Annotated in this window: 51 protein-coding genes, 1 pseudogene and 1 other annotated feature (1 of these 53 running past the window's edge); all 52 genes and pseudogenes read right to left on the bottom strand. The window is 39.5% G+C overall.

Going from position 1 to position 55018, the window contains the following annotated elements:
- Positions 1-392: 392 nt before the first annotated feature.
- Entirely contained in the window at positions 393-2138 is a 1746-nt protein-coding gene (locus E7274_RS08265) for an ammonium transporter (protein ID WP_304175175.1), read from the bottom strand.
- Positions 2139-2234: 96 nt separating this feature from the next.
- Positions 2235-4328 (bottom strand): glutamine synthetase III family protein, encoded by a 2094-nt coding sequence (locus tag E7274_RS08260; RefSeq protein WP_304175173.1) that lies wholly within the window; start codon positions 4326-4328, stop codon positions 2235-2237.
- A 12-nt stretch (positions 4329-4340) separates the two neighbouring features.
- Positions 4341-5927 (bottom strand): asparagine synthase B, encoded by a 1587-nt coding sequence (asnB, locus tag E7274_RS08255; RefSeq protein ID WP_304175172.1) that lies wholly within the window; start codon positions 5925-5927, stop codon positions 4341-4343.
- Positions 5928-6122: 195 nt separating this feature from the next.
- Complete coding sequence (locus E7274_RS08250; protein ID WP_304175170.1) at positions 6123-7619, bottom strand: glutamate synthase subunit beta; 1497 nt, start codon at positions 7617-7619, stop codon at positions 6123-6125.
- 9 nt (positions 7620-7628) lie between these two features.
- The gene (gene gltB, locus E7274_RS08245) at positions 7629-12155 is read right to left on the bottom strand and encodes a glutamate synthase large subunit (protein WP_304175169.1); all 4527 of its coding nucleotides are present in this window, start codon (positions 12153-12155) and stop codon (positions 7629-7631) included.
- A gap of 148 nt (positions 12156-12303) precedes the next feature.
- A complete protein-coding gene (gene sdaAA / locus E7274_RS08240) occupies positions 12304-13170 on the bottom strand; it encodes an L-serine ammonia-lyase, iron-sulfur-dependent, subunit alpha (protein WP_304175167.1) in 867 nt (288 codons plus the stop codon).
- Positions 13171-13180: 10 nt separating this feature from the next.
- The gene (gene sdaAB, locus E7274_RS08235) at positions 13181-13840 is read right to left on the bottom strand and encodes an L-serine ammonia-lyase, iron-sulfur-dependent subunit beta (RefSeq protein ID WP_304175166.1); all 660 of its coding nucleotides are present in this window, start codon (positions 13838-13840) and stop codon (positions 13181-13183) included.
- Between the two features lie 11 nt (positions 13841-13851).
- The gene (locus E7274_RS08230) at positions 13852-14850 is read right to left on the bottom strand and encodes an asparaginase (RefSeq protein ID WP_304175164.1); all 999 of its coding nucleotides are present in this window, start codon (positions 14848-14850) and stop codon (positions 13852-13854) included.
- Between the two features lie 213 nt (positions 14851-15063).
- The gene (locus E7274_RS08225) at positions 15064-15333 is read right to left on the bottom strand and encodes a DUF2442 domain-containing protein (RefSeq protein WP_304175162.1); all 270 of its coding nucleotides are present in this window, start codon (positions 15331-15333) and stop codon (positions 15064-15066) included.
- Positions 15334-15337: 4 nt separating this feature from the next.
- Positions 15338-15598 (bottom strand): DUF4160 domain-containing protein, encoded by a 261-nt coding sequence (locus E7274_RS08220; protein WP_304175160.1) that lies wholly within the window; start codon positions 15596-15598, stop codon positions 15338-15340.
- A gap of 76 nt (positions 15599-15674) precedes the next feature.
- Positions 15675-16835 (bottom strand): iron-containing alcohol dehydrogenase, encoded by a 1161-nt coding sequence (locus E7274_RS08215; protein ID WP_304175158.1) that lies wholly within the window; start codon positions 16833-16835, stop codon positions 15675-15677.
- Between the two features lie 9 nt (positions 16836-16844).
- Positions 16845-17975 carry an NAD(P)/FAD-dependent oxidoreductase gene (locus E7274_RS08210; protein ID WP_304175157.1) on the bottom strand — a complete coding sequence of 377 codons (1131 nt, stop codon included), beginning with the start codon at positions 17973-17975 and terminating at the stop codon, positions 16845-16847.
- Position 17976: 1 nt separating this feature from the next.
- Positions 17977-18315 carry a (2Fe-2S)-binding protein gene (locus E7274_RS08205; protein ID WP_304175155.1) on the bottom strand — a complete coding sequence of 113 codons (339 nt, stop codon included), beginning with the start codon at positions 18313-18315 and terminating at the stop codon, positions 17977-17979.
- Between the two features lie 13 nt (positions 18316-18328).
- Complete coding sequence (locus tag E7274_RS08200) at positions 18329-19906, bottom strand: FAD-dependent oxidoreductase (protein WP_304175153.1); 1578 nt, start codon at positions 19904-19906, stop codon at positions 18329-18331.
- A gap of 14 nt (positions 19907-19920) precedes the next feature.
- A complete protein-coding gene (locus E7274_RS08195) occupies positions 19921-20250 on the bottom strand; it encodes a (2Fe-2S)-binding protein (RefSeq protein WP_304175151.1) in 330 nt (109 codons plus the stop codon).
- 28 nt (positions 20251-20278) lie between these two features.
- Complete coding sequence (locus E7274_RS08190) at positions 20279-21412, bottom strand: tyramine oxidase subunit B (protein ID WP_304175149.1); 1134 nt, start codon at positions 21410-21412, stop codon at positions 20279-20281.
- Positions 21413-21640: 228 nt separating this feature from the next.
- On the bottom strand, positions 21641-22795 hold the full coding sequence (locus tag E7274_RS08185) for a tyramine oxidase subunit B (RefSeq protein ID WP_304175147.1): 1155 nt from the start codon (positions 22793-22795) through the stop codon (positions 21641-21643).
- A 16-nt stretch (positions 22796-22811) separates the two neighbouring features.
- Positions 22812-23864 carry an ABC transporter substrate-binding protein gene (locus tag E7274_RS08180; RefSeq protein ID WP_304175145.1) on the bottom strand — a complete coding sequence of 351 codons (1053 nt, stop codon included), beginning with the start codon at positions 23862-23864 and terminating at the stop codon, positions 22812-22814.
- Positions 23865-23879: 15 nt separating this feature from the next.
- Positions 23880-24668, bottom strand: a complete 789-nt coding sequence (locus E7274_RS08175) for an ABC transporter permease (protein WP_304175143.1) — start codon at positions 24666-24668, stop codon at positions 23880-23882.
- 21 nt (positions 24669-24689) lie between these two features.
- Positions 24690-25568, bottom strand: coding sequence for an ABC transporter permease (locus E7274_RS08170; protein WP_304175142.1), 879 nt, complete (start codon positions 25566-25568; stop codon positions 24690-24692).
- Positions 25569-25578: 10 nt separating this feature from the next.
- Positions 25579-26688 carry an ABC transporter ATP-binding protein gene (locus tag E7274_RS08165; RefSeq protein ID WP_304175140.1) on the bottom strand — a complete coding sequence of 370 codons (1110 nt, stop codon included), beginning with the start codon at positions 26686-26688 and terminating at the stop codon, positions 25579-25581.
- 15 nt (positions 26689-26703) lie between these two features.
- Positions 26704-27060 carry a P-II family nitrogen regulator gene (locus E7274_RS08160; protein WP_304175139.1) on the bottom strand — a complete coding sequence of 119 codons (357 nt, stop codon included), beginning with the start codon at positions 27058-27060 and terminating at the stop codon, positions 26704-26706.
- Positions 27061-27214: 154 nt separating this feature from the next.
- The gene (locus E7274_RS08155; RefSeq protein WP_304175137.1) at positions 27215-27964 is read right to left on the bottom strand and encodes a response regulator transcription factor; all 750 of its coding nucleotides are present in this window, start codon (positions 27962-27964) and stop codon (positions 27215-27217) included.
- 13 nt (positions 27965-27977) lie between these two features.
- Positions 27978-29891: an NAD(+) synthase gene (locus tag E7274_RS08150; protein ID WP_304175135.1), complete on the bottom strand. Its 1914-nt coding sequence runs from the start codon at positions 29889-29891 to the stop codon at positions 27978-27980.
- Entirely contained in the window at positions 29884-30405 is a 522-nt protein-coding gene (locus tag E7274_RS08145; RefSeq protein WP_304175133.1) for an FUSC family protein, read from the bottom strand. The genes E7274_RS08150 and E7274_RS08145 overlap by 8 nt, the downstream gene beginning before the upstream one ends.
- Positions 30406-30416: 11 nt before the next feature.
- Positions 30417-31118: a gamma-glutamyl-gamma-aminobutyrate hydrolase family protein gene (locus E7274_RS08140; protein WP_304175131.1), complete on the bottom strand. Its 702-nt coding sequence runs from the start codon at positions 31116-31118 to the stop codon at positions 30417-30419.
- A gap of 64 nt (positions 31119-31182) precedes the next feature.
- Positions 31183-31770 (bottom strand): cytidylate kinase-like family protein, encoded by a 588-nt coding sequence (locus tag E7274_RS08135; protein WP_304175130.1) that lies wholly within the window; start codon positions 31768-31770, stop codon positions 31183-31185.
- A 9-nt stretch (positions 31771-31779) separates the two neighbouring features.
- Positions 31780-32520, bottom strand: a complete 741-nt coding sequence (locus E7274_RS08130; protein WP_033153924.1) for an amino acid ABC transporter ATP-binding protein — start codon at positions 32518-32520, stop codon at positions 31780-31782.
- Positions 32510-33181 carry an amino acid ABC transporter permease gene (locus E7274_RS08125; RefSeq protein ID WP_033153923.1) on the bottom strand — a complete coding sequence of 224 codons (672 nt, stop codon included), beginning with the start codon at positions 33179-33181 and terminating at the stop codon, positions 32510-32512. Before E7274_RS08125 ends, E7274_RS08130 begins: the two co-directional genes overlap by 11 nt.
- A gap of 72 nt (positions 33182-33253) precedes the next feature.
- Positions 33254-34054, bottom strand: coding sequence for a transporter substrate-binding domain-containing protein (locus E7274_RS08120; RefSeq protein ID WP_044933991.1), 801 nt, complete (start codon positions 34052-34054; stop codon positions 33254-33256).
- 191 nt (positions 34055-34245) lie between these two features.
- Positions 34246-34812, bottom strand: coding sequence for a biotin transporter BioY (locus E7274_RS08115; protein WP_304175128.1), 567 nt, complete (start codon positions 34810-34812; stop codon positions 34246-34248).
- A gap of 100 nt (positions 34813-34912) precedes the next feature.
- Positions 34913-35476 (bottom strand): anthranilate synthase component II, encoded by a 564-nt coding sequence (locus E7274_RS08110; protein WP_304175126.1) that lies wholly within the window; start codon positions 35474-35476, stop codon positions 34913-34915.
- A complete protein-coding gene (trpE, locus tag E7274_RS08105; RefSeq protein WP_304175124.1) occupies positions 35473-36969 on the bottom strand; it encodes an anthranilate synthase component I in 1497 nt (498 codons plus the stop codon). Before trpE ends, E7274_RS08110 begins: the two co-directional genes overlap by 4 nt.
- Entirely contained in the window at positions 36959-37735 is a 777-nt protein-coding gene (trpA, locus tag E7274_RS08100) for a tryptophan synthase subunit alpha (protein WP_304175122.1), read from the bottom strand. Before trpA ends, trpE begins: the two co-directional genes overlap by 11 nt.
- Complete coding sequence (gene trpB, locus E7274_RS08095; protein ID WP_044934926.1) at positions 37728-38957, bottom strand: tryptophan synthase subunit beta; 1230 nt, start codon at positions 38955-38957, stop codon at positions 37728-37730. Before trpB ends, trpA begins: the two co-directional genes overlap by 8 nt.
- A pseudogene (locus tag E7274_RS14415) lies at positions 38952-39521 on the bottom strand (phosphoribosylanthranilate isomerase); the annotation flags it as partial. The gene trpB and the pseudogene E7274_RS14415, both read right to left, overlap by 6 nt.
- Positions 39508-40302 (bottom strand): indole-3-glycerol phosphate synthase TrpC, encoded by a 795-nt coding sequence (trpC, locus tag E7274_RS08085; protein ID WP_304175121.1) that lies wholly within the window; start codon positions 40300-40302, stop codon positions 39508-39510. The pseudogene E7274_RS14415 and the gene trpC, both read right to left, overlap by 14 nt.
- Entirely contained in the window at positions 40268-41335 is a 1068-nt protein-coding gene (trpD, locus tag E7274_RS08080; protein WP_304175119.1) for an anthranilate phosphoribosyltransferase, read from the bottom strand. The genes trpC and trpD overlap by 35 nt, the downstream gene beginning before the upstream one ends.
- Before the next feature lie 143 nt (positions 41336-41478).
- Positions 41479-41722: a binding site (T-box leader), on the bottom strand.
- Between the two features lie 51 nt (positions 41723-41773).
- Positions 41774-42529 carry a DUF4097 family beta strand repeat-containing protein gene (locus E7274_RS08075; protein WP_304175117.1) on the bottom strand — a complete coding sequence of 252 codons (756 nt, stop codon included), beginning with the start codon at positions 42527-42529 and terminating at the stop codon, positions 41774-41776.
- A 3-nt stretch (positions 42530-42532) separates the two neighbouring features.
- Positions 42533-43498, bottom strand: a complete 966-nt coding sequence (locus E7274_RS08070; RefSeq protein WP_304175115.1) for a permease prefix domain 1-containing protein — start codon at positions 43496-43498, stop codon at positions 42533-42535.
- A gap of 10 nt (positions 43499-43508) precedes the next feature.
- Positions 43509-43847, bottom strand: coding sequence for a PadR family transcriptional regulator (locus E7274_RS08065; protein WP_304175113.1), 339 nt, complete (start codon positions 43845-43847; stop codon positions 43509-43511).
- Between the two features lie 829 nt (positions 43848-44676).
- Complete coding sequence (ftsZ, locus tag E7274_RS08060; protein ID WP_330598822.1) at positions 44677-45912, bottom strand: cell division protein FtsZ; 1236 nt, start codon at positions 45910-45912, stop codon at positions 44677-44679.
- 139 nt (positions 45913-46051) lie between these two features.
- Positions 46052-46810, bottom strand: coding sequence for a hypothetical protein (locus tag E7274_RS08055; protein WP_304175110.1), 759 nt, complete (start codon positions 46808-46810; stop codon positions 46052-46054).
- A complete protein-coding gene (locus tag E7274_RS08050) occupies positions 46803-47960 on the bottom strand; it encodes an FtsW/RodA/SpoVE family cell cycle protein (protein ID WP_304175108.1) in 1158 nt (385 codons plus the stop codon). The genes E7274_RS08055 and E7274_RS08050 overlap by 8 nt, the downstream gene beginning before the upstream one ends.
- Positions 47961-47978: 18 nt before the next feature.
- Positions 47979-48926, bottom strand: coding sequence for a phospho-N-acetylmuramoyl-pentapeptide-transferase (mraY, locus tag E7274_RS08045; RefSeq protein WP_330598821.1), 948 nt, complete (start codon positions 48924-48926; stop codon positions 47979-47981).
- 43 nt (positions 48927-48969) lie between these two features.
- Positions 48970-51003 (bottom strand): peptidoglycan D,D-transpeptidase FtsI family protein, encoded by a 2034-nt coding sequence (locus E7274_RS08040; protein ID WP_304175106.1) that lies wholly within the window; start codon positions 51001-51003, stop codon positions 48970-48972.
- 15 nt (positions 51004-51018) lie between these two features.
- Entirely contained in the window at positions 51019-51516 is a 498-nt protein-coding gene (locus E7274_RS08035; RefSeq protein ID WP_304175104.1) for a hypothetical protein, read from the bottom strand.
- Positions 51517-51580: 64 nt separating this feature from the next.
- Positions 51581-52522, bottom strand: a complete 942-nt coding sequence (gene rsmH, locus E7274_RS08030) for a 16S rRNA (cytosine(1402)-N(4))-methyltransferase RsmH (RefSeq protein WP_304175103.1) — start codon at positions 52520-52522, stop codon at positions 51581-51583.
- Between the two features lie 7 nt (positions 52523-52529).
- Positions 52530-52961 carry a division/cell wall cluster transcriptional repressor MraZ gene (gene mraZ, locus E7274_RS08025; RefSeq protein ID WP_033153908.1) on the bottom strand — a complete coding sequence of 144 codons (432 nt, stop codon included), beginning with the start codon at positions 52959-52961 and terminating at the stop codon, positions 52530-52532.
- A gap of 244 nt (positions 52962-53205) precedes the next feature.
- A complete protein-coding gene (gene lgt, locus E7274_RS08020) occupies positions 53206-54087 on the bottom strand; it encodes a prolipoprotein diacylglyceryl transferase (protein ID WP_304175101.1) in 882 nt (293 codons plus the stop codon).
- Between the two features lie 21 nt (positions 54088-54108).
- Positions 54109-54456 carry a PilZ domain-containing protein gene (locus E7274_RS08015; protein ID WP_304175099.1) on the bottom strand — a complete coding sequence of 116 codons (348 nt, stop codon included), beginning with the start codon at positions 54454-54456 and terminating at the stop codon, positions 54109-54111.
- A 29-nt stretch (positions 54457-54485) separates the two neighbouring features.
- Positions 54486-55018, bottom strand: partial view of a phenylalanine--tRNA ligase subunit beta gene (gene pheT / locus E7274_RS08010; protein ID WP_304175097.1) — the final stretch only. The gene runs 1828 nt beyond the window's last position; only the last 533 of its 2361 coding nucleotides appear in the window; its start codon lies off the right edge, out of view; the stop codon is at positions 54486-54488.

The raw sequence follows: 55018 nt of genomic DNA, 5'->3' as shown, positions 1-55018 counted from the left end.
TTTCACCTCTGATTTAAATTAAATATCAAGTTTAAATTCTAAAATTAGAAAGCAAAGTTCTTATCTAAATGACATTGGGACGGCGGCAGCAGTGGTCACTTGAAACAGGACGTTGAATGTGCCACGGTGCCAATTTATACAAATATCTCTTTTTTAATTTTTCTTAGTAAACGGAGTAGCAAAAGTAATAATACAAAGACTAGTTAAGACTAGATGATTATATAAACTACATTGTCCGTCCCACCCATACATTACCTTCGAATAGTAAAAGCTTCGTAAGTACACCTACATATGGGCGACTTTACACATTAAGATAATCTATAAATCTGCTCCAATGATACCCTGGCTCCCTGGGGCTCTGGGCCCCGTTGGGGTGGCCTGGGGTAGCTGTTTTACTCCACGTCTTGGAGGGCGGCAAAGTCTTCTTCGCCAGTGCGGATCTTGACTACCTGCTCCACGTCGTAGACGAATATTTTGCCGTCGCCAATGTGGCCAGTGTAAAGGACCTTCTTGGCGGTGTCGATTACCTGCTGTACAGGTACTTTGCAAACTACTACGTCTACACGGATTTTAGGTAGAAGGGCTGGCTCAAGGGCTACACCTCTGTAGTACTCTGGTGCGCCTTTCTGGACACCACATCCCATAACATGAGATACAGTCATTCCTGTGATACCTAACTTCATAAGTGAATTCTTGAGCTTTTCAAGGTTGCGTTCCTTGCAAAGAATTTCAATCTTAGTCATTCGTGGCTTGCCAGCTGCAGTGATTTGTGATGGAGCGTACTCTACTTCCACTGCCTCATCAAGTGAAGCAAGACCTGCTGCTTCAAGTGTTTCTGTGATAAGGTTAGCTGTCTCATCGTCTAGCTCGTCAGTATCAAAGTCGTCCTCAAGCATGTTGAATCCAGAGTATGCTGATGGTAGACCATGCTCTGTTCTGTCTAAGCCTACGATTTCCTCTTCTGCTGATGCACGAAGACCAATTGTTGCTTTGATTACCGTAAATGCGATAGTGATTGTTACGGCTGCCCAAGCACCTACTGATAAAACACCCAGTAACTGTATGCCTAATAACTTAAATCCTCCCCCGTAAAAAAGACCAGCTAATTCGCTTTGTGGTGCTGATGTTGTTGCGAAAAGTCCAACTGCAATTGTTCCCCAAATACCATTCATCATGTGGACTGCAACAGCTCCAACTGGATCATCAACACGAAGCTTGTTGTCTAAAAGCCATACCCCGAATACTACTAAAAATCCAGATACAATACCGATTATAATTGCACCAAGTGCATCTGTTACGTCGCATGGGGCTGTGATAGCTACAAGACCAGCAAGTGATGCATTTAATGACATAGATACATCTGGCTTACCATATTTAATCCATGTATAAGACATTGTTGTTACTGTAGCCACGGCTGGTGCAATTGTTGTAGTTACAAAGATTGATGCAAGCTGCTCAAGTGATGTTGCAGCTGCTCCGTTGAAACCATACCAACCAAGCCAAAGGATAAATACACCAAGTGCACCAAGTGCAATGTTGTGTCCTGGGAATGCATTTACCTTCTTAATCTTGCCTTTGCTGTCACGTGTAAATTTACCAATTCTAGGTCCAAGGATTTTTGCACCAATAAGGGCGCAGATACCACCTACCATGTGGATTGCACATGAACCTGCGAAATCATGGAAGCCAATCTGAGAAAGCCAGCCGCCACCCCAAATCCAATGAGCCTCAATTGGATATATTACAAGTGAAATAATTCCAGAATATACACAGTAGCTGATAAACTTTGTTCTTTCTGCCATAGCACCACTTACGATTGTTGCTGTTGTAGCGCAGAACACAAGGTTAAATACAAAGTTGCTCCAGTCAAAGTTTGCATAGTCTGTAAATATTCCTAGTGTTGGTCTTCCTACTAATCCAAAGAGGCAATCCTCTCCAAACATAAGACCAAATCCTAAAACAATAAACATTACTGTACCAATACAGAAATCCATCAGGTTTTTCATAATGATGTTTCCTGTATTTTTTGCTCTGGTAAATCCTGCCTCTACCATTGCAAATCCCGCTTGCATCCAAAATACAAGGGCAGCTCCTATAAGGAACCAGACTCCAAATAACATGCTTGAATAAGCTTCCATAATATTTTCCTCCTTGGGGTTTATTATTATTTATATAAAAAGGCGCGCAGTATTTTTTCAAATACTGCACGCCTTTGTGCTACCTTCTAATTACGCTTATTTTACGCTATAAAGGATTTCTCCGTATGTTGGGTATGGCCAGATATCACTTGGTACTACTGTCTCAAGTTCATCAACCACTTCTCTAAGCTCATTCATATCTGCAAAGATTACATCATGATGGAACTTAGCCAAATCATATGTCTCAGTTAATTCTTTTGCCTTATCAATGTCTGCTTCAAGCTTCTCAAGTCTTTCATCCATTGATGATGTTAACTTAGCTGCCTGCTCCAATCTCTTCTTTTCCACTGAAGAATCAACTGGAAGTCCTGTAGCTGCCTTTGCGTTAAGAGTTTCTGCAAGTGTAAACTGATAATCACTAGCAGCTGCCATAATGTCTTTCTTAACCATAGCATCCATTGTAAGAGCTTCAATATCAATTACTTTGTAGTAATTCTCAAGCTGGATGTCATATCGGCTGTAAAGCTCCTGCTCCGTAAATACGTTATGCTTTGTAAATACATCAATTGCTTTCTTATCTACGAATGCTGGAAGGGCATCTACTGTAGACTTGAGGTTCTTAAGTCCTCTTCTTTCTGCTTCCTTTACCCACTCATCAGAATATCCGTTACCATTGAAGATGATTCTCTTGTGTGCTGTAAGCTCTCTCTTAAGGAGCTCTGCAAGTGCCTTATCGAAATCAGCTGCCTTTTCAAGCTCTTCTGAGAACTTATCAAGTTCTTCTGCAACAATTGTATTTAATACAACGTTTGGACCTGAAATAGATGCTGCAGAACCAAGTGATCTAAACTCAAACTTGTTACCTGTAAAGGCAAATGGTGATGTTCTGTTTCTATCAGTTGTATCCTGTGAAATGCTAGGAATAACTGAAGCACCAATTGACATCTTCTTCTTTTTAATATCTTCATAATCAGTTCCATCGATAATTGACTCAACAATAGCCTCAAGCTCATCACCAAGGAACATAGAAATGATTGCTGGTGGTGCCTCATTTGCTCCAAGTCTGTGATCATTTCCAGCAGAAGCAACCGATACACGAAGTAATTCCTGATACTCATCTACAGCCTTAATTACTGCTGTTAAGAACAACAAGAACTGAGTGTTCTGGGAAGGAGTAGCACCTGGTTCTAACAGGTTTATTCCGGTATCGGTTGATATAGACCAGTTGTTGTGCTTGCCCGAACCATTTACACCTGCAAAAGGCTTTTCATGAAGTAAGCAAGTCATTCCGTGACGTCCAGCTACGACCTTCATCATCTCCATTGTAAGCTGGTTATGATCTGTTGCTATATTAGTGGTTGAGTACACTGGTGCAAGCTCATGCTGAGCTGGCGCAACTTCATTATGCTTTGTCTTTGCAAGTACACCTAGTTTCCACAACTCCTCGTCTAACTCTTTCATGTAAGCAGAAACTCTTGGCTTAATAGTTCCAAAATAGTGATCCTCAAGTTCCTGTCCCTTTGGAGGCTTAGCTCCAAATAATGTACGTCCTGTGTAAATCAAATCTGGACGCTTGTTATACATTTCTGTATCTATTAAAAAGTATTCCTGCTCTGGTCCAACTGTTGTAATAACTCTCTTTACATCCTCGTGACCAAAAAGCTTAAGTGCTCTAACTGCTGATTTATCAAGTGCTTCCATTGAACGAAGTAATGGAGTCTTTTTATCAAGTGCTTCACCTGAGTATGAACAAAAGGCTGTTGGAATACAAAGAGTATCATCCTTGATAAATACATAGCTTGTTGGGTCCCATGCTGTATATCCTCTAGCTTCAAATGTGGCTCTTAAACCACCTGACGGGAATGAAGATGCATCAGGCTCACCTTTGATTAATTCCTTTCCTGAGAAAGTCATGATAACCTTACCACCTTCTTCAGGCTGGATAAATGAATCATGCTTTTCAGCTGTAACACCTGTCATTGGCTGGAACCAATGTGTGAAATGTGTAGCTCCAAGTTCAATTGCCCATTCCTTCATAGCATGTGCAATTACATTTGCAAGCTCTCTGTCAAGAGGACGTCCCTCTTCAATCGTCTTCTTAAGAGCCTTATAGGCATCCTTAGGAAGACGTTCCTTCATAGTCTCGTCATTAAAAACTTTGCTTCCGAAAATCTCTGTAACCTTGCTCATCTTATTATCCTCCTATTTTCCGCTCTCCCCATAGTTTGAAAGTACTCTAGCTGATGGGTCGTTTACATCGCATCCCTCCCAAGCCTTGTTTGGCATCCAGAAATCTACAACCATCTGTGCCTGGCCTGGATAGTACTTCTCAAATAAATCTCTATACAAAAGTGATTCCTTTGTAAAAGGTGTTGCAAATTCGTATTTGCGATACGCATTCTTTACATCCTCATCACTGTATAAGCTATTAGCATATTCCTTAAGGTAATCTACCATCGAATGTCCTACCGCATCTGAGAACGCTGCTTTCTCTCTGAACAATATGTCGTGTGGTAAGTAATCGCCCTCCTCAAATGCATGTCTCAATAAATACTTGCCTTTGTTGTATTTATTCATCTTGATTTCAGGATTTACGCTCATTACATAATCCACAAAATCTAAATCACCAAATGGAACTCTTGCCTCCATTGAATGAACTGAAATACATCTGTCAGCTCTCAGTACATCGTACATGTAAAGCTCTCTAAGTCTCTTTTCTGCTTCCTTCTGAAACTCTTCTGCATTTGGAGCAAAATCTGTGTATTTATAACCGAAGATTTCATCTGATATCTCACCAGTAAGAAGAACTCTTATCTCTGGGAACTTTTTCTTGATTCCCTTGCAGATTAAATACATTCCCATGCTGGCTCGGATTGTTGTTATGTCGTATGTACCAAGTGCTGCAACAACTTCCTCCAAAGACTCAATTACGATGTCTTTATTGATTATGATTTCGTGATGTTCTGAACCAATGTAATCTGCAACTTCCTTTGCATACTTTAAATCGATTGCATCCTCGTTCATGCCGATTGCAAATGTTTTAATGGGCTTATCCATCATCTTCTGAGCGATTGCACAAACAAGTGATGAATCAAGTCCACCAGAAAGAAGAAATCCTACAGGAGCATCTGCATCAAGTCGTTTCTCAACACCAGCTACAAGCTTTTCTTTAATGTTTGCTGCAACCTCTTCCACCCCGTCTAATCTGTATGTCTGTCGCTTCGCCAAATCTCTGTAGCATGTAAACACACCCTTGTAATAATAATGTCCTGGTGGAAATGGCTTAACCTCATCTGTAAGACCAACCAAGTTCTTTGCTTCTGATGCAAACATTATTGAACCTTCACTGTCGTATCCGTAAAACAAAGGTCTAATTCCGATTGGATCTCTTGCTGCTACCAAATCATCTATTTCCTTGTCGTAAATAACCATTGCAAATTCTGCATCAAGTTTTTCGAACATCTTTGTTCCGTATTTACGATACATTGGTAAAATGATTTCGCAATCACTGTCGCTTAAGAATTTGTATCCCTCTGCTTTCAAACTCTCTCGCTCTGTTTTGAATCCATACAACTCTCCGTTGCATATTACATAATCGCCATCAAGCTCAAAGGGTTGCATTCCTGCTTCCGTCAAACCCATAATTGATAATCTTTGAAAGCCCAGCACCGAATCATTCACGGTTATAACTCGTTGCATGTCTGGTCCTCTAGAAACCGTTTTTGCAAATGCCGCTTCGAAGTCTTTCATCTCCACATGGCATTTACTTAAAGCCATAATCGAACACATAAAATCACCTTCCCATAGGAACAAGAAAAGGCGCCGGAAAAATACACATTTAATGTACTCATCCGACGCCTTTGTCTTATTATTGTTCCATTGATTTTTATTTGTTTAGAATAATATTCTTTTGATAAATGTTTGTCAATAACATTTTTTATATTTTTTAAAATAAATTCTGGATTAAATTTTTCAAACCAAAAATTATAGATTTGTATAACCCATCAAGAACTCATCTACTTCTCGAGCACAATCGCGGCCCTGTCTAATAGCCTTTACAACCAAAGACTGACCTGTGTGCATATCACCTGCAGTAAATACCTTAGGCACATTTGTAGCGAATGAATTCGTATTTACGGATGCAACATTAGTACGTCCATCCAGCTCCACCTTAAAAGCGTCTGCCACATATTTCTGCGCTCCAAGAAATCCTGCTGCAATCAGACAAAGCTGGCAAGGCACTTCTTTCTCAGTACCTTCCACTGGCACCATCATTCTGCGTCCTGTTTTCTTGTCAGTTTTAGACTCAAGTGAAACTAAAACAACAGACTTCAAATCACCATTCTTATCTGTCTTGAATTCCTTGACAGTTGTAGTGTAGATTCTAGGATCATGACCGAACTTGGCAATAGCCTCCTCCTGACCATAGTCAGTTTTACATACAAGAGGCCACTGAGGCCATGGATTTGATTCAGCTCTCACATCTGGTGCCTTTGGCATCATTTCAAGCTGTGTTACAGACTTACATCCATGACGAATTGCAGTACCAACACAATCGTTACCTGTGTCTCCACCACCGATGATGATAACATCCTTACCTTTGGCAGAAATATACTGTCCCTCTACAAGCTTCATATCGTTGGCCCAAAGGCACTTAGTAGTGGATGTAAGGAAATCCACAGCAAAATAGATACCCTTAGCCTCTTTTCTACCTGTAGCCTGAATATCACGTGGATTAGATGAACCGCAGCAAAGAACTACCGCATCGTACTTCTTTGTCAAATCGGTTGCCTTAACATCAACACCTACATTGGCATTAACTACAAAGCTTACACCTTCCTCCTCCATGATTTTGATTTTACGGTCAATAATCTGCTTTTCAAGCTTCATGTTAGGAATACCGTAACGAAGTAATCCACCTACATTGTCATTGCGCTCGTACACAGTTACATTGTGACCGCGTCTGTTTAATTGATCTGCCACTGCAAGTCCAGAAGGGCCTGAGCCAATTACTGCAACAGATTTACCTGTGCGAACCTCTACAGGCTTTGCATCTGCCAATCCATTGGCATAGGCATACTCAATAATAGCTTTCTCGTTTTCTCTTGTAGATACAGCATCCCCATTTAGTCCGCAGGTACATGCTTTCTCACAAAGTGCAGGACATACCCTGCATGTAAACTCAGGGAAATTGCTAGTCTTATGAAGCCTCTTATAGGCCATCTCATAATTTCCCTGATATACAAGCTCATTCCACTCAGGAATAAGGTTGTTCAGAGGACAACCAGAAGTCATCCCCTTAATTGTCATACCTGACTGGCAGAATGGTACACCACAATCCATGCATCTTCCACCCTGACGTCTTTGCTCCTCTTTTGAAAGAGGCTCGTGAAACTCATTAAAATTCTTTATTCTGGCAAGAGGGCTAACCGCTTCAGCCTCTACTCGCTCATACTCTAAAAATCCAGTTGGCTTTCCCATGGTTCCCTCCTACTTGTTTAATAAATTAAATGCTTCGATTTGTGCCTGCTCAGAAGATAATCCCTTTTCCTCCATTTGCACAATTGTCTGCATCATCTTTTTGTAATCAAAAGGTACAATACGCTTGAACTTAGGTAGATACTCGCTAAAGTTGTCGTAAATTTCCTTGCCCTTTGCGGAGCCAGTAGCAGCCACGTGCTCAGCAATAATCTCCTTAAGCTCTAATACATCGTATTTGTCAGTAACTGTCTCCAGTGAAACCATAGATTTGTTTAGTCTCTTGTATAAAGATGCGTCTTCATCAAGCACATATGCAATACCACCAGACATACCTGCTGCAAAGTTCTTGCCAGTCTCACCAAGTACTACAACTCGTCCACCTGTCATATATTCACATCCATGATCGCCACAGCCTTCTACAACTGCTGTAGCACCTGAATTACGTACAGCGAAACGCTCGCCTGCCACACCGTTGATAAAGGCTTTACCACTGGTTGCACCATACAAAGCCACATTACCTATGATGATGTTCTCATCCTGCTTATATGTCGCCTTAGCAGATGGATATACAACAAGCTTTCCGCCTGATAATCCCTTACCGAAGTAGTCGTTAGAATCTCCCTCCAGGTTAAGTGTAAGTCCCTTAGGTATAAATGCACCAAATGACTGTCCACCTGCACCCTGGCAGTTAATTACATAGGTATCTTCCTCCAGATTTTCTCCATGGTTTCTGGTAATCTCTGCTCCAAACAATGTACCAAATGAACGGTCCACATTTGAAACCTCAAGACTTACCTCTCCCTTCTTTCCAGAGGCTACCGCACTCTTAAGCTTTTTAAGAAGAACCTTTTCATCAAGTGTCTTTTCTAACTCAAAGTTGAATACATTCTTTTTATCATATTCAATCTTCTCATAAGGATTTGGATTAGAGATTACAGCAGATAAATCTACCTTTTCTCTACGTCCACTTCCAGCCACATTCTTAAGAGTAAGCAAATCATATCTACCACAAAGCTCATCAACAGTTTTGCATCCAAGCTCTGCCATATATTCACGAAGCTCCTGAGCTATAAAGCGCATAAAGTTAACTACGTATTCTGGCTTACCTGTAAATCTCTTTCTAAGCTCTGGGTTCTGAGTTGCAACACCAACAGGACAAGTATCCAAGTTACATACTCTCATCATTACACATCCCATAGTTACAAGTGGTGCTGTAGCAAAGCCAAACTCCTCCGCACCAAGTGCACAGGCAATAGCAACGTCACGGCCGCTCATAAGCTTACCATCTGTCTCGATAACAACCTTATTGCGCAATCCGTTCTGAGCAAGTGTCTGATGTGCTTCAGCCAAGCCTAATTCCCATGGAAGTCCTGCATTATGAATAGATGACTTAGGAGCTGCACCTGTACCACCGTCGTATCCAGAGATAAGGATAACCTGAGCACCTGCCTTGGCAACACCGCTAGCAATTGTACCTACTCCTGCCTCTGATACAAGCTTTACTGATATACGTGCATCCTTGTTGGCATTCTTTAAATCATATATGAGCTCAGCCAAATCTTCGATTGAATAAATATCGTGATGAGGTGGTGGCGAAATAAGAGCTACACCCGGTGTAGAAAGACGAGTCTTTGCTATCCATGGATATACCTTCTTTCCTGGTAGATGTCCACCTTCACCTGGCTTTGCACCCTGAGCCATTTTAATCTGTATTTCCTTTGCAGATACCAGGTATTTGCTTGTAACACCAAATCTACCTGATGCCACCTGCTTAATAGCAGAGCAACGGTTAAGACCATCAGGACCAACCTCATATCTAGCTTCCTCTTCTCCACCTTCACCTGAGTTTGACTTTCCATGAAGCATATTCATGGCGATAGCCATTGTCTCATGGGCTTCCTTAGAAATCGAGCCGTAACTCATAGCACCAGTTTTAAATCTCTTTACAATTGAATCTACTGACTCAACTTCATCGATGCTGATTCCCTTCTTAGGGTATTTAAAGTCTATAAGGCCACGAAGATTTCGAACTGCATCTTCATCATTAATTAAAGCTGTATACTCTTTGAATGTGTTATAGTCACCTGTTCTTGTGGCAAGCTGAAGTAAATGAATGGTAGCAGGATTATATAAGTGTTCCTCTGCTCCCGCTCTCATCTTATGTACACCCTTCGAATCAAGTGTCTTATCAACAGACAATCCAAGTGGATCAAATGCCATAGAATGCTGTCTTTCCACATCAGCCTGAATATCCTCAATAGTGATTCCACCAATACGGCTGATTGTGCCAGTGAAATACTTATCGATTACATCGGAGCTGATTCCTATTGCCTCAAAAATCTTTGCACCTTGATATGACTGAACTGTGGAAATACCCATCTTTGATGCAATTTTTATGATACCTGTAATAATAGCCTCGTTGTATGAATCAATGGCTGCATGTACATCCTTCTGCAACTGACCCTTTTCTACAAGCTCTTCGATTGTTTCCTGGGCAAGGTATGGATTGATTGCAGATGCACCGTAACCAAGCAAGGTTGCAAAATGATGCACCTCTCTTGGCTCGCCCGACTCGAGAATAAGTGAAAGACTTGTTCTCTTTTTAGTCTGAACCAAGTGATGCTGTACTGCTGCTACTGCAAGAAGTGATGGTATTGCAACATGATTCTCATCCACACCCCTATCAGATAGGATGATAATATTTGCACCCTCTCTATTTACTCTATCTACCTCTACATACAGGTGCTCAATAGCCTTAGCCAATGATGTATTTTTATAATATGTGATAGGTACAGTTTCTGCCTTAAGTCCTGGCACCTTCATAGATTTAATCTTCATTAAATCGGTAACTGTAAGAATAGGGTTGTTAATCTGCAACATATTGCAGTTTTCTTCCTTTTCCTCCAATACATTGCCAGCTGTACCGATGTATACAGTTGTTGCTGTAACAATCTCCTCACGGATTGAATCGATTGGTGGATTTGTAACCTGGGCAAAAAGCTGCTTGAAGTAGTTAAATAATGGCTGATGCTGATTTGAAAGAACTGCAAGAGGAGTATCAATACCCATAGCAGCTGTACTTTCCACACCATTAAGAGCCATTGGAAGGATTGATTCCTTCACCTCACCATAGCCATATCCAAATGCCTTTTGTAGTCTGTCACGCTCTTCCTGTGAATGCTTTGGAACAGGCTCGTTAGGAATCTTGATATCAGCTAAATGAGCAAGATTTGCATCAAGCCACTGACCATAAGGCTGGCTGTTAGCATATTTCTCCTTTAGCTTTGCATCATCAATAAGCTTACCTGCTACAGTATCAACAAGAAGCATTTTCCCTGGACGAAGTCTATCCTTCTTAACTATTCTCTCCTCATCTACAGGAAGAACACCAACTTCCGATGAAAGAATGAGATAGTCATCGTTAGTAATATAATAGCGGCTTGGGCGAAGACCATTTCTATCAAGGACAGCTCCCATAATGTCACCATCAGAAAACAAGATAGACGCTGGACCATCCCATGGCTCCATCATTGTTGAATAGTACTGATAGAAATCTCGTCTTGCCTGGTCCATAGCCTTATTTTTATACCAAGGCTCAGGAATAGTAATCATTACCGCAAGAGGAAGTGGCATGCCATTCATTACCAAAAACTCTAACGCATTATCAAGCATTGCGGAGTCGGATCCTGCCTGATTACAAACTGGTGTAATCTTTGACATTTCTGGCTCAAGCACCTGAGAAACCATTGTCTCCTCACGGGAAAGCATTTTATCTGCGTTACCCTTGATAGTATTAATCTCACCATTATGAACTATAAATCTATTTGGATGCGCTCTCTCCCAAGATGGATTTGTATTAGTAGAGAAACGAGAATGTACTGTTGCAATCGCAGACTCGTAATCTGGATCCTCAAGATCTTCGAAAAACAGTCTGAGCTGATTAACTAGAAACATTCCCTTATATACAATAGTTCTACTAGAAAGAGATGCTACATAAGTATCCTCTGCTGTCTGTTCAAATACACGTCTTGCCACATACAGTCTTCTATCGAAATCCAATCCTTTTTCGCAGTCTGCAGGCTTTTTAATAAATGCCTGGCAGATATATGGCATGCATTCTAAGGCCATCTTTCCTAATATTTCAGATTTAGTAGGAACTTTACGCCATCCTAAGAATTCAAGTCCTTCCTTCTCGACACTGATTTCAAACATCTTCATTGCCTGTTTTCTCTTCAACTCATCCTGAGGGAAGAAAAACATACCAATTCCATATTCTCGCTCATTGCCGATTGCAATCTTTTCTTTTTCACAAACCTTCTTGAAAAATTTATGAGATATCTGAAGTAGGATTCCAACACCATCGCCAGTCTCACCTGATGCATCCTTGCCAGCTCGATGCTCCAAGTTTTCTACAATCTTTAATGCATCTGACACAGTCTGATGGGTCTTGATTCCCTTAATAGATACAACTGCACCTATACCACAGTTGTCATGCTCAAAAGATGGGTCATAAAGACCTTGCATTTGATTACCCATGTTAGCTACTCCTTCCACATAGTAGTTTTAATAAACAAAAAAAGAAAAGGCATCTAAAGAGACTCCCCATAAGGGAATTTCTTTAGACGCCTTTGTCTTGAGAAAAAATATACAACTAATTAAAAGATAATGCAAGCACTTTTTTAATTTAATGTGCTAAAGCATCCTTAATTTTCTGTCCAGTTACTGTTCCAGCGACTCCACCTTTACCAGTTTCCTTTATATTAGGATTCATATCTTTACCTACAGCACTCATAGCATCAAACACTTCATCTGCAGGAATTCGACTTTCAATACCAGCCATAGTAAGCTCTGCTGATGTAACTGCATTCATAGCGCCACAAACATTTCGCTTAACACATGGAACCTCTACTAGGCCTGCCACTGGATCGCATGCAAGACCAAGAAGATTTTTTAAAGCAAGTGCTGCCGCATTAGCACTCTTTCTTCCATCTCCGCCGCGAAGATATACAAGTCCTGCTGCCGCCATTGAGCTGGCTGCTCCGATTTCCGCCTGACAGCCACCTTCAGCACCGGCAAGTGATGCTCTGGCTGCTATTACCTCACCAACTCCTGCTGCTACAAAAAGAGCCTCTGTCATCTTTTCATCAGTAAGTCCTAATTTCTCCTGAGCTGCTATAAATACTGCTGGAACAACTCCACATGAACCGGCAGTAGGTGCAGCAACAATTCGTTTCATACAGGCATTGCCCTCAGCAACACGAAGAGCCAATTCCATAACACGGCCTGCAAAATCGCCAACTAAAGCATTACCACTGTCAAGGTATTCTCTAAGAAGACCTGCCTCACCACCTACTAAGCCGCTGTTGCTTTTCACTGTCTTATCGTAATTAAGGGCAGACTCCTTCATTGCTGTGTACATGCGCTTCATATTTTCAAAGGATTCTTCCTCTGAAACTGCGCGTTCTTTGCAATCGTCCTGCTGAACTATCTTCCAGAAAGGAACTCCGCTATTCTCTTCTAATTTACAAATCTCTTCTACTGAATCAAACATCTATAATCCTCTACTCTGGACAGTAATATGAAACCTTCATAATACCTTCTAGTTTTTCTAATTCTTTGATTGTGCTTTCTGGAACACACTCATCACATTCAATTACCATAACAGCTTCTCCGCCACGTTTTTTACGGTAAAGCTGCATTGTAGCAATATTGATATGTTCTATACCAAGAAGTCTTGTAACCTCAGTAATATATCCTGGCTTATCAACGTTATGTACTATAAGGGTTGGGCTTTCTCCAGAGAAGTTGGCCTTCACTCCATCAAGCATAACAACCTGTATACGTCCACCACCAATAGATGATGCCACTACTTCCAAACTATGACCAGATGTGCCATGCATTATGACCTTTGCAGTGTTAGGATGAACATCTCCTAAATCTGCTGCCTGAATTGTAAATTTAAAGCCCATCTCCTGTGCAACAGCAAAGCTTTCTGGAAGTCTTTCGTCGTCGCAGGCCATACCAAGCAAGCCACCTACGATAGCCTTGTCTGTACCATGGCCTTTTCCTGTTTCTGCAAATGAGCCGTGCAAATAAATCTCAGCACTTTCGATTTTTTCTGCCATTAGTTTGTTGCAGACATTTCCAATTTTGGCTGCTCCTGCTGTATGAGAGCTAGAAGGACCTACCATAACTGGTCCAATAATATCAAATAGATTCATTAAAAAATCTCCTAATAGTTTTTAAGCTCACCGGCAATATTTAAAGAAAAATAGTCCTTTATTTCAGTAGGATTATTAGTCTTTCCAAGAATCCACATAAGCTTTGTAAGGGCTGCTTCACTGGTCATATCCTGAGCTTGAAGCACTCCACTTTCGAGAGCTCTTTTGCCAGTCTCATAAACATCCATCTTTGAGCCCTCGTATCTACACTGAGTTCCTACAACAACTGTCATTCCGTCAGCAATAACCTTTTCGATTGTGCTGATAAAATCATGCTTCAAAAATGGCATGCCACCAATTCCAAAGGCTTCAATATAAAGTCCCTTGTATCCTTGTGCCGCAATTGATTCAACAAGGCTTCTATGAATACCAGGGAACATTTTAAGCATGCAAACCTCTGTAGAATAATTGTTTTCCAAATGGAATACACCGTTTCTAACAGGGATTGTACTATCGTCAATATTCATACCAAGTGAGCTAATTTCAGCTACATTTGGATAATTTATGCTCTCGAATGCGTCAAAGCTAAGGGAACGAACCTTTGATGCTCTACATCCAAGCATAACCTTGCGATTGAATGCAACAAACACTCCGGCTCTACCACTTGCTGCCATATGAATGGCGCATCGCAAGTTTTCCATAGCATCAGCTATTGGGTTTGTAATAGAAAGCTGTGAGCCAGTAATTACAACCGGAATATTTATGTTTTGAAGCATAAAAGAAAGCATAGACGATGTATATGCAAGTGTATCTGTCCCGTGGATTACAACAATGCCATCATAGTCATTACGTATACCACCAATATGCTCAGCAAGCTTGCTCCAATCCTCAGGGAAAATATTGGCACTATCAACAGCCATAAAATCTTCTATTTCAAAATTAATATCACCTGACACCACGTGAAGTTCACGTTTCATATCCTGTGTGGAAAGTCCTGGTGCCAAGCCACTTTCCTTCATAACTGAAGATAATGTTCCGCCAGTATTAATAATAAGTATGTTCCTGCTCAATGCTTTCTCTCCTTTTTCTTAGGAATATAGAATACACCTTTTAAAAAGCTTAGTCTAGATTTAACTAAGATGCTCATTTCCATTAATATACTTAGAAAAAAACGCCTGCTATATTACAGCAGACGCCTTCATCTTTGAACAAAACTATACATCTAATTTAGAAATAATACAATTACTTCCAAAACAACAACAAACACTCAAAGTGCATTTTTCCTATGCACATGCGTCGATTACCTCGGGGCATGAATAAAGTGTCTCTGGGTCAATGTCTATACAATCTTCTTCACCATTTTCACCTACATTCCAAGCCAGAGTATCATTCATTATGCAACACCTATTAATAAAAATATCAATATCTTTTAACTGTTTAAAAATACCCTTGTCTAAATTAGGATTCATATCATATTCGGTTATTTTCCCATCAGCAAAATAGACCCAAACTTTATAATTTATTTGTGGTACAACCTGAACAATTTCAATCATGCTCTTACCTCAGTGGTTCAATCTTTGTTAATGTTTCCATTAGCTGCGCTAACTTCCAATCTTCAAGCAATTCTTCTTTATGGATGATAGCCCAAGCTAATACTAATTTCATTTGTGTAGATGGAAGATTTCCCTCTAACACTCTAGCTTTATTAATATCTATTAATGCCTTATAATCTCCATATTTTGCGTGAAAATGCGGAGGATTATGATCATCATAATACATCAAAATATCAATTCCAAAAAATCTAGATATAACTGGCATTTTGCACAACTCCTTTTATTTATCTATTGAAATAATATCATAGTTTTTGCACTCTGCCCAGTTTATCTTCGCTAGCTTATGCACATTTATTTAAAATTGCTATTATATCTTCCTCCTCCAACTTAACATATGAGTTTTTTGAAATATTGCTAGTTCTAACTGCTTCAGATGCCATAACCTGGAATTTGCTATTATCAATTCCAATTTCTGTTAAAGTTAAAGGCATTCCTATACTTTTAAAATATTCTTTCAAACACTCAATTCCCTCTTTTGCAGCAAGCGTATCATCTAATTTTTTCACATTAAAAATTGTCCTTGCAAATCTTGCAAATCGATGTTTTGTGGCGTCATTTAAAACATATTCCATCCATGCAGGTGTTAGAATTGCAAGTCCAATTCCGTGAGTAACATCATAAAACCCGCTTAGTACATGCTCTATTGGATGTACAGACCAAGCACCACCTTTTCCCACTGTGAGTAAATGATTTAGACCAATTGTGCTTGCCCACATAAGATTTGATCTTGCCTCATAATTCTCTGGTTCGTCAATAGCCTTTCTTCCATATCTAATCACGGTCTTCATTACTGCTTCACTAAGAGCATCTGTAATATATGCTTCATCGTTAGGCTGAAAATACTGCTCCATAACGTGAGACATAATATCAATCACCCCTGCCGCAGTCTGCTTTTTAGGAAGAGTGTATAGATAGGTTGGGTCACATACAGAAAGCTTAGGATATAAAAGTGGTGTGTTGATTTCCAACTTCTCGCAAGTATTTTCATTTGTGATAACTGCACCTGAGTTCATTTCAGAACCCGTAGCACATATAGTAAGCACTACAGCTATTGGCAACGCCGATTTCACTAGAGACCTATCAAGAACTAAATCCCATGGATTGCCTTCATAACAAGCAGCTGCTGCAATATGTTTAGATGCATCTATAGTACTGCCACCTCCCACTGCAAGTATTACGTCTATATGATTCTCCTTACATATAGTCGTACCTTTTTCAACAATAGACAGCTTAGGATTAGGAGTGATTCCGCCTAACTCATAGACTTCGAAGTCAGCTAGCTGTTTTAACACCTCATCATATATTCCATTCTTCTTAATGCTTCCACCGCCGTAGGTTAATAGTACTCTTTTACCATACTTGCTAAGTTCTTCCTGCAGGCAATCAATCTTGCCCTTTCCAAATCGTATATCCGTAGGAATTTTAAAATCAAAGTTATTCATAACATACCTCTATATTTTAGCCTTATATCTATCGTATCTCAGGTCGTACAGATCTATATCAGTTGTATCTGTAGTAATCAGCTTAGCCAACTGTTCGCCTACAGCCGGGGCAATTCCGAATCCATGACCATTGAAAGCACAAGCCACATAGAGCCCATTAATCTCGTCCACCTTGCCTAAGGCAGGTACACCATCGGCTGATGCATCCATCCAGCCAGCCCAGGTCCTTACAATCTTAGCATTAGCAAGATCTGGGAAGTACTTCATAATACCTCTGCAGATACATGGAGCTGTCTTAGAACTATTAGATACCATACCATTATCCTTATTATATCTCTCAAGACCAGAGGAGCCACCGAATACAAATGAACCATGCTTGGTCTGATGACCGTAGAAATCAGCCTCGGCTGTGCCTAGCATCTGATCGAACATGTGAGGCTGAGCTTCAGTTACAAGGCACTCTAATAATGAATTAGTCATTGGAATATCGATTCCTACCGAAGTAAGTATATCTCTTGAATCGAGACCTGCAGCCACCAGAACACTCTCACCCTCGTATATGCTGTTAGGAGTAAACACCTGACGTATCTTACCTCTGATGAGTCTCAGTTCCTTAACTGGCTCTCCACTGATGAATCTCACTCCCATCCTTCTGGCCATCTTATAGTAACCTAATGTGGTTGTAAGAGGGTTGGCATGTCCATCTGTCGGACACCAGCTGGCACATATTACCTCCTCGGATAAGTAAGGGTTGATGCGCCTTACCTCATCCCCGTCTATCATACGTACATCCAGACCTACACCCTTCGCATTATTTGCAAGCCTGGTAAGAATCTCTCTATGCTTCTCAGTCTTGCCCAGCCTAAGATTGCCATCCTGATGGTATTCACAATCCACCTCAAGCTCCTCTGATAGGGTAGGCCACAGATTCTTAATTCCATACATTACAAGAGGTAGCTCTCTCACATCGCGACCTGACTGTCTTACACCGCCACCATTTCTGCTGGAACCACCATTTCCAATATGGTCGCTTCCCTCCAGCACGATTACATCTGTGACACCTCTCTTGGCCAGATAGTATGCAGCTGCGCATCCGATAATTCCTCCACCGATAATAATAACCTCTGCTGTGTTCTTCATATTAATTCGCCTCCTTTAACTCATCTGCCTCGTGGGCGAATACCTTCATCTCAATAGGTCGCATAGGAACTCTACTAGTTGCTGGTTCCAACTCTGCAGGAGATATACCCAGCTCTCTTGCAACAATTCCCTTTACCAGCTTTGAGCAGGTCTGTCCCTGACATAGTCCCATACCAGTCCTTAGATATCTCCTAATCTCAGTCAGAGTCCACATCCCCTCATGGACTGCCTTTCTGATTTCTCCCTTAGTAATCTCCTCACATCTGCAAATCAACATATCATCATCTGGCATAGGTACGAATTCACCTATATCTCTACTTCTATCATTAATACTATTCATGATTCCTCCCCCTTTACACTGCCTTGAAAAATCTAGCCTTCATTGCATATTCCTTAGGAACACGTATGGTTAGTAGATTGGTCTTATCAAATGCCTTATTGCTTTTAACACTAACCACCTGAGCATCACATACTTCCTGGCCGTTTCTTCCTAAGCCCTTACCCTTAGCTCCTACCTCTGGAAGTGGCAGGAATTCATATGGAAGGGTGACTGTAGCAGTACCATCGCCACAATCCTCATCTACTAAGAAGATAGCCTGTCCCGAACAGCTGGCCACGCACATGCCACAATTGATACACTCACTTCCATCCACTACGATAGGCAGTGAAGTAATATTAGAACCGATGGAAATGCATCCCTTCTTGCATGCATCCTGACATGGGTTACATGGGATATTCTGGGTGCATTCCATCACTGGATGTACTCCCACTCTGTGAGTCACACCAGGATATCTTTCGATTTCATCATCTGACACATAACCGTGAAGTAATAGATTCTTAGAAATATCTATACCTTCCTCTGTCTTCTCTATTTCCTTTCCTCTATTCTTAGGTGCAAACATGCCCTGTCTGAGACCTTCTAGCGCATCCTCTAGCACATTGAGCTCTGCATCCATCTCCTCTGATCTCACGTAGCCTAGAAACTCTGATGCTACCACACCAGCCATCCTACCCTCAATCATAGCTGATGATGCTTCCTCTATACCGCTCACATCTCCAGCTACAAATATGCCAGGGATTGAGGTGCGGCCATATTCATCACAGATAGGAACCTGACCTCCACGCTTAGGATTGTCCTCCATCTCGCAGCCTGCCATCTTGAGAAGCTGAGACATAGGCGAGAGTCCTACAGCCAGGCAGATAGTATCCACATCGAAGTGCTTCTCGGTACCAGGGATGAATTTGAATGAGGAATCCACCTGGGCAATTGTCACTCCTGTGACCTCAGTCTCCCCCTCTGCCTCAACGATTGTATGAGATAGGTAAAAAGGAACGCCTGTACGCGCCACTTTGGCTGCATGTACACCATATCCTCCCACTCTAGGAGCTGCATCTACCAGTGCGACCACTTCGCATCCACACTGCATAAGCTGAAATGATACAACCAGTCCTACATTTCCAGAACCTAGCATCAGTACTCTCTGGCCAGGTCTCACGCCATGTAAGTTCATCATAGTCTGAGCAGCTCCAGCACCTATTACACCAGGTAGAGTCCACCCTGGAAATGTAACCATATTCTCAGCAGCTCCAGTTGCAATAATTATCGAATCTCCCTTGTAATGAAGTATTTCATCATCTATTTTTACAACCACTTCCTTATCTTGATATAGGCCAATTACAGTGGCATTTAGTACTACTTCTACGCCTACTTCATCTGCTTCATCTAACAGTTGTTTTCCAATTACGAATCCTCTAACCTTAGCTCTGTGTTCCTTGGAACCAAAGAACTTATGAATCTGTTTAAACAGCTGTCCTCCCGGTTTCTCATTCTCATCGAATACAACTACATGTAATCCTCTTTTAGCAGCTTCAATTGCAGCCGACAGTCCAGAAGGACCTGCACCTACAATAATTAGATCGTATCTTTTCATAATTATGCCTCCTTCTACTGTTCCTCAAATGGCTTATCACTCACTCCGTACTGAGTTCTCACATCCATGCCTGGTTTTAGTGGAGTGATACAGGTCCTTACATTAGGTATTCCATCAACTACCATTACACAATCAGTGCATCTGCCTATGGCACAGAAGATTCCTCTAGGCTTGTGCTCCTTTTTCGTATACCTGTGAACCATGAGTCCTGCAGCCTTAAGAGCTGCAGCTATAGGTTCTCCCTCGAATCCTTCCACTTCCTTACCATCGAAAGTGAATATAACTCTTTCTCCCTTTTCCTGTACTCCAAGTATTGGATGCTCTTTAATTCTCGCTTCTGCCATAATCTGTGACTCCTTTCTATATGTATATTTAGGCTAAGTCAGGCTTGTCCCAAAGCTTAAGAGGAGTTCCTAAGCCCTGTTTTATAGCATTTTCATAACAATACTTTCCCCATGCCACATCTTCTACAGGCATACCTCCTACGGAAAAAATTACGATTTGATCTTCATAATCTCTGTCCCTTTTAGTACCTTTAATAATGTCTCCCAGATCTATCATCTCATCCTTAGAAATGATTCCATCATGAATCATATCTGTGAATTTAGATCCGATTATATTGTTAGCTCCAAAGGATGGATAAGGAAATTCCTCTGCCCAGGCTTCATATAATGCAGTGTTATCCACCACCAGTTTGCACTTAGCCATCTCCTTGTCATCCATGTCAAAACAACTCAGCCCTATGATAAGAGCCCCCTTCTTAATCCATTCATACTTAACATATGGATAAGTAGATGGATCTGTGTTTCCTGAATTAGCAAAAGTTATTACATCTGTATCCCTTACTAGCTCCTCTACCGTATCTACAGCTCTTATAGTCTTAATATGTGGATATTTCTCCTTCGCATATGCGATAAAGCTATCTAATGATTTCTGTCCTCTACCTTTCACCTTAATTTCCTTAATGCTTGGGCAGCTTGTAATAATTGCTTCTAGAGAAGTCTTTCCCATTACCCCTGGTCCGCATATACCACATATTTGAGCATCACTTTTTGCTAAATATCTGGCTCCTACCCCTGGGATAGCACCAGTTCGCATGGCACTCAGTATATTGGCTGACATTAGAGCTAATGGTGCCCCGGTGTCTTTGTCATTTAGCATTACTGTTAGGATGGATCTAGGAAGTCCCTTAGCTCGATTATTTGAATTGCTGCCATACCATTTCATTCCTGCCATATCAAATGGACCTCCGATATAAGCTGGCATCGCCATAAATCTTCTATCATCTCCCTCATCAAGTGGCATATTAGGAAAAGGTGACTCCTTAGGGAAGGACACCTGGCTTCCGTGAGAATTGTGATTCTCACCTCCCATTACATAATCTCCTGCATTCAGGCATTTGATAACATCCTCCATGGTATCTATACAGGCTGGCATATTTTTGACTCCAGCTTTAATCATCTCATCTTCGCTTAAAAAGATGAAATCAATCTTTGGATAACTCATATTTTTCCCTCCTTGCGCATATAATAAAAAAACGAAGCCAGCATATAATCTGCTGGCTCCGTTGCCTATTTCTTGTATTTAATTTAACCCGAATAGTACCATATAACAATTACTACTATGTACCTTTTTTCTACTCCTTTTTGCTTATTCCTACCACCAAGTAAGTAGGGACATAAAAATAGCTGATGACTAATATTTGTTACTTAGCAACCGTTGTCTAGACGATAATTAACTCATGTAAGGTTCATCCCACAGCTTAAGCTTTTTACCAATACCTTTCTCAAGCGCTCTCTGATAACAATCATAGCCCCATGACAAATCTTCAATGGGCATACCACCTATAGAGCACATGACGATTTCATCATGGCTTGTTCTACCTTCTTCCCTTCCATTAACTATGTCACAGATATTCTTAACCTTGCTTCTATCTACCTTATTGGTATCAACCAGATGAACGAAATGGATTCCCATAATTACCCATTCTCGCTTATTGCCCAACTCATCCACTGGTCCTCTCGCTTTGAAGTTACTCAGATATTTCTCATACATTCCATAGTTATCTACCACCATAGTGGTATTTAAGAAGTCATCATAGGAACGATATAAGAAGGAACCCATACTAAACACTGTGGCCCCCTTCTTAAACCACTCTAACTTAAACTCTTCCATATGCTCCTTGGAAACTGACATAGCCTCAGATACCACATCCGCATCCTTACAAGCTTCCTCCAAGGAATTACATATAATTACCTCTTCCACCTGAGGATAATTCTCATGTATAAACTCCTTCATGGCAAGGGCTGTCTTAGAGTTAGGCGAACTACCCCTTAGCTTAATCACCCTAATATTTGGAAGCACTTCCATGTAACATATCAGTGCACATTTATTAATAACTCCAGGCCCTATCAGACTAAGAACCCTCGAATCCTTATTGGCTAGATATGTGGCTGCCATGGCTGGCATAGCCCCTGTTCTCATAGCCGATAATAGATTAGCAGACATAATCGCCTTAGGCGCTCCAGTCTCCACATCCGACAGGGTTACCATGAGAATAGATCTAGGCAATCCGTGCTTAGTATTATGACTATTAGATCCATAATATTTCTGTCCTGCTATATGGAATCTTCCACCTAAGTATGCAGGCATTGCCATAAATCTCCTATCAGGTCCATCATCTAATGGGAATCCTTCTATATCTGATTTCTGAGGGAAGTTCATCTGTAGACCATGTTCATCGGCTTTGGGACCTCCCAGTAAGAAGTCCTTTTTGCCAAAGAGGGATAAAGTATCCCTCATAGTCTCTATACAGCTAGCGCCATCCAGTACCCCAGCTTTTATCATGTCTTCTTCATTCAAGTATAAAAAATCAATTTCTGGATACATTTTCCCCTCCATTTAATTATTCTTTAAGCTTAGTCCACATATCGTCATAGATTGCTAGACTCTCAGTATCTAGATATTTAACGAACTCACCACCTGAGATTACCTCTCCTGGTACATTCTTAGCCTCGTTAGAAATATAATCATCTCCCATTAACTCTAAAGCTGCATCATTAGGACAAAGGTATGGGAAGTCCTCGATATTGAGCGTGGCTGCATCAGCTGAAAGCATATAATTGATGAAAGTCATAGCATTATCATAGTTCTTAGCGCCCTTTGGCACACACCAGTTATCTAAGAATACATATGCACCTTCTGTAGGATATACCACCTTGATACTTGGATTCTCATCCATTGCAAGGGCAGCCTCTGCTGACCAGATAGCACCTACACTACAGTCTCCTGAGATAAGAGCTGACTTAGGAGAATCTGAATCGTATAGCTTGACATTGTCCTTAAGGGTCATTAACTTAGCTGCCACTTCCTCTAGAGTAGCTGGATCAGTTTCGTTCATGGACAATCCCATAGATCTCTCTGTTATACCGATAATCGCTCTATAATCATCTAATACTACTAATGAATCCTTGAGACTCTCATCAAACAGATCATCGTAAGAATCAATCTCCATATCCACTTTGTCAGTGTTGACAGCTATACAGCACACACCGCCCTCATAAGGTACAGAATACACATTGCCTGGGTCAAAGGATTCATCTAGATAAGCTTCAGAGATATTGCTAAGGTTTGGTAGAGCCTCCTTATCAATCTCCTCTAATTTGTTCTGAGCAATAAGATACTCAACTGCATAATCACTAGGAAGCACTATATCGTAAGTTCCCTCTGCCTCAGATTTAAGCTTGGCTAACATATCCTCGTTGGAAGAATAAGTTGACACATTTACCTTAATTCCAGATTCCTCTTCGAACTGTGAAATAGCCGTTTCAGACACATACTCAGTCCAGATGAAAATATTAAGTTCACCGTTACTGGCCTCTGCCGTAGAACCTCCACATCCTGTAAGAGATGCTGTCACCATAGTTGCAATTGATAGAATCCCTAATTGTCTCTTCATAAATTATTCCTCCTTTTATTTTTTCTTCTTTAATAAATCTCCTTGCGTAATAAATACAAAAAGAATTGTTCCAACCAATATTAAAGTGGATAATGCATTAACATCTGGCGCCACTCCACTCTTGACACTTTCCATTACTTTCAGAGGATATGTCTTAGTCTGTCCATATACAAAATAGCTTATGATTACATCATCAATAGAAAGGGTAAAGGCCAAAAGCGCACCGCCAAATATTCCAGGAGCAAGGGTTGGTAATGTCACTCTGAAAAAGGTAACAATTCTGTTTGCTCCCAAGTCTAAACTAGCTTCCTCAATGGAATTGTCATATCCTGATAGTCTGGCTCTTACATTGAAAATTACAAATGGAATACAGAATGTCACATGCGCGAGAATTAGTGTTAGCATTCCTCTGGGTATATTCACATTTGAAAAAATAGTTAGTAAGGAAATTCCAAGTACTATCTCTGGTATTACTACCGGTATATATAAAAGTCCATCAATGAGACCCTTACCCCTGAATTTGTATTTATACATGCCTATAGCTGCCAGCGTTCCAATAGCTGTGGCGAGAAAGGTACTTATCACCGCAATTATCATAGTATTTCCAAAGGCTTCTAAAAGGGATGTATTATCCCATAGCTTAATGTACCAATCTAGTGTGAATCCCTTCCAACTCATATATGGCTTAGTAGTGGTAGCATTGAATGAATTAACCACTATTACTGAAATTGGTAAGAATAGGAAAATATATACTAAGGTGCAAAATATCACGCCTAACTTGTGGGTCACTTTCTTTTTCTTCATCAACATCAACTCCTTACTAATCTACACTCCAAGAGCGTCCATATCTCCGCCTAATCTCTGATAAATCTTAACCAATATCAGGGTTACTACGATTAGTATGATGGATAAAGCTGCTCCCAGTGGCCAGTTGTTACCGCTTTGGAACTGTCTTTCTATCAAGTTACCTATTACATCCGAATTACCGCCTCCTAAGATATCCGATACGAAGAAGTATCCAAGGCATGGTATAAATACCATTAGACTTCCAGAAAATATTCCTCCTGCTGTAAGGGGAAGAATTACATTTATGAATGTCTTCATAGGCCTAGCACCTAAGTCAGATGATGCCTCTAGAAGCGACAGATCAAGCTTTTCGATTGACGTATACAAAGGCAATATCATAAAAGGAATAAGGCAATACACCATACCTAATATAGTCGTTCCATTCTTATATAGGAGATTTAGAGGCTCCTTTATAATATGAAGATTAGATAATACAACATTTAACCATCCACTGGTTCCAAGGAAACTCCTCCATCCGTATATACGAATTAATGAATTGGTCCAAAACGGAATAATTACAAGCATATAAAGCAGCTTCTTATTCTTGCTCTTGGTCCTTGCAATCAGGTATGAGAATGGATATCCCACCAATATACATATGACTGTAGTAAGAAATGCAATCATTATTGATTGAACATATATTTTTAAATAATCTTGATTTGCTAATCTAATATAATTTTCCAAAGTGAATTTGTATTCAATATTGTAGAATTCATCAATGGAGCAAAAGCTCATAACTGCTACAAATAATAGGGGAAGTGCGATTAACAGCACCATTACAATCACTACTGGCCCAACCATAACTAAGGCAGGTATTGTATTAGAATAGAAATGAAGACTTCTCTTTTTACCTCCCATCAGATACCTCCTATGCCAGCTTAATATTATTTAACGCCTCAAATATAAAATGACTCTTGTTATGTATCAAAACCGCATCCTCAGGATTCCAATATGGATAGCATCTACTTCCAATCTCTGGAATATCCTGTCCTGCCAGTCTCTCAATCTTAAGCTCATTTCCGTTAGGCAGAGATACGATGCACTTAAGCACAGAGCCTACATATACATAATCCTTAACCTGAGCCACCAGCCCAAATCCTTCCACCTCCTTAGAAGAGAACTTCATCTTCTCAGGTCTAACAGAGACGCTGGCGTATTCAAGTATGGAGAAATCTTCAGGGCACTTAACAAGTACCACTCCATTTTCTAGGGTAATCTTAGCTATGCCATCACTTATGCTGGTAATACATCCATCATAGATATTAGTCTCACCTATGAATGTCGCCACGAACTTGGTCTTAGGCTTCTCATATATCTCAGTAGGTGTGGCTAATTGATCTATTACACCATCATGCATAACAGCTATTCTGTCGCTCATGGTCAAGGCCTCTTCCTGATCATGGGTAACATATATAAATGTGATGTTAAGCTTCTTCTGTAATCTCTTAAGCTCAAGCTGCATCTGTTTCCTCAGCTTAAGATCCAAGGCGCCCAGTGGCTCATCCAATAGCAATACCTTAGGCTTATTAATAAGTGCTCTTGCAATAGCCACTCTCTGTTTCTGACCGCCAGATAACTGAGATGGATACCTCTTCTCAAACCCAGATAGTTGAACCAGATCCATCATCTCAAAAACTCTCTCTTTTATTTCAGCCTTACTCACTTTTTTAATTTTTAGGCCATAAGCTATATTTTCGTATATGGTCATATGTGGAAATAATGCATAGGATTGAAATACCGTATTTACGTTTCTTTCAAATGGTTCTTTCTCCTCTACATTCTCTCCCTCAACCTGAATAGAACCTGTAGTAGGCTCCTCGAATCCAGCAATCATTCTAAGGGTTGTAGTCTTGCCGCAACCTGAAGATCCCAGCAGAGTTAAGAATTCTCCCTCCTCCACAAATAAATCCAAATCCTTTACCACATGATTGCTTCCGTATATTTTGTTAACTCCCTTTAATTCAACAATTTTTTCCATGCAATCACCTCAAAACTACAATGCTTTTAATCCTCTTTCACCTGTTCTAATTCTTACTACATCTACCACATCCTTAATAAAAATTTTGCCATCACCTACATGGTCTGTCGCGCAGGTCTCTCTAACCTTAGAGATAATTGTCTCCATGTCGGTGTCCTCGATTACTACTTCCACCTTTACCTTCGGTAGTAAATTGATTGTAGTCTTGAAGCCTTTGAATTCATTAACCATTCCTTCTTCTGAGGAAATGCCCTTTTGTGTACCACACCCCATTACTGTAGAAAGTGTCATTCCACCACAATTGACTTCATCCAAAATATTCTTAATATCCTCCAGCTTCTCTGGTCTAATTACAATCTCTAATTCCTTCATATTGCCTCCTCCTTCTACAAATCATAAAGGGGCTTATCCATATATGGATAAGCCCCTTTGCTCGCGTGAATTATTTATTTTCATAAAATATAATCCAACAGCTTCATTTCTTCAATTCACATTTTTTACCATCTTAGTACTTATAAATAAGTAGTTAGGCCTTTTCTCTAATCATTTTAAATAATTGCACTCTGGTATTAATTTCCAGCTTCCTATATATGTTAAGAATATGCTTCTTTAGAGTGTTAGGCGTAATAACAAACTCCTGACATATATCCCCATTATCCTTACCATCCATAAGAGCCTTTAAAATCTCTGACTCTCTCTTGGTAAGTTCATACTTAATAGTAGCCTCTTTGACAGATAGCTTACCCTGTACTGATTCCTTATTTTTAGAATGCTGCTCTAACCTATATGCCAAATGATCCTTCAATATATCAAGTACAAATATATCATCATAATGGAAATTCTCTTTGCCTATGGTCCTATAGAAAGTAATGGCTCCCAAGAATTTCTTGTGTCTAGCCAGCACCACTTGAAGAGCATAGTGCCAATTATTAGGCTTGTACACTCGCTTATAATACTCTGTCTCTACCCTGGCATCGTCAGATATAATATCTGTCTCCCTATATATAAGCATCTTGCCACTGGCCACTATTCCTCTACTATAATCTATATCCTCATATATCTCAGATAAATCCATGTCACAATTATAAGTGACAGGATTGCATAGTAGATGCCCCTCTTCCTTAGAAGCCAGATAGAAATCCGCACTATCGAAATCAATTATCATTTTAAGCTCCTCAAAAAGCTTAAGCCTCATATCGTCAAAATTCTCAGTAGTATATATCTTATAGATAATATTATTAAGTACCAACCAATCATTAGTTTCTAATTTTTTCATAGGCAAACCTCACTTATCCAATCTCCTCTAACTCCTTCATCCAAATACTATAGCTTGCATCACTTGGCATCCTGAAATCGCCCCTTGGGGAAAGGGTAACTGTTCCCACTTTAGGAGCATCTGGCATACAGCTACGTTTAAATTGCTGAGTGAAAAATCTTTTGTAAAAGATTTTCATCCATTTTAGTATTTCTTCTTTTTCATAATCTAAGTTAAAACTGAGCAGAGCCAATCTATAAATTTTACTTGGAGGAAAACCAAAGCGTAGCATGTAATACAAGAAATAATCGTGCAACTCATATGGTCCAACCAAATCCTCAGTCTTTTGCTCTATCACTCCATCTTTGTTTGGTGGCAACAGCTCAGGACTCACAGGGGTATCTAAAATGTCATATAAAGTAGTTCTCAGTTCAATTTCAGAGTTCCTTGCCTCGAAATCAACAAGCCATCTTACAAGCGTCTTTGGAATAGATGCATTTACTGCATACATGGACATATGGTCTCCATTATATGTAGCCCAACCTAACGCCAATTCCGATAAATCGCCAGTACCTACAACAATGCCATTTAACATATTTGCTCTGTCCATAAGTACCTGAGTACGTTCTCTAGCCTGTGCATTTTCATATGTAACATCTTTCTTTTCTTCTGTTTGACCTATATCCACAAAATGAACTTTTACACTTTCTTTAATATCAATTTCCTCTAAAGTCGTGCCATATAATTTTGCTAGTAAACACGCATTATTGTATGTCCTATCCGTAGTACCAAATGCAGGCATTGTGATTGCATGAATCCCCTTTCGATTCAATCCTAACCTGTCAAATGCATGTATTGCTACAATTAACGCCAGTGTAGAATCAAGTCCTCCCGACAGGCCAATTACCACATTTTTACAACCTATATGCTTTATTCGTGTGGCAAGTCCTACAGATTGCATTGTAAGGATTTCCTTGCACCTATTGTTTAGATTACTTTGTTCAGATGGCACAAATGGAAGCTTTGGGGGCGTATGTTCTAATACAGTATTAGTTTTTGCTAAAACACATTTGATTTCTTCAGCCCTCACACCAGCCTTAAAGGTATTCATTCTCCTTCTTTCATAAACAAGCTTATCTACATCGATATCTGCTATAACCATCTCATTAACAAATAAATCTGATTCTGCAAGAACAGTTCCATTTTCGACTATTATGTTATGTCCAGCAAATACCATATCTTGAGTAGATTCTCCTATTCCAGCATCCGCATATACGTATCCACAACATAAGCTTCCGGACTTTGCCTTTATCAAATTTCTTCTGTACTCACTTTTTCCTATAACCTCATCACTAGCAGATAAGTTAAAAATAATTACTGCTCCACTTTCAGCCAATCTTATGGAAGGACTATCTGCAACCCACAGATCTTCGCAGATTTCTATACCAAATTTAAGGTTAGGCATGGATTCCAAAGAATAAATCTGATTACAACAAATAAAAGATGACTTTGCCTTACCAAAGGATGCCTCTTCTTTAAAGTCAGCTTCTGCTGGAGTGAAATGTCTCATTTCATAAAACTCACTGTAATTAGGTAGATTCTGCTTTGCAGTTCCCCCTATAACCTTTCCATGATTAATTACTACAGCTATGTTGTACAATTTATGTTTAATAACACACGGCAAACCAACAATAGCCACTATATCTAAATGCTTAGTTTCATGAGCAATATATTCAACAGCCTCCATAGCTCCTTTAAGTAAGGTATCCTGCAAAAATAAATCACCACAGGTATAGCCAGTAATACAAAGTTCAGGAAAGCAGATAATTTTTACACCTCCATCTGTAGCCTCCTTTATCTTTTCAACAATCGCATCTGCATTATGTTTAGTATCCGCTACTTTTATATCACATGTTGCACTTGCAACTTTAATAAATCCATCAGTCATATTGTTCCCTTCCTTTTATATTAATCAACATATTCACACCTACTCCAACTAATATTCCAATTGCAGTATCAAGAAACCTATTCCAAACAAATAGATATGGGTGCATATCTCCTATATGGTTTACTGCAATGCTTAAAAATACCACACAAGAGAAATATGATGCTTGTTTTTTATTCACCAAAACTGTTGTATATATTATTACAACAATCATTACTGAAATTACTGATGCCGCTATGTAATCATAGTCAAGATTAACATTCCTAAGCAGATTTATTTTAACAACTATATATATAAAGCCAAAAATAGTACCAATAATAGTGCCTATAAATCTTTGCTTAGCATTTTTTATAGTATTATTCTTACTGGCCTGCATGCACCATAAAGCTGAAAGCTGTGAGTAAAAAACTATACCAGCCTCATTCCTCAAATCATCAATCAAAAAGCATATAAAAACTGCTACTGCTGATTTAATTATTCTCATCCCAATTTTGGGGATTTTTGCTGTTTTATTCATAAATTGTTCTCTTACATACATGCATCTACAAAAGCCTTCATAATCTTTTTACTGTCATCACTACTGTCATATGAAAATTCTGGATGCCATTGTACCGCAATTGCGAATTTCTGATTTTTGATTGCTATAGATTCCACCAGTCCATCCTCTGATATTGCCATAGCTTCAAGTCCCTCTGCTAGCTCTTTAATAGCCTGATGATGATAGCTATTTACACCGTGTATACCTGCACCAATAATGTTCGCCAATTTGGTATTTCCTCTTACGTCAATATTGTGAATCACATTATCATAAGGTGGCTTCATATGATGCTCTACATCACTTTTATACTCTGTAGGCAAATCCTGATATAGCGTACCGCCCAAGTATGCATTTATAAATTGGATGCCTCTACATATTCCTAGTAACGGATTATTATCCGATACGCATAAATCTAGCAAAAATCCTTCCATTACATCTCTTGTTTCGCAAGCCATTCCGCACTTATCTGATATGACCTGACCATAAATTGTAGGATTAACATCATGTCCTCCAGTAAACAAGATTCCATCACATAATCCATAAGCGACCGTTAACTCGTCTTTATCTTGTGTAAAAGGAAGCATAATAGGGACTCCCCCTGATTTCTCTACCGCCTTCATGTATCCTGGAAGCATCCAATAGCTTTCCTTCTCATCATCATATAAAGGTATTAGTCCAATAATAGGTTTCATAATAATCTCCATAAAAATAGGCGCCTGCTATTTATTAGCAGACGCCTTTGTCTATTAAACAATATTAAAACTTCGCTGTATCACAAATGATATCAACGCATTTTTCAAGCCCAAGTGTTGAGCTCTTTAAGCACAAATCGTAGAACTGGGCATTGCCGAATTCTGTTCCAGTGTAGTGCTTGCAGTATTTCTTTCTTGCCTTGTCCACATTGTGAAGCTCCTCGCGAACCTTTTCCTCTGTGGTGCCTGGCATTTTCTCCATCATTCGCTTCACACGGAAGTGCTCTGTACCTGAAACGAATACATGAAGTGAATGATCAAATTCTTTAAGAATGATATTGGCATTTCTGCCGACTATTACACAATTGCCTTTTTCAGCAACCTTTCTGATTGCTTCCTTTTGAGCATTGTAAAGACGCTCATCAAGAGGCTTGTTGTAGAAGTCAAAAAGACTCTGTCCCAAACCGAACTCTCTTGGTACCTTCTCATCATAGTATCTAACTTCGTCAGGACTAAGATTGCCAGATTCGATTGCTGCTCTGATAATCATATCCTTATCACAGTAATAGTAGCCTAAACGCTCAGCTACCTCTTTACCGATTGTACCGCCTCCAGCACCAAACTGACGGCTGATTGTAATTATGTTTTTCATACGCCCCTCTTATAATACCTTATTTAAGAAATCGATGGTTCTAGCTTCCTTTGGATTAAGCAATACCTCTGAAGGTGTGCCTTCCTCGATGATGTAGCCACCATCCATAAAAATTACTCTATCTGCTACTTCTCTAGCAAATCCCATCTCATGAGTAACAATAACCATTGTCATACCATCTGCAGCCAAATCCTTCATAACCTGAAGAACCTCTCCTACCATTTCTGGATCAAGAGCTGATGTTGGCTCATCGAAAAGCATAATATCTGGCTCCATGCAAAGTGCACGAGCGATAGCGACACGCTGCTTCTGTCCACCTGAAAGCTGACTTGGGTAGCTTGATGCTTTGTCCTCAAGGCCAACCTTTGCAAGCATTTTTTTAGCACGCTCCTCTGCCTCAGCCTTAGAACACTTCTTAAGCTGAACAGGTGCAAGTGTAAGGTTATCAAGTATGTTTAAGTTGTTGAAAAGATTGAAATGCTGGAATACCATTCCAATGTTTTCTCTAACTTTATTGATATTGATATGTTTATCTGTGATGTTGTTTCCGTCAACAACAATTGAGCCTGCAGTAACAGTCTCAAGTCTATTTAAGCAACGTAAGAATGTAGACTTACCAGAGCCTGAAGGACCAATTACACAAACAACCTCTCCCTTAGTAACATCTGTGGAGATATCCTTTAATACCTCTAAGTCGCCATAGCACTTCTTAAGATTTTTAACACTGATTTTAATTTCTTTATCTGCCAACGTTTAATCTCCTTTCAAGAACCTTTGCACTACGTGAAAGGATTGTAATAACTATAAGATACATAACACCAACAATAGCCCATGTCTGGAATGACATGAATGTGTTTGCCTGTACGTTCTTTGCTGTGTTAACAAGTTCTGGGAAACCGATAACTGAAAGAATTGATGTATCCTTAAGTGTAATAATGAACTGATTGATGAATGTAGGAATCATTGTCTTGATTGCCTGAGGTAATACGACTTTGCGCATAGCCTGCCCGTATGTAAGACCAAGAGATCTGGCAGCTTCCATCTGACCTTTATCAACAGATTGAATACCTGCTCTAATAATTTCTGCCATATAAGCACCACAGTTTAAAGCAAGACAGATTGTACCTGCCTGAAGAGCTGTCAAACTAACAGAGAAACCTCCAATGATGGTATTAAATAAGTAAGGAATACCAAAATATACAAAGAAGGCTAATACAATCATCGGAACTCCTCTGATTACATCAACAAAAATCTGTGAGATTACATTGCTTACTCTGTTCTTAACTACACCCATAATACCGAAAAGCATACCGATAATGCAGGCAAAGAATAAACCTAGTAATGCAAGAAGCAATGTTCTGCCCATAGCAATTAGGAGCATAGGACCATAAACTGAAATAATAGTTAACATAAATAATAAACCCTTTCTAACTGGTTTTATAAATAATAAGGGCAGGTAAACCCCTGCCCCTTTAATCTAATACTATTCGCCTAAGTACTTTGCAATGATTTCATCGTATGTGCCATTTGCCTTGATATTTGCAAGACCTGCATTAAACATATCAATAAGCTCCTGGTTGTCTGAGTTGAAAATTGCAAATCCGTATTCAGCAGGATCGTTACCAGTGTTCTCAAGAATCTTCATTGAGATACCAGTATCTTTAATATTGGAAGCCATAATTGGAGTGTCATCGAAGCAAGCTGCAACCTGACCACCTACAACTGCCTGATACATTGTAGGAGAATCCTCAAAGTATGTAACAGTGAAGCCATACTCACTTGAAAGGCTCTCAGCATAAGAAGCACTCATTGTACCTGTCTTAACTGCAACTGACTGTCCCTTTAAATCTTCAAAACCTGCAATATCAGAAGATGCCTCTACAGCCATAGACTGATTTGCATCATAATATCCATCAGAGAAAACCCATCCAGATGCCTTTCTTTCATCTGTAATAGAAGCACCTGCAATCATTCCATCAGCCTGTCCTGCCTGGCATGCTGCAATTGAAGCATCCCATCCGAGAGACTTAAGCTCGTAATCGAATCCCTGATCCTCAGCAATAGCTGCAAGGATATCTACATCAATACCTACAAAATCTCCATTGTCATCTGTGTACTCAAATGGCTTGAATGAAGTATCTGTAGCGATAACCCATTTCTTATCTGAACTAGTAGCAGCATCTGCACCTTGTTCAGTTGCGCCCTGTTCTGATGCGTTTCCACATCCAACCATTGCAAACATTGTTGCAAATGCCATTAATAATGCTAGTGACTTTTTCTTCATTTCAAAATCTCCTTCCTGAAAACTGTGTTAATAAACACAGAAATTATTTTAGCATTTTTGTAGCTTTAATGCACTACTATTGCTAATTTTAGAAAAAGCGCCTGCTAAACCTATAGCAGACGCCTTTGTCTTCGTTACGCAATAATATACCTTTTTTTAGAAAGGATTTCAACCCAAATTTATTTCATAACTTATTTAATTACTGGTCTAACTCTTCTTGCAAGTACAAGTGCAAGTGCAAGCTTTACTAAATCAGGAATGATGAATGGGAAAACACACCATGAAAGTGCTGTCATTGCCCCAATTGCACCAGCATCCCTAGAGTAAACAACCATGAACCATACTGTTCCAAGTGCATAGCAAGCTACAAGTCCAATGACAAGTGCTAGGATTTCAACTACAAGTGTCTTCTTGAATAGCTTAGTAGCCACAATGTATACAAGACCTGTAAGCAAGAAACCAATAATATAGCCACCTGTTGAACCAAGAACTACACCAATTCCCCCCGAAAAACCAGCAAATACTGGAGCACCTACTGCTCCGATTAAAATGTAAACCAATACTGAGAGTGTTCCTCTCTTGCCCCCAAGAAGGGAAAGCATGGCAAATACTGCAAATGTCTGTAGAGTAAATGGCACTGTTGTAGGAATGCTAATCCATGAGCATACTGCAATAAGTGCTGCTCCAAGAGCAATATATGCAATATCAAGTGTTTTAAATGCTGATTCTTTTGTTGTTAATGTGCTTGTGTTATCCATATTGCCTCCCTGTAATACTTTAATTTTTTCACCTGAATAACAATATCAAAACACAATTAGATTGTCAACCTTTAGATATATCAAGGTTGACAATCTCCCACTACGCTATAAAGTTTTCTATCATTCTTTTTCCATCAGCGGTCATAATAGATTCGGGGTGAAACTGCAATCCATAGACTTCATATTGTTTATGCGCAACAGCCATAATCTCCCCATCTTTGGTAACAGCAACAGCTTTTAGCATTTCTGGTAGAGAGTCTTTATCTGCCGCTAACGAATGGTATCTAGCAACATCCACTGAATTTGGTAGCCCTTTAAATAACTTGCAGCTATTGTCAACTTGAACTCTGGATTGTTTACCATGCATTAATTCTTTTGCATAAGTGACATTTGCTCCAAAAGCTTCGCATATTGCCTGATGTCCCAAGCATACTCCCAAAATTGGTATTTTACCGGCGAATTGGGTGACAATCTCCTCGCATATTCCAGCTTCACTAGGCTTACCTGGTCCTGGTGAAATAATAATATGACTAGGATTCATTTCTTCAATATCGCAAATACGAATTTCATCGTTTCGGCAAACTTTAATATCCGGTTCAATTTCTCCTACCAGCTGAAAAAGATTGTATGAAAAACTATCATAGTTATCTATTAGTAATATCATGCCAAACCTCCCTCAGCGCGGCTTACAGCATTCACTACTGCCTTCGCCTTATTGATGCATTCAATTGCTTCATTTTCTGGAACAGAATCATAAACAATACCAGCCCCTGAACGAATACAGATTTTATCGTTCTTCTTATATACAAGCCTTATTGCAATGCAGACATCCAGATTCCCTGAGAAATCTATATAGCCGAGAGCGCCTCCGTAAATACCACGCTTGCTCTGCTCTAGTTCTTCAATTATCTGACATGCCCTAAACTTTGGAGCGCCAGACAATGTTCCTGCTGGTAATATTGCATCTATCGCATCAACAGCATCCTTATCATCAGCTAAACGACCTACAACAGTAGAACCAATGTGCATTACATGTGAATATCTTTCTATTTCCATGTATTTTTCCACATTTACAGAACCTATACTACTTATTTTTCCAATGTCATTTCTGCCTAAATCCACAAGCATATTGTGTTCTGCACGTTCCTTTTCATCTGCCAAAAGCTCCTTTTCAAGAGCCGCGTCTTCAGCTTTACTTTTCCCTCTTGGCCTAGTTCCAGCAAGTGGAAATGTGCTTACCTGCTTTTGTTCTACCTTCACCAATGTTTCTGGGGAAGCGCCAGCTATTTCTATGTCATCGCTAGAAAAATAGAACATATATGGAGATGGGTTACTTGCTCTCAAAAGGCGGTATGTATCAAAAAGACTTCCTTTCGCTTTTGCGGTAAGAGGATTAGAAAGTACAACCTGGAAAATATCACCTTCCTTGATATAATGCTTAGCCTTTTTTACCATTTCGCCATACTCTTCTTTAGAGAATTTAGGCCTTATTTCTGTCAAAAGTGAAAGAGGCTGAAATGTTGCTTTATTCTGGCTTAACAAAAGGCTCTTTATCTTTTCTAGACGATTATTTGCTTCATTATATAAGCTTTCCAAATCATCAGATTCATCCAGCATTACACCGGTAATCAAATATATTTTCTGCTTAAAATTGTCAAAAGCAATTACATCGTTAAAGAGCATCAAATCCATGTCTTTAAAATCATCTTCTCCATGATTTTCAAGCTTTAGCTTTGGCTCAGCATATTTGATGTAATCATATGAAAAATAACCTACTAATCCACCTGTAAAAGTTGGAAAATCCGATAACACTGGACTTTTATACATCCTAATAATTTCACGTAGTGTTTCACCTGGATGTGCTACTGTTTTTTCCTGAATTAAGACTTTACTATCTCCCTTGTTTTCCTTAATAAGAAGATGTCCCTCTTGGCAGGTCACCTCCAAATTAGGGTTGAATCCAAGAAACGAATATCTTCCCCAGGTTTCTGTCTGACTGGCACTTTCCAATAAATAGCACTGATGGCTTGCTGCTTTAATTATTCGAACAACTTCTATTGGCGTGAAGCTGTCGGATAACATCTCAATCATTACAGGAATTCTTCTATATTCTCCGCTTTTTGCAAGTTCTTTAACCTGCTCAAAACTAGGATGCATGGTAGGCCTCCTTCATTGATTTGACAAATTCACCTACATGCTTTGGAGCATCTTTTCCATACTCCTCTACCACTCTAACAATCGCAGAACCAACAATAGCTCCATCAGATATATCAGCCATCTTGGCAGCCTGCTCTGGAGTTGATATACCAAAGCCTACCGCACAAGGTACATCTGTGTTCTTTCTAACTCTATCTACTACAGTTTTGATGCCTTCATTAAGCTTGCTTCGAGTGCCTGTCACCCCAAGGCTAGAAACAATATAAATAAATCCCTTTGCTTCTTTTGTAATCATATCAATTCTATCCTCAGAAGTAGGTGCAACCATCGATATAAAGTCTACGCCATATTCAGATGCCACTCCTTCAAACTCTTCCTTCTCTTCAAAAGGTACATCTGGAAGGATAATTCCATCGATGCCAACCTCCTGGCATTTAGAAAAAAATCTATCTGAGCCATAAGAAAATACAACATTTGCGTATGTCATAAAACAAAGAGGAATCTTCACATCATTTCTCACCTCTTTTACCATTTCAAAAACATGGTCCGTTGTAATCTTATTTTTCAATGCTCTAATGTTTGCACCCTGTATTACAGGACCTTCGGCCGTTGGATCTGAGAAAGGGATACCAAGTTCAATCAAATCTGCACCATTTAATTCAAGCTCTTTTATTATTTCTTTTGTTGTTTCTAAATCAGGATCTCCACATGTGATAAATGGAATAAATGCTTTTTTGTTTTTGAATGCTTCTGAAATCTTACTCATGGATATCCTCCCCTCTGTAACGTGCGATTGCTGCGCAATCCTTATCGCCTCTACCTGAAACAGTAACTATAATAATCTGGTCTTTTCTCATTGTAGGTGCAAGTTTCTTCGCATATGCGATAGCATGACTTGACTCGATAGCTGCAATTATCCCCTCTGTCTTTGCAATATATTCGAAAGCATCAACAGCCTCATCATCAGTAACTGGCACATATTTTGCACGTCCTATATCATGCAAATATGCATGCTCTGGACCAACACCTGGATAATCAAGGCCTGCCGAGATTGAATATACAGGTGCAATCTGACCGTATTCGTCCTGACAAAAATATGATTTCATTCCATGGAATATACCAACTTTTCCAGTATTTACTGTTGCAGCTGTTTCAAATGTATCTATTCCTCTACCTGCTGCCTCGCAACCTATCAGCTCAACATCCTTATCGTTTATATAGTGATAAAAGCTTCCGATGGCATTGCTTCCACCACCAACACAAGCGATAACCGCATCTGGAAGTCTTCCTTCTTTTTCTAGAATCTGAGCTCTGCTCTCCCTGGAAATAACAGCCTGGAAATCCCTAACGATTGTTGGGAATGGATGAGGCCCCATTACTGAACCAAGGCAATAATGTGTATCATCAATACGTGTTGTCCATTCTCTCATTGCCTCTGAAACGGCATCCTTTAATGTAGCAGTTCCACTGGTTACAGGAATTACCTCTGCGCCGAGAAGTCTCATTCTATAAACGTTAAGTGCCTGACGCTCAGTATCTTCCTTTCCCATAAACACAACGCACTCCATTCCAAGAAGCGCTGCAGCTGTAGCGGTTGCCACACCATGCTGGCCTGCTCCTGTCTCAGCAATAAGTCTTGTCTTGCCCATCTTTTTAGCAAGAAGAGCCTGTCCCAATACGTTGTTAATTTTGTGGCTTCCAGTATGATTTAAATCCTCACGCTTAAGATAGATTTTGGCTCCGCCTAAGTCTTCTGTCATCTTCTTTGCGTAATATAAAAGACTTGGTCGACCAGCATACTCATCAAGAAGTTCCTTTAACTCTCTGTTAAACTCTGGATCATCCTTGTAATGATTGTAGGCTTCCTCCAGCTCCATAACTGCATTCATGAGAGTCTCAGGAATATACTGGCCACCATGAACACCAAATCTGCCTTTGCTCTTTGCTGGAACTACATCCTCTCTTACCGCTTTTACGAATTGGTCCATTTTGTATCCATCCTTAAGATGATCAGTCTCAATACCAGAGCTAACGTCAACACCATATGGCTTTACAGTATCAATGGCTTCAGCTACGTTTTCCTGATTTAATCCACCAGCAAGAATAAAAGGTCTATCGATATATGTGAGAAGATTCAAGTCCTTAATTCTATTTCCTTCTCCATTTCCAGCATCAAACATAATCATATCAGCACTGGATTTTTCTGCCTTTATAAGCTCCTCTGCTGATGTAACCTTAAATGTTTTGATAACAGGAATATTGTTATCCATAAGAGATTTAATGTAATCCTCGTCTTCATTTCCGTGAAGCTGTGCTACATCAATAATGTTTTCTTCGAATAAGCTTTCAACTTCCTGCTCTGGGGCATCAACAAATACACCTACAGCTTTTATTTCAGGATTTAACATACTCTTTAACTTTTTTGCCTGCTTTCGACTAACGTTTCTTTTGCTTTTCTCACAAAAAACAAATCCAACATACTCAGGCTTAAGCTCATTTGCCTTTATGATATCTTCTTCTCTTGTAAGACCACATAGTTTAATTGTTGTCATCTTTATCACCTCTTAATTCTTTAAGCTTTCCCTTCTTGTCAGTTGCTTTCATAAGTGTTTCACCAATTAAAACTGCATCAACACCTGCTTCTTTCAGCTGAGATATATCCTCTGCTGTTTTAATTCCACTCTCAGATACAAAAATCACCTTGTCATCTACAAGTGCTTTTAATCTCCTGCTATTTCCCGTATCTACTGAAAAATCCTTTAGGTTTCTATTATTTACACCTATTATTCTAGCCCCCGCCTTTGCTGCCATCTTTACTTCCGCATCATCATGGGCCTCCACCAAAGCACTGATTCCAAGACTATCGCATATACGAATGTATTCTCTAATTTGCTCTTCTGTCAGGATGCTACAGATTAGAAGTACAGCGCTAGCACCTAATACCTTTGCCTCGTATATCATGTACTCATCTACAGTGAAATCTTTTCTTATAATCGGAATTGAAACCGCATTTGCAATATCCTCTAGATACTTGTCACTTCCCAAAAACCACTTTGGTTCAGTCAAAACAGATATGCAATCAGCTCCCGCCTCTTCATATGCCTTTGCTATTTCCAAATAGTCAAATTCTTCTGCTATGATTCCCTTTGAAGGAGAAGCTTTTTTACATTCACAGATAAAGCTTATCCCTGGTTTTGAAAGTGCTTTTTCAAATTCAAAAGCTCCCTTTGGAAGACTCAAAGCTTCTGCTTTTATTATTTCAAGTGACTTATATTTCTTGTTTTCTTCTACACGAAATCTAGCATGCTCCGCTAACTGCTCCAGTATGTTCATCTTTTTTGTCCTCTGAAATCTTGTTGCTTAAAAGTATGAATTTTTCCAATGTTTCAAGAGCTTTTCCAGAATCTATTATTTCTCCAGCAAGCTCTACTCCGTCCTTAAAGCTTTCAGCTTTCCCTCCGATGTAAAGAGCTGCTCCTGCATTAAGAAGAACTGCATTTCTTTTATGTCCCTTTACTCCATTTAGAATGTCCCTTGTAATCTTTGCATTTTCTTCTGGAGTACCACCCTTTAAATCTTCTTTAGTACACTTTTCAAAGCCGAAATCCTCTGGTTCAATGACATAGGTTTTATACCATCCATCTCTAATCTCACAAACTTTTGTTGAGCTACTCAATGAGATTTCATCTAGCTTATCCTGACCATAAACTACCATGCCACGCTTAACCCCTAAGTTGATAAGTACCTGTGCAAGTGGCTCAACTAAATATTCGTCGTAAACCCCAAGCAACTGCATTGATGGAACAGCTGGATTTGTAAGTGGTCCCAGGATATTAAATACTGTTCTAAATCCAAGCTCTTTTCTTATTGCACCTACGTACTTCATTGATGTGTGATACTTCTGAGCAAAGAAGAAACACATGCCTACTTCCTTGAGAAGCTCTACGCATTTTTCTGGATCCTGGCTGATGTTTACTCCAAGTGCTTCCAAGCAATCAGCTGTACCACAAAGTGAAGAGGCCGCTCTGTTTCCATGCTTTGCTACCTTCATTCCACCGGCCGCTGCCACTAGTGCTGATGTTGTTGAAATGTTGAAGCTATGGGCGTTATCTCCACCTGTTCCAACGATTTCAAATACTTCCATTCCTGTTTCAACCTTTGTAGCATGCTCTCTCATAGCAGCTGCACAACCAGCAATTTCATCTGTTGTCTCCGCTCTTGCACTCTTTGTAGAAAGGGCAGCCAAAAATGCTGCGTTCTGTGTTGGTGAGCTTTCACCATTCATAATCTCATTCATTACAGTGTAGGCTTCCTCGTAGGTTAAATCCCCTTTGTTTACAATTTTTTCGATTGCTTCCTTAATCATCTTTTCTCCTCCTTTTTTTATTTCAGTTACGTTGACAAGCCTTGGTATTACTCCGTCACGAGATTGGTTCCTTGAGTAACACCAAGAGCTATTCAACTACTGAAATAAAAAAAGCCCTTGATAGAAACCAACTCGTAGTTTCCATCAAGGACGAAATTATTCTTCCGCGGTGCCACCTTGAATTCATAGGATAATCCTATGCTCTTATCAGGATACCATCATATCCCTGGCAACTAACGTATGCCTTACGTCGTGCAATACTCTGACCTCAGTCATTTCCTCACGCCCTCAGGAGTCCATTCCCAAATTGCTATCATACCGCATCCCACCATCGCGGCTCTCTCCTATGAATCACAAAGAGGTACTCCTCTCCCTCATCGGTTTATTACTTTATTGTGTTGAAGTAATACTACCATTCCGCAATTCTGTTGTCAACAATTAATTTTTCCATTTTGATCCATTTACTTTGATACTGCCAAGCTCACAATCTAAATCAAAATCTACTTTATTTGCATCAGGAACCGTAATATCAATGTCTCCCATCTCGCAGCTAGCTGTAATCTTTTCAAAGTCTCCATTAATATCAATGCTTCCCATATCGGCATCAAAAGTACCACTTGTTGCAGTAACAGCTTCCATTTCAACAGCCCCTGCGTCTGTGCTTACCTTTACTGTTTCAAAAACAGATTTACTAACATCTATGTCGCCTGCATCTGCCTCTATAACAAAGTCATTTGCAGTAACCTCATTGATATCGATATCCCCAGCATCAGCATCAATCTTCAATGTATCAAAGTTAACTCCTTCAATATCAATATCTCCTGCGCTAGCAGTAATATCAGCTGTGTCAATCACTGTACCCTTAGGTAAAGTAATTTTGATGTAGCAATCTTTCAGATTTCTTACGTTAACAGTATATTTCTGCTCGATTGTTAAACATTCGTCTTCCAATGTAACCTTTGGTTCAACATTCTTTTGATAGTTTGTATTTACCTTAAATTCATCACCATATTCAATATATAAATCTGCGGCATCTGCATCCACTTTTACGGTTTCTACACTGTATTTAGAAAAATCATATTCTGACTCTTCACTACGACCACTTGAAAAAGGAGCAAATCGAATAATGCAAGAGCCAACAACAATAATCAGAGTAACAATCCATATTATTAACTGAAATTTCTTTGTAGTCATTTCTTAATCCTCCTTTACAAGCGCTATGTTAAATACTTTATGAGCAATTGCTGCTATAACCCAAATTATCCATGTAGAACCCCAATTAAAAGTTGTAAAACTGATAATAAGATATAAGCATGTAACTATTGACCAATATGATTCCATAAGAATCTTTGCACCTTTGCTTACATATTCCACATCTTCCTCATTTCCATTTGACTTTCTGTCTTTGCGAACAACATTGCCTGCATCCAACAAAGTATCAAAGCTACCATTAATAATTCCAGAATATACAAACAACCATACGCCTATACCAACCATGATAAATAAGAAGGATGCGAATATATCGAAATCAAAAATAATAACCGGCACAACAGCGCATATGCACAAAGCACATCCAAGTGTTATTGCAGCTGCTGTAATAGGCTTAAACTCAGATTTCTTTTCCTTAATCAAATCTGTTGTGGCCATATCCATCTGGCATGGCTCTTTTCTAAGAAATGCGAAATCAGAACTAACAAAACTACTATAAATGAACAATCCCACGCCAACTGCAATCCAAACAAACATCATTGCCACACCATATGTGTCTATATTCATAAATCCCCAAACTGAATCAGTAACTATAGGCCAGCAGACACATGTAATACAAAGCAACACTCCTGTTGCTACAAGTAGAGCTCTCTTTTTCTCAGCTTTAATAAACTCAAGTGCCTCATCCATCGAAACGAATCTCTTAGGCTGCTGCTCTCTCTCGTGAACCTCTTCAACCTCTTTGGTAAGCCCCAAATCCTCTGCTAGCTCATCAAGATTGCCAAATTCTGAAATAACAGTACCCACAGCAGTATTTTCACTAACACCCTCTGCAATAAGCTCGTTATACTTATCCTCCATCATTGATAAAAGCTCAGCCTTTGCTTTTTTAACCTCTGGAGTGTTTGGCATACTACTAAACATTGCATCTAAATAGCTCTTAATTGTTTCCATATCTTTTCTCCTATTTTGAAATAAACTTTTCAACTACTTCTTTGGTTAGCTCCCATTCATCACATTTATCAAGGTAATACTGCTTCCCCGTATCTGTGATTCTGTAATAGGTCCTTTTCTTTCCATTCCCTTCAGGATCTGGATCAGCCACAAATGATTCGATAAAACCATTCTTTTCCATTCTGGTGAAGGCCGAATAAAGAGTCGTTTCTTTAATAACGTATTTCTCCTCCGAAATACTCTTTATCTGCTTAGAAATCTCGTATCCATACGAAGGCTCCTTCATAAGAATAGAAAGTATCATGGTGTCATTGTAGCCTCTAATAACATCACTACTTATTTCACCCATATAGTACCTCCTACGTCTATCGTACTATGTCTGCCGTACTACGTCTGTCGTAGTACGTTTGATGAAGTAAATGTACTACGACTGTCGAAGTATGTCAACCCCTTTCACAAAAAATTTCCATCCCTCCATAGCAAATTGTTAGCAAAGCCTCCTGCGCTGTGTGGCCGGGCCCTCTTGCTTATTTACTTGCATCGTCTGCGGATTATGTTTTTCTAAGCATCACGTGTCGCATTTTTTATAGTGCGTGTTCTTTAAATTCTTTGCACTTCTAACGCCGCTGTTGGTAGAGTAGGCAGACACACACTATTTATAAGTATTAATCTCCAAAACAAGCTTAGGAATAATTGCCGCGACATTTGAAGTGAGCCTAGAAAATTAGAAAGGGGTATTTTGCGATGAATAGGCGTGAGGCGCCACGGACGGCGCCGAGAGCCCGACAACGAAACGGACTGAGTTAAAGGGCGGCGCCTAAGCATCCAAAATCCCCTTTCTTAATTTTCTTGGCAAACGGAGTATGAGCGCAATTATCCTAAGCCTTGTGTGGAGACTAATACGTAGACTTCAAGTGTCTGCCCTCTACCTACAGTGGCTTCGAAGTGCAAAACCAATTAAAGGACACGCACTTTATGCTCCCTTGTGATGCTAAGAAAAACTATAATCCTTGCGCTGTCGTCGTAAATAAGCAAGAGGGCCCGGCCGCACAACACAGGAGGCTTGGCTACTTACCAGATCATTGAGGGATGGAATGTAGCCCCTGGCTGGGGTTGACATTGGTGCGTACGGCATTAAAAAAGGCACTGCGTAATGCAGTGCCTGTAAGGTTTGATTATTATTTTTTGATTGAGTTCATGAAGTCTGGCATTTTAATGTTTAATTCAGGTACAGTGCTCTCTGTAGGTACAGTTGGAGCTGTTGGACGCTGAATTGGAGATGTAGCAACAGGTGTAGGTGTAACAGGTCTGTTAACTACAGGAGGTGTATTTGTAACACCTGACTGACTAGCTGGAGCAGCTGCTCCTCTCATGCCTGCAAGTAAGTCAGCGCTTGACTGTCTAGGCTGTGTACCATAAACCATGCCTGTTGAGCTGCGGAATGCACCTGTTGTAGCTGTGTTAGGCTCGCCAAGTCCAGTAGCGATAACTGTAACTGTAACTTCATCATCCATTGTTTCATCTTCTGTAACACCGAGGATGATGTTAGCATCAGCACCAGTCATATCCTGAACATAAGATGTAGCCTCTGATGTGTCGTTAAGTCCAACATCACCACAGATGTTGACGATGACATCAGTAGCACCCTGAATGCTTGTCTCAAGAAGAGGTGAAGCAACAGCCTGCTTAACAGCCTCAAGAGCTTTTTCGTCACCCTTAGCTGTACCGATACCAATATGTGCAAGACCCTTGTCCTTCATAACTGTCTGAACATCAGCGAAGTCAAGGTTAATAAGCGAATTCTTTGTGATAAGGTCTGTGATACCCTGTACAGACTGGTGAAGCACCTGATCTGCAATACGGAAGCTTTCGCCGATTCCCATACTCTTGTTTGTAATTTCAACAAGCTTCTGGTTAGGAATTACGATAAGTGTATCAACATTTTCCTTTAATCTTTCAATACCATTTAAGGCATTGTTCATACGTGGCTTTCCTTCAAACTGGAAAGGCTTTGTAACGATACCTACAGTAAGGATACCCTGCTCCTTTGCAATCTTTGCAACAACTGGAGCTGCACCTGTACCAGTGCCGCCACCCATACCACAAGTAACGAATACCATATCTGCGCCCTTGATAGCTGCAGAAATATCTTCTGCACTCTCCTCTGCAGAACGCATGCCAACCTCAGGGTTAGCACCAGCACCCTTTCCACCTGTAGTCTTCTCACCTATAGCTAAAAGAGTAGGCGCTTTGCATAAATCAAGTGCCTGCTTATCAGTGTTGATTCCAATGAACTCAACTCCCCCAATACCCTCTTCAACCATACGCTTTACTGCATTGTTGCCAGCTCCGCCGACACCAACAACAATGATTCTGACAGGAGCCCCTGTCTCGTCAGTCGTAATGTTAATCAAAACCATATCCTCCTTTTATTAAACCTCGAAGGGAGGTCGAAAATCTCTAATACCAAAAAAGCATACTATACTTGTACACTAATAACATATTATAGTTTTTCACCTTATTTCGCAACTGTTTTTTACCAAAAATTGCATTTTATTCGACCACCTCAGTATCTTTTTCAAATACAATATCTGTGTTTTGGGTTGAGTAATTCTCAAGATGTAGTGTACCCTGCAATCCTTCGATTTGTGGAAGAATCTTTAATGCGCGGTCTATCTTCTCTTCCAAGTAAACGCTACTTCCCAGTGAAATATTGTATGTGTCATATTTAAGCGTAATGTGGCTATTTTCATCATATGAAACCACATTAGGCATAATATCATTTTTTTGAAGAATCTTTATCAGCGATGTAAGATACCCTATTTGATCATCACCGATAGGGAGAGTCATTCCTACTTCTGGTTCCTCGCAGGTAACACCTTCGACCTGCATATATCCTCGGTCAATATAGCTCTCGCTGATTTCAGTAATGGAACCATCATAATTGAAATATATGTATTTGCCATCTTCTTCACTAATGTAACCTAAGATTGGCTTTTCATTACAAACAATTGTAATGCTATGCATTCCTGTTATCTTAACATCGAATGACTCAATAAACTCAGCATCTCCCTTTGGAAACAGCTTGTTTTTCAAAAATGCATATATCGTATTAGTCGAATACTTGTCATCTAAAATATATTCTGAAACCTGATCAGAAGTATATAAATCAGTGCCCTCTACTGATACATCCGTTAAAGGACATAAGAAATAGGCCAAAACACCAAGTATCACTAATAGTAATATCAGAGAAAATAAAATTTCTATTATAGCCAATACATGGCTTTTTCTTTTTTTACGGCGTCTAGACATCTTCATCACCTTCGAATTCCATATTCTTTGATACGCTAAGCGCCAATCCCAGTTCCGTTAAAAGTATGGCTACAGATGTACCACCATAACTAATAAGCGGCAAAATAACACCTGTGTTAGGTATTGAATTTGTAACAACGGCAAGGTTTAAAATAACCTGAAGAGCAATATGACTCATAATACCAATGCAGATATAGGAACCAAACATGTCCTTTGAATGATTGGCAATATATAAAAGCCTGTAAAGGAGCAAAATATAAAGAAGAATAATACAAACTGCTCCGAATACACCTAGCTCTTCGCAAATGATAGAAAAAATCATATCGTTTTGGGCCTCTGGAACGATATACTTTTGCATACTCTCTCCTAAGCCTTTTCCAAAAAGACCGCCACTACCAATAGCATAGAGTCCCTGAAGAGTCTGGAAGCCAGATCCTGTAACGAAGTCTTCTGGATGAAGCCATGTAGCAACACGGTCAGAACGATAACTTGCTAACGAAATATATAAAATAATAAGTAAAACTCCTCCTGCAGCTGCCCCTACAAAATACCAAAACTTTGGAGATGCAATAAATACCATTATGAATGAAATACCCATAATGATAATAGCTGTAGAAAGGTTGTTATATGCAACTACTGCAAAAATCGGAAGCACAAGACACATAGTTTTAATGGACCCCTCAAAGGTCCTCTGTGCCTTAGGTGCTCTATCAATTATATTTGCTAAAAGCAAAATAACTGCAACCTTTGCAATCTCTGAAGGCTGAATTGTAATTCCACCAATACTAAGCCAACGAGCCTGACCGTTAATGGTTGTACCTACAAAAATAACCATAATACAAAGAACCATTGAGCCAATATAAAATGGCCATACTAAATGAGACCATCTTCTATAATCAATCTTGGTAGAAAAAAACATTCCTACAAATCCAAGGCCAGACGCAAACATCTGACGCTTAAGATAATATGCTGAATCACCCTTTTTCAAAGATGCAGCATAAGCTGAAGTGCTGTAAAGCATAACAAGTCCAAGTGCAAGGATGAATATTATGATTAATAAAAGCGTATAGTCAAAGTTTAATAGCTTTTTTATTTTCTTACGCCTTTTTGCTTCTTTTCTAGAAGCAACCAGCTCTTGATCTCTTACCATAAACTCTTCCCCATCCCTTTAGACCATGTAGTATGCAAGTACGCATAAGAAAATAGTAACTGTAGTAAATACTGCAACTACCTTTACCTCTGACCAGCCACCTAATTCATAGTGATGATGAATTGGCGCCATTCTGAAGATTCGTTTACCATGGGTAAGTTTGAAATAACCTACCTGTAAAATTACTGATAGAACTTCTACTAAGTAGATAATAGCAACAATAATAATAAATATAGGCATCTGAAGCATATATGCGCAACTAACAACAAAAGCACCAAGTGCTAAAGAGCCTGTGTCGCCCATAAAAATTTTCGCTGGATGAACATTAAACATTAAAAATCCAAACAAAGCACCAATCATAGCCGCAATTGCTGGAGTAATATCTGAATAAAGCTGAACAGATGCAACACCAAAAAATGCTGCAATTGCAAGAGTTACTGAAGTAGCAAGGCCGTCCATACCATCAGTGAAATTAGCACCATTCACTGTACCAAGAACTGCAAGGAACAGAAGTGCTACTGCAAGCCAACTAATATCAACGAATGCTCCTGTAACAGGAATTCTAAGTTCAAGCGATACATCTGAAAACTTAACCATATATACAGCAAAGCCAATTGTAAGACCAATCTGACCAAGCATTTTCTGCCAAGCCTTTAAGCCGTCTGAGCTTTTCTTGAGAGCCTTTAACAAATCATCAACAAAACCTAAAATACCAAAGCCTAATGTCAACAATACAATTGGATAAATATGAGGTGCCTTTGGTGCATAGTAAAGTCCTACAATCGCAAAAGCAATAAGAATCATTATTCCACCCATAGAAGGTGTTCCATTTTTTACCTTGTGCTCTTTGATATACTCTCTCTCAGTATTTCCCATCTTAAGACGTCTTAAAACAGGTATGCAAATTGGTCCTAAAATAAGCACAATAATAAAAGATACCAACATTGGTAAAAAAACTTCTAACATAATAAAACTCCAATTCTCTAACTTATAATTCTCTAATAAATCTCTATTCTTCCTCTTCCACTTCAGGAGTCTCTGAAGGATCTGCTGTGGATTCTGAGCCTTCTGGTGTATCCTCTGTTCCACCTTCGTCTTCTGTTGCCTGAGCAGCTTCAGTAAGACTAGCCGCAGCTGCAGCCTCCTCTTCCTCTGTCAAAGAAGATTCGATTCCCATGTATGGGAGAATCTGTTCAAATATATTATGACAAATCTGCTGAGCGAAACTACTGTGAGCCTGATTATCACCAACAGCACCTACACCAGGTTCATCAACAATTACATATACTACAACCTGTGGATTATCAACAGGAGCAAAACCAATAAATGAAACCAAGTATTTGTGGTTACCACGAGGAAGTTTCTCTGCCGTACCTGTCTTACCACCAATGCGATAACCATCAACACCTGCAGTCTTTCCTGTACCATCAGAAACAACGTACTCAAGGTAGCTTTTAAGAAGATCACCAGTCTCATCTGAAATAGTTCTCTTTAAAATAGTAGGTTCAACCTCTTCTACTGTATTACCGTTTGGGTCGGTAATCTTTGTAACAAGGTGAGGCTCATAGAGATATCCACCATTGATAAGCGAACTAAAGCCACTTGCCAACTGAACCATTGTAGTATTAAAGTTCTGACCGAACGAATTTGTAGCAAGGTTGATAGCTGAATTCAAATCCTCTTCGCTATAGATAAGACCTGCTGTACTAGCTTCTCCTGTAAGGTCAATACCAGTCTTTTGACCAAAGCCAAAAATTGACTGATAATCAGCAAATGTTTCCGGTCCAATAACTCTAACCATCTGCATCAATGCATCGTTGCAAGAATTTGAAAGTGCTTCTGCAATAGTCTGTGTTCCATGGCCACCTTTTCTATAGGCAACACACTTAACCAGATTTGGATAACCTGTAATCATCTCTCCACCATCACAGTAGTATGTCTCATCGCCTGTAAGGACTCCTGTCTCAAGTCCCATTGCAACAGTGAAAGGCTTGAAAGTAGAACCTGGCTCGTATGTATATGTAATGCAGAAATTCTGCCAGATTTGGTTCAATGCATCCATCTTTTCATCGGTAGTCATCACTTCCAAATCCTCTTCTGAATAATACCCTGTTAAATCTCTAGGATTATTTAAATCGAATGTAGGATACTGAGCCATGGCAAGAATCTCGCCATTGTTTGGATTCATAACAAGCACTGCCGTGTGTTTAGAACCGAAAGATTCTGGCTCATCAGGGTGCTCTGCATTATATGCAGTCATTGTCTCATTGTTCCAATCCTCAACAGCCTTCTCAACTATTGTCTGGATATTTACATCCAAGGAAAGAACAATGTTATTACCATTTGTCGCATCGATTGTGGTCTGTTCAAGGTTGCTGTCGGAATTTAGATAGCCATAAGTACGACCGTTTACTCCATTAAGCACACTGGAATATTTATTTTCCAGACCGATAACACCTACATTACCGCTGCTGGCATATCCTATTGTAGCAGCAGCCAAGCTGCCATATGGATACTGTCTAACATATTCCTTTTCAAACCAAATTCCAAAAACCTTGCCTTTGTATGATTCTGTTGTTTTAAGTTCTTCGAAAGCTGCCATCTCTTCATATGAAACTTTCTTGGCAAGGATATAATATTGAGATGTTGGATTGTCTGAAAGCTGTGTTTTGATTGTGTCAGCATCTATCTCATCAAAACATTCTGTGATTGCACTGATTGTAGTGCTGATAGCATCTTCATTTGCATTAAGCACCTTACAATCCAAAATTACATTGTAAACATCTACGCTTGTAGCAAGAACTGTTCCTCTAGCATCAATGATATTGCCTCTCTGAAAAGGAATGGTTGTACTATCGTAATCCTGTTGAGCAAGTACAATCTTTTCGTATTTATCACCACTGGTGTGCTGAATGTACATTATTCTGCCTATCAGAACGACAAAAAGAATACAAACAATTCCAAATACTACCCAGAGCTTGCGTTGCATTCTTTTTAAAATTTTATTATTCGGTTTTATTCTTCGTCTTTTATTCTCAGCCATTTTGTATCTCTATTCTTATGGAATATCCTGGTACTGACTCATGTAGTCCGAACCATCTACACTATAATACACTATTTGGCCGCTAGTTGCATACACCATACCAAGGTCATTTATGGCTTTATCCTTAATATCTGTAAGGTTGGTAGTAGTTGCAATTCTGCTTTCTGCTGCGCTGTTATCAGCATTTAAAGTAGAAAGCTCATTTTCCAAATCTGCAATTCTGCTCATTCTAGTAGTAACGTTTGTCTGTAATGTTACATAACCAACAAGCATAACGCATGTCAACATAACTGCTACAATCATATAACCAGTTAATAATCTGTTCTTTCTAAGTGCGGCTGCGCGCTTTCTGTCTGTGATTTTCTGACGACGAATAGCATCTTCGCGCTTCTCACGCTCGCGCTGTTCTCTTGTAGGTAAAACACGAACTGGACGATATGGCTGTGCGTAAGGATTAGCTTCCTTGCGTACTGCATTTCCCTGGTTGTAATAATATGTCTGTAACTGTTGCATTCTCTAACTCCTCATTCTCGCAATTAAAACTAGCATTATTCCCCATTACTATTGTCTTATCCGATTAGCTATCTTTTCTCTCAAAAACCCTAAGCTTTGCGCTCTTCGATCTGGAATTTTCTTCCAGCTCCTTCTCACTAGGCAGGATTGGCTTTCTCGTAACCACCTTACCTTTTGATTTCTTACCACATACACAAACAGGAAAATCCTTTGGACATGTGCATGGGTCTTCATTTCTTTTAAATGCCACTTTCGTGATTCTATCTTCCAATGAATGGAAAGTAATGATACATAACCTTCCACCTGGATTAAGCAAATCGACCATGTCATCGATGTGGTCTTCCAAAACTGTCAGCTCTCTGTTGAGCTCAATTCGAAGCGCCTGGTAGGTTCTTTTAGAAGGATGCCCCTGACCTACCTGTGCTTTCTTCGGAATACTTTCAGCTATTATTTTATTTAACTGTCCGGCTGTAAGTATTGGTGCGATTTCTCGCTGTTTAATAATGTTTTTAACAATTTGCTTGGAAAATTTTTCCTCGCCGTATGTAAACAGGACTCTGGTCAAATCCTCAGCTGAATAAGTATTTACTATATCAGCTGCCGTCATAGGATTATCTTTGTCCATCCTCATATCAAGTGGTGCATCCTCAACTCTATATGTGAAGCCTCTATCTGCTTCATCTAGCTGGAAGCTTGATACTCCAAGATCAAGCATGATTCCATCTACTTTAGTGACGCCCTGCTCCAGTAGCTTTTCTTTCATGAATTCATAGTTGCTGTGAATTCTTGTAACTTTATCGCCAAACTCTTTAAGTCTTTCACCAGCAGCTGCTAAAGCATCTGTATCCTGATCGAATCCATAAAGATGCCCTGTAGTAAGACGCTTTGCTATTTCATAAGAATGACCACCGCCTCCAAGTGTTCCGTCAACGTAGATTCCGTCAGGCTTAATATTCAAATTATCAATTGTCTCATTTAAGAGAACTGAATAATGATTAAATTCCATTTGACTCCTAAATTCCAAGGCCAAGCTCAGCCATGTGTTCTGCTATCTCATCCATATCATCGTAGGTGCCTTCATCTGTCCATCTCTCCTTAGACCAGATTTCAATTCTGTTCAAGACACCAACAGAAACAACTTCCTTATCAATTCCTGCGTATTCCTTAAGGTTACCAGGAATAAGAACTCTTCCCTGTTTGTCGATATCGCATTCTGCCGCTCCTGCGAAGAAGAAACGAGAGAACTTTCTAGCATCTTTGGTGGTAAGTGGAATCTCTCTAAATTTTTCTTCGATGGTTTTCCATTCGCTCATAGGATAAACGAATAAACATCCATCGAGTCCTTTGGTGGCTACGAAGTGCTCTCCTAACTGTTCACGAAACTTTGCAGGCATAATAAGACGATTCTTGGCGTCTATATTGTGACTGTATTCACCCATGAACATGAAAGCCGTTCCTCCTTTCCACCACTTTGTGACACTTTTCTTCCACTTTCCTCCACTTTTAAATACATTTTATACTATTTTCCTCCATTGCGCAACCCAAAAACCGTGAAAAATCAATGTTTTTCGGCATTTTCTATATGTGGTATGAAGTGGAGGGTCAGACCACAAAAAGTGCATTTTTTTATAAAAAATGGCACAAAAAAAGACATTGGAAACTCCAATGTCTTAAAAAAAATACAATTTATTATGAATTTAACTCCTGTGGGGTGGAAAGTGGATGATTCTTTTTATAGTAAATAAATAATCCACTGCCAAGAACAATACATGCACCAGCTATCAACTGAGATACCGCAAGATTTGTCCCCCAAAGCTTCAGCTGATCTGTTCTGACCCCTTCTATCCAGAAGCGACCAGCGCCATACACGATCAAATAGGTAAAGAAAACATATCCATTAAATGTCTTCTTTTTTCTGGTAAGAAGCAAGAATATCAAAAGTCCAAGATTCCATAGTGACTCATACAAGAATGTAGGATGAACACTAATATAAGTAACTCCATCAATCTGCACAAGATTTGCAAGCATTTCAGCTGTAACATCACTCTGAGAACGAATAGCATCAATAGGAAGCAACATTGCAAACAAGCCGTCTGTATATTGTCCAAATACTTCTCTGTTAAAGAAATTGCCCCATCTACCAAAGATTTGGCCAATGATTACACCAAATATAGCAACATCCATCACCTTAAGAAAATCAAACTTTTTTCTTTTGGAAAGTATGTACACACATGCTATACCAGCAAGCACACCGCCATAAATAGCAAGACCACCCTGCCTGATGTTAAGAGCACTAATAGGATTGTCTTTGTAGTAATCCCATGCAAATATAACGTAGTACAGGCGAGCACCAATAACGCCAACAATGATAGTGATTATGCAAATATCTAAGAATGAATCCTCATCAAATCCAACTCTCTTTGCTTCTTTTAAAATAAAACCTACCCCAACCAGCATACCAATTGCGATAATAACTCCGTAAAAAGCAATGAAAAAGGATCCAATATAGAATCCTTTTCCAACATTATCCAATGTAATATGCAAATTAGGGAAAATAATACTTGTATTCACAGCAATTCTCCCTGTTTATAATTACTCTGCATTGTTAAATAGCTGATAGATTTCAATCTTGAGCGCATCAGTATCTGTCATTCCAACAAAAATACATCCATACTCATACATACCGTCTTCAAGCTTGTTTACACGAACAACCTTGAACACTGTATCGATTGTCTCTTTTGTCCAAATTTGAATTCTGGCGTCAAAACATGCTCCTTCTTCAAATTCAACATCCTTTACTCTGAAAGCTAAACCAGTTTTTGAGATATTGGTAACTTCTACCTCCATATATTTAACGGTGGTAATGTTAGCCTCATCGATACGCTCGATTTCAACTTTTACATCAATATCCAAACGTTTATTTTTTCTCTTCTCTTCCATGCTCCTGACCTCCCAACCTTATTTGTAGATTACATCTTAAGATTTATACCTTTATTCTTAAGCTTTTCAATTATATCGTCAACTACCTTCTGAACTTCATCATGTGTAAGAGTTCTCTCATCATCGCCAAAGAGAAGTCTAACTGTAATTGACTTTCCAGTGCTATCAGAATATACATCGACAACTCCGACCTTTTTCAATATACTCTGTGCGCTCTCTTTTATTGTATCATTTATCTCAGAAAATTTCTCTGCTACAAATGATAAATCTACTTCAATTGAAGGGTATTTTGAAGGCTCAACATATGAAATATTCTCCTGCTTAATAGCAGCAAGTGCTTCAATGTCGATTTCCGCAAATACGATAGCTGCCTTCTTATCAATTTTCTTTGAAACAAGTGGATGTGCAACGCCCATCTCACCAATAACCGCATCGTCAAGAACTAAGCTATAGAGGTTCTTTGGATGCTCGTATGAGTGAGTAGCCTCAAGTTTCTTGTATGTAAGAGCCTTGTGTCTTACATCCTCGATTGTTTCAGCAATCATATCGCGAAGTTCAAAGT

Source organism: Pseudobutyrivibrio ruminis, assembly GCF_015057245.1.
GTDB lineage: Bacteria > Bacillota > Clostridia > Lachnospirales > Lachnospiraceae > Pseudobutyrivibrio > Pseudobutyrivibrio ruminis_E.
The sequence above is the reverse complement of the archived record's forward strand: the minus strand, read 5'-3'. Positions and strand labels throughout refer to the sequence as shown.

What these genes read in the sequence shown, in the direction of transcription:
- E7274_RS08265 (WP_304175175.1), bottom strand. Translation starts at nt 2,138, where the DNA reads ATGGAAGCTTATTCAAGCATGTTATTTGGAGTCTGGTTCCTTATAGGA.
- E7274_RS08260 (WP_304175173.1), bottom strand. Translation starts at nt 4,328, where the DNA reads ATGAGCAAGGTTACAGAGATTTTCGGAAGCAAAGTTTTTAATGACGAG.
- asnB (WP_304175172.1), bottom strand. Translation starts at nt 5,927, where the DNA reads ATGTGTTCGATTATGGCTTTAAGTAAATGCCATGTGGAGATGAAAGAC.
- E7274_RS08250 (WP_304175170.1), bottom strand. Translation starts at nt 7,619, where the DNA reads ATGGGAAAGCCAACTGGATTTTTAGAGTATGAGCGAGTAGAGGCTGAA.
- gltB (WP_304175169.1), bottom strand. Translation starts at nt 12,155, where the DNA reads ATGGGTAATCAAATGCAAGGTCTTTATGACCCATCTTTTGAGCATGAC.
- sdaAA (WP_304175167.1), bottom strand. Translation starts at nt 13,170, where the DNA reads ATGTTTGATTCAGTAGAAGAGATTTGTAAATTAGAAGAGAATAGCGGA.
- sdaAB (WP_304175166.1), bottom strand. Translation starts at nt 13,840, where the DNA reads ATGAATCTATTTGATATTATTGGACCAGTTATGGTAGGTCCTTCTAGC.
- E7274_RS08225 (WP_304175162.1), bottom strand. Translation starts at nt 15,333, where the DNA reads ATGATTGAAATTGTTCAGGTTGTACCACAAATAAATTATAAAGTTTGG.
- E7274_RS08220 (WP_304175160.1), bottom strand. Translation starts at nt 15,598, where the DNA reads ATGCCAGTTATATCTAGATTTTTTGGAATTGATATTTTGATGTATTAT.
- E7274_RS08215 (WP_304175158.1), bottom strand. Translation starts at nt 16,835, where the DNA reads ATGAATAACTTTGATTTTAAAATTCCTACGGATATACGATTTGGAAAG.
- E7274_RS08210 (WP_304175157.1), bottom strand. Translation starts at nt 17,975, where the DNA reads ATGAAGAACACAGCAGAGGTTATTATTATCGGTGGAGGAATTATCGGA.
- E7274_RS08205 (WP_304175155.1), bottom strand. Translation starts at nt 18,315, where the DNA reads ATGAATAGTATTAATGATAGAAGTAGAGATATAGGTGAATTCGTACCT.
- E7274_RS08200 (WP_304175153.1), bottom strand. Translation starts at nt 19,906, where the DNA reads ATGAAAAGATACGATCTAATTATTGTAGGTGCAGGTCCTTCTGGACTG.
- E7274_RS08195 (WP_304175151.1), bottom strand. Translation starts at nt 20,250, where the DNA reads ATGGCAGAAGCGAGAATTAAAGAGCATCCAATACTTGGAGTACAGGAA.
- E7274_RS08190 (WP_304175149.1), bottom strand. Translation starts at nt 21,412, where the DNA reads ATGAGTTATCCAAAGATTGATTTCATCTTTTTAAGCGAAGATGAGATG.
- E7274_RS08185 (WP_304175147.1), bottom strand. Translation starts at nt 22,795, where the DNA reads ATGTATCCAGAAATTGATTTTTTATACTTGAATGAAGAAGACATGATA.
- E7274_RS08180 (WP_304175145.1), bottom strand. Translation starts at nt 23,864, where the DNA reads ATGAAGAGACAATTAGGGATTCTATCAATTGCAACTATGGTGACAGCA.
- E7274_RS08175 (WP_304175143.1), bottom strand. Translation starts at nt 24,668, where the DNA reads ATGAAGAAAAAGAAAGTGACCCACAAGTTAGGCGTGATATTTTGCACC.
- E7274_RS08170 (WP_304175142.1), bottom strand. Translation starts at nt 25,568, where the DNA reads ATGGGAGGTAAAAAGAGAAGTCTTCATTTCTATTCTAATACAATACCT.
- E7274_RS08165 (WP_304175140.1), bottom strand. Translation starts at nt 26,688, where the DNA reads ATGGAAAAAATTGTTGAATTAAAGGGAGTTAACAAAATATACGGAAGC.
- E7274_RS08160 (WP_304175139.1), bottom strand. Translation starts at nt 27,060, where the DNA reads ATGAAGGAATTAGAGATTGTAATTAGACCAGAGAAGCTGGAGGATATT.
- E7274_RS08155 (WP_304175137.1), bottom strand. Translation starts at nt 27,964, where the DNA reads ATGAAAAAATTAGAAACTAATGATTGGTTGGTACTTAATAATATTATC.
- E7274_RS08150 (WP_304175135.1), bottom strand. Translation starts at nt 29,891, where the DNA reads ATGACTGATGGATTTATTAAAGTTGCAAGTGCAACATGTGATATAAAA.
- E7274_RS08145 (WP_304175133.1), bottom strand. Translation starts at nt 30,405, where the DNA reads ATGAATAAAACAGCAAAAATCCCCAAAATTGGGATGAGAATAATTAAA.
- E7274_RS08140 (WP_304175131.1), bottom strand. Translation starts at nt 31,118, where the DNA reads ATGAAACCTATTATTGGACTAATACCTTTATATGATGATGAGAAGGAA.
- E7274_RS08135 (WP_304175130.1), bottom strand. Translation starts at nt 31,770, where the DNA reads ATGAAAAACATAATTACAATCAGCCGTCAGTTTGGTGCTGGAGGCGGT.
- E7274_RS08125 (WP_033153923.1), bottom strand. Translation starts at nt 33,181, where the DNA reads ATGTTAACTATTATTTCAGTTTATGGTCCTATGCTCCTAATTGCTATG.
- E7274_RS08120 (WP_044933991.1), bottom strand. Translation starts at nt 34,054, where the DNA reads ATGAAGAAAAAGTCACTAGCATTATTAATGGCATTTGCAACAATGTTT.
- E7274_RS08115 (WP_304175128.1), bottom strand. Translation starts at nt 34,812, where the DNA reads ATGGATAACACAAGCACATTAACAACAAAAGAATCAGCATTTAAAACA.
- E7274_RS08110 (WP_304175126.1), bottom strand. Translation starts at nt 35,476, where the DNA reads ATGATATTACTAATAGATAACTATGATAGTTTTTCATACAATCTTTTT.
- trpE (WP_304175124.1), bottom strand. Translation starts at nt 36,969, where the DNA reads ATGCATCCTAGTTTTGAGCAGGTTAAAGAACTTGCAAAAAGCGGAGAA.
- trpA (WP_304175122.1), bottom strand. Translation starts at nt 37,735, where the DNA reads ATGAGTAAGATTTCAGAAGCATTCAAAAACAAAAAAGCATTTATTCCA.
- trpB (WP_044934926.1), bottom strand. Translation starts at nt 38,957, where the DNA reads ATGGACCAATTCGTAAAAGCGGTAAGAGAGGATGTAGTTCCAGCAAAG.
- trpC (WP_304175121.1), bottom strand. Translation starts at nt 40,302, where the DNA reads ATGAACATACTGGAGCAGTTAGCGGAGCATGCTAGATTTCGTGTAGAA.
- trpD (WP_304175119.1), bottom strand. Translation starts at nt 41,335, where the DNA reads ATGATTAAGGAAGCAATCGAAAAAATTGTAAACAAAGGGGATTTAACC.
- E7274_RS08075 (WP_304175117.1), bottom strand. Translation starts at nt 42,529, where the DNA reads ATGACTACAAAGAAATTTCAGTTAATAATATGGATTGTTACTCTGATT.
- E7274_RS08070 (WP_304175115.1), bottom strand. Translation starts at nt 43,498, where the DNA reads ATGGAAACAATTAAGAGCTATTTAGATGCAATGTTTAGTAGTATGCCA.
- E7274_RS08065 (WP_304175113.1), bottom strand. Translation starts at nt 43,847, where the DNA reads ATGGGTGAAATAAGTAGTGATGTTATTAGAGGCTACAATGACACCATG.
- E7274_RS08055 (WP_304175110.1), bottom strand. Translation starts at nt 46,810, where the DNA reads ATGTCTAGACGCCGTAAAAAAAGAAAAAGCCATGTATTGGCTATAATA.
- E7274_RS08050 (WP_304175108.1), bottom strand. Translation starts at nt 47,960, where the DNA reads ATGGTAAGAGATCAAGAGCTGGTTGCTTCTAGAAAAGAAGCAAAAAGG.
- mraY (WP_330598821.1), bottom strand. Translation starts at nt 48,926, where the DNA reads ATGTTAGAAGTTTTTTTACCAATGTTGGTATCTTTTATTATTGTGCTT.
- E7274_RS08040 (WP_304175106.1), bottom strand. Translation starts at nt 51,003, where the DNA reads ATGGCTGAGAATAAAAGACGAAGAATAAAACCGAATAATAAAATTTTA.
- E7274_RS08035 (WP_304175104.1), bottom strand. Translation starts at nt 51,516, where the DNA reads ATGCAACAGTTACAGACATATTATTACAACCAGGGAAATGCAGTACGC.
- rsmH (WP_304175103.1), bottom strand. Translation starts at nt 52,522, where the DNA reads ATGGAATTTAATCATTATTCAGTTCTCTTAAATGAGACAATTGATAAT.
- mraZ (WP_033153908.1), bottom strand. Translation starts at nt 52,961, where the DNA reads ATGTTCATGGGTGAATACAGTCACAATATAGACGCCAAGAATCGTCTT.
- E7274_RS08015 (WP_304175099.1), bottom strand. Translation starts at nt 54,456, where the DNA reads ATGGAAGAGAAGAGAAAAAATAAACGTTTGGATATTGATGTAAAAGTT.